Genomic DNA, 57,671 nt, shown 5'->3' on the forward strand with positions numbered 1-57,671 from the left:
GTGAGTTCAACGAAGCTCTTGTTCATCAAGTAGTTGTTGCGTACGCAGCAGGTGCTCGTCAAGGTACTCGTGCTCAAAAAACACGTTCAGAAGTTTCTGGCGGTGGCGCTAAGCCATGGCGTCAAAAAGGTACTGGCCGTGCACGTGCTGGTACTATTCGTAGCCCAATCTGGCGTACAGGTGGTGTTACTTTTGCTGCGAAACCACAAGATCACAGCCAAAAAGTAAACAAAAAAATGTACCGCGGTGCTATGAAAAGCATTTTCTCTGAGCTAGTTCGTCAAGAGCGTCTAATCGTTGTTGATAACTTCTCAGTAGAAGCACCAAAAACAAAAGAACTTGTTTCTAAGCTTAAAGATCTTGAGCTAAGCGATGTTCTTATTGTTACTGGTGAAGTAGACGAGAATCTATTCTTAGCTGCTCGCAACCTATACAAAGTTGACGTGCGTGACGTTGCTGGTATCGACCCAGTAAGCCTAATCGCATTTGACAAGGTTCTAATGACTGCAGACGCAGTTAAGCAAGTTGAGGAGATGCTAGCATGATCACTGAAGAGCGTATCCTAAAAGTTCTACGTGCTCCGCACATCTCTGAAAAAGCAACTATGGCTGCTGAAAAAGCAAACACTATCGTGTTTAAAGTAGCTAAAGATGCAACTAAGAAAGAGATCAAAGCAGCTGTAGAAAAGCTATTTGAAGTTGAAGTTAAGTCTGTAAACACCCTTATCACTAAGGGTAAGACCAAACGTCAAGGTCTACGCCAAGGTCGTCGTTCAGACGTTAAGAAAGCGTACGTTACTTTGAAAGAAGGTCAAGACCTTGACTTCGTTGGCGGCGCGGAATAACAGGAGTAGTTGAAAAATGGCTATTGTTAAATGTAAGCCGACTTCGGCTGGTCGTCGTCACGTTGTTAAAGTTGTTAACGCTGACCTATATAAAGGTAAGCCTTACGCACCTCTTCTAGAGAAAAACTCTAAGAATGGTGGTCGTAATAACAACGGTCGTATTACAGTACGTCACATCGGTGGTGGCCACAAACATCACTACCGTGTAATCGACTTTAAACGTACTAAAGACGGTATCCCAGCGAAAGTTGAGCGTATCGAGTACGATCCAAACCGTAGTGCAAACATTGCACTAGTGCTTTATGCAGACGGTGAACGTCGTTACATCATTGCACCTAAAGGTATCCAAGCTGGTGATGCAATCCAGTCTGGTGTTGATGCGCCTATCAAAGCGGGTAACGCTTTGCCAATGCGTAACATCCCTGTAGGTTCTACTATTCACAACGTTGAGCTTAAACCTGGTAAAGGTGCTCAGCTAGCTCGTTCTGCTGGTGCATACGCACAGTTAGTAGCGCGTGATGGTTCTTACGTAACTATCCGTCTACGTTCTGGCGAAATGCGCAAAGTGCTTTCTGAAGGCCGTGCAACAATCGGTGAAGTTGGCAATGCAGAGCACATGCTACGTGAACTAGGTAAAGCTGGTGCTAGCCGTTGGCGCGGTGTTCGTCCTACCGTTCGCGGTGTGGTAATGAACCCAGTAGACCACCCACACGGTGGTGGTGAAGGCCGTACTTCTGGTGGTCGTCACCCAGTATCTCCTTGGGGTATGCCTACTAAAGGCTTTAAGACCCGTAAGAACAAACGCACCGACAAGTACATCGTACGTCGTCGTAATAAGTAATCTATATAAGAGGATAAGCCATGCCACGTTCTCTCAAGAAAGGTCCATTTATTGACCTACACTTGCTGAAGAAGGTAGAGAAAGCGGTGGAAAGCGGAGACAAAAAGCCTATTAAGACTTGGTCCCGTCGTTCAATGATCATTCCATCAATGATTGGTTTGACCATCGCTGTCCATAATGGTCGTCAGCACGTTCCAGTTTTCGTTACCGATGAAATGATTGGTCACAAACTGGGTGAATTCGCACCAACACGCACTTACCGCGGTCACGCTGCGGATAAGAAAGCGAAGAAGCGCTAAGGAGTAAATAAATGGAAGCATTAGCTAAACATAACTTTGCTCGCATTTCGCCTCAGAAAGCTCGCTTAGTTGCGGATCAAATTCGTGGAAAATCTGTTGACCAAGCTCTAGAAATCTTAACTTTCAGCAACAAAAAAGCGGCTGAACTAGTTAAGAAAGTTCTTGAGTCAGCAATCGCGAACGCGGAGCACAACGAAGGTGCGGATATCGACGATCTATCAGTCGCTAAAATCTTCGTAGATGAAGGCCCAACCATGAAGCGTATTATGCCTCGTGCAAAAGGTCGTGCGGATCGTATCTTGAAGCGTTCAAGCCACATCACTGTTGTTGTAGCAGATCGCTAAGAGACTAGGAGAGTAAGCAATGGGTCAAAAAGTACATCCAAATGGTATTCGTCTAGGCATCGTTAAGCCTTGGAATGCTACATGGTTTGCTAACACCAAAGATTTCGCTGACAACCTAGACGGCGACTTCAAGGTACGTCAGTTCCTTACTAAGGAACTACAAAAAGCATCTTTATCACGCATCGTTATCGAGCGTCCTGCTAAGAGTATCCGTGTGACTATTCACACTGCTCGTCCAGGCGTTGTTATCGGTAAGAAAGGTGAAGATGTAGAGAAACTACGCACAGCTGTTGCGAAAATTGCAGGTGTACCAGCGCAAATTAACATCGCTGAAGTACGTAAACCTGAGCTGGACGCACAACTTGTGGGTGACAGCATCGCGTCTCAGCTAGAGCGTCGTGTAATGTTCCGTCGTGCTATGAAGCGTGCGGTACAAAACGCAATGCGTCTAGGTGCTAAAGGTATCAAAGTGGAAGTAAGCGGTCGTCTAGGCGGCGCTGAAATTGCACGTTCTGAGTGGTATCGTGAAGGCCGTGTGCCTCTACATACTCTACGTGCTGACATTGATTACGCAACTTCTTCGGCTCACACTCAATACGGTGTAATCGGCATTAAAACTTGGATCTTCAAAGGTGAGATCCTAGGCGGTATGCCAGCAGCTAACGCTGTAGAGCCTAAAGGCGACAAGCCTAAGAAGCAGCGCAAAGGCCGTAAGTAAGGAGTCGACAGATGCTACAACCTAAACGTACTAAGTTCCGTAAGGTTCATACTGGTCGCAACCGTGGTCTAGCAAAAGGTACAGACGTAAGCTTCGGCACATACGGCTTGAAAGCTGTTGGTCGTGGTCGTCTTACTGCTCGCCAGATCGAAGCGGCACGTCGTGCGATGACACGTCACGTTAAGCGTCAAGGTAAAATCTGGATTCGTGTATTCCCAGACAAACCTATCACAGAAAAACCACTAGAAGTTCGTCAAGGTAAGGGTAAAGGTAACGTTGAGTACTGGGTAGCCCAAATCCAACCTGGTAAGGTTATGTACGAAATGGACGGTGTACCTGAAGAGTTGGCACGTGAAGCGTTCCGCCTAGCGGCTCGTAAACTGCCATTCAAAACTACTTTTGTAACTAAGCAGGTGATGTGATGAAAGCACTAGATTTACGCGAAAAAAGCGTTGAAGAGCTTAATGCAGAACTATTGAATTTGCTTCGTGAACAGTTCAACTTGCGTATGCAAGCTGCGACTGGTCAACTACAGCAAACTCATACTCTGAAAGCTGTACGCCGCGATATCGCACGTGTGAAAACTGTTTTGACTGAGAAGGCAGGCGCATAATGAGCGACAAAATTCGTACTCAACAAGGTCGTGTCGTTAGCGACAAGATGGACAAGTCTATCGTAGTTGCAATTGATCGTTTCGTAAAACACCCAATCTACGGGAAGTTCGTACGTAAAACGACTAAACTGCACGCCCACGATGAAAACAACGAGTGTGGCATTGGCGACACAGTTGAGATCAGTGAATGTCGTCCACTGTCTAAGAAAAAATCTTGGGCATTGGTACGCGTTGTAGAAAAAGCGAAGATTTAATCTCGGTTTATCTACGATAAAGAAAGCGGCTCCAAGACTTTTTTGGAGCCGTTTATTTTTTGACTACCCAATCTCAAAAAAGGGTGGTACAATTCGCGTCCCTTTTAAAGAGGCAGCCCGACCCGAGATGGGTCTAGTTTTAATATTTAGCGGAGCACTAACATGATCCAAATGCAAAGTATGCTGGACGCAGCTGATAACTCAGGCGCTCGCAGCGTAATGTGTATTAAGGTTCTGGGTGGCTCTCACCGTCGTTATGCACACATCGGTGACATCATCAAAGTTACTGTTAAGGAAGCAATTCCACGCGGTAAAGTTAAAAAAGGTGATGTACTGAAGGCGGTGGTAGTTCGCACCCGTAAAGGCGTACGTCGTCCAGACGGTTCTGTCATTCGCTTCGACCGAAATGCTTGCGTATTGTTGAACAACACAACTGAGCAACCAGTCGGTACACGTATCTTTGGTCCAGTGACTCGTGAACTTCGTAATGCGAAATTCATGAAAATTGTTTCACTGGCTCCAGAAGTTCTGTAAGGAGCACGTAAAGATGGCAGCTAAAATCCGTCGTAATGACGAAGTAATCGTTCTTGCTGGTAAAGATAAAGGCAAGAAAGGTAAAGTAAACAAGGTTCTCGCAACTGGTAAAGTTATCGTTGAAGGTATCAATCTAGTTAAGAAGCACCAAAAACCTGTTCCAGCTCTAGGTATCCAAGGCGGTATCGTTGAGCAAGAAGCAGCTATTGATGTTTCTAACGTTGCAATTTTCAACGCAGCAACTGGTAAAGCGGACCGTATCGGTTTCCGTTTTGAAGAAGGCAAAAAAGTGCGTTTCTTCAAGTCTAACGGCGAAACAATTAAGTAATTTGGAGTTCTACTATGGCGAAACTGCATGATTACTACAAGTCGTCTGTAGTCGCTGAATTGACCAAACAATTCAGCTACACAAGCGTCATGCAAGTCCCTAGGATTGAGAAAATCACCCTAAACATGGGCGTTGGTGAAGCAATCAACGATAAGAAACTTCTAGAAAACGCAGCAGCGGACATGGCAACGATCTCTGGTCAAAAGCCACTTGTTACTAAAGCGCGTAAATCTGTAGCAGGTTTCAAAATTCGTGAAGGCTACCCAATTGGTTGTAAAGTAACCTTACGTGGCGAACGTATGTGGGATTTCTTAGAGCGTTTAATCTCTATTGCACTTCCACGTGTACGTGACTTCCGTGGTGTTAGCGCTAAGTCTTTTGACGGACGCGGTAACTATAGCATGGGCGTTCGCGAGCAAATCATCTTCCCGGAAATCGACTTTGATAAAGTTGATCGAGTACGCGGTCTAGACATCACTATTACGACGTCTGCTGGTACTGATGAGGAAGGCCGTGCTCTGCTGGCTGCCTTTAACTTCCCATTCCGTAAGTAAGGTGAAGGGTTACTGTTATGGCTAAAAATTCAATGAAAGCACGTGAAGCAAAACGTGCGAAGCTAGTAGCTAAGTTCGCTGAAAAGCGTGCTGCGCTAAAAGCTACTATCAGCGATGTTAATGCATCTGAAGAAGACCGTTGGAACGCAGTTCTTAAACTGCAAACTCTTCCACGTGATTCAAGTGCGTCACGTCAGCGCAACCGTTGCAACCAAACTGGTCGTCCACACGGTTACCTACGTAAATTCGGTCTAAGCCGTATCAAAGTTCGTGAAGCTTGCATGAAAGGCGAGATTCCTGGACTTCGTAAGGCTAGCTGGTAATTGCCACTTAATCATTTGGAGTAATACATATGAGCATGCAAGATCCGATTTCGGATATGCTGACCCGCATTCGTAACGGTCAGGCAGCAGATAAAGTTGCTGTTAAGATGCCTTCTTCAAAGCTTAAAGTTGCAATTGCTGCACTATTAAAAGCTGAAGGTTACATCACTGACTTCGCTGTTGAAGGCGAAGAAAAACCTGAGCTAGAAGTTACTCTTAAGTACTTCCAAGCGAAACCAGTAATCGAGCAACTAAAACGTGTTTCTCGTCCAGGTCTGCGCGTCTATAAGAAAAAAGGCGAGCTACCATCTGTGATGGGTGGACTTGGTGTTGCCATCGTTTCAACTTCCAAAGGTCTTATGTCTGACCGTGCTGCACGTAAAGCAGGCCTTGGTGGTGAAATTCTTTGCTACGTAGCTTAAGGAGTAGAATATGTCTCGTGTTGCTAAAGCACCTGTCGCTATTCCAGCTGGCGTAGAGGTGAAACTGAATGGCCAAGAAATCACTGTAAAAGGTGCGAAAGGTGAACTATCACGCGTTCTTAACAACGCTGTCGTAGTTTCTCAGGAAGAAAATAACCTGACTTTCGGTCCACGCGAAGGTGTTGTTAATGCATGGGCACAAGCAGGTACTGCTCGTGCACTAGTAAACAACATGGTTGTGGGTGTTACTGAAGGCTTTACTAAGAAGCTTACTCTTAAGGGTGTAGGTTACCGTGCTGCTATTAAAGGCAACGCTGTTTCTCTAACTCTAGGCTTCTCTCACCCAGTTGAGCATGAATTGCCAGCGGGTATTAAAGCTGAGTGTCCAAGCCAAACTGAGATCGTTGTAACTGGTTGTGATAAACAACTAGTCGGTCAAGTTGCTGCGGATATTCGTTCTTATCGTGAGCCTGAGCCTTACAAAGGTAAAGGTGTTCGTTACGCAGATGAAAATGTGCGTACTAAAGAAGCTAAGAAGAAGTAAGGTAACACTATGGATAAGAAAGCATCTCGCATCCGTCGTGCTACACGCGCACGTCGTAAGATTGCAGAACTGGGTGCAACTCGCCTAGTAGTACACCGTACTCCGCGTCACGTGTACGCTCAGGTTATCGCATCAAACGGCTCAGAGGTTATCGTTTCAGCTTCTACTGTAGAAAAAGCGATCCGTGAGCAATTGAAATACACCGGTAACATCGATGCTGCTAAAGCAGTAGGTAAAGCTATTGCTGAGCGCGCTCTTGAAAAAGGCGTAACTGCAGTTGCATTCGATCGTTCTGGTTTCCAATACCACGGTCGAGTAGCGGCGCTAGCAGAATCTGCTCGCGAAGCTGGTCTGAAATTCTAAGGTAGGGTTGGAAGATGGCTAAAGAACAACAACAAGCTAATGATTTGCAAGAAAAGCTAATCGCTGTTAACCGTGTTTCTAAAACGGTTAAAGGTGGTCGAATCATGAGCTTTACTGCACTAACAGTAGTTGGTGATGGTAATGGTCGTGTAGGTTTCGGTTACGGTAAAGCCCGTGAAGTACCTGCTGCGATTCAAAAAGCAATGGAAAAAGCGCGTCGTAACATGACTACTATCGCGCTTAACGAAGGCACACTTCACCACCCAGTGAAAGGTCGCCATTCGGGCTCTAAAGTTTACATGCAGCCTGCGACAGAAGGTACTGGTGTAATCGCAGGTGGTGCGATGCGTGCAGTTCTTGAAGTTGCTGGCGTACACAACGTACTATCTAAAGCATACGGTTCTACGAACCCTATCAACATCGTTCGTGCAACGATCGATGCGCTAGGTAGTGTGAAGTCGCCAGAAATGGTTGCTGCTAAACGTGGTCTAACTGTTGAATCTATTTCGGAGTAAGAACACCATGGCAACTATTAAAGTAACTCAAACTAAAAGCTCAATTGGTCGCCTACCGAAGCACAAAGCTACTTTGCGCGGTCTGGGCCTTCGTAAAATCAACCACACAGTAGAACTTGAAGATACTCCGTGCGTACGCGGTATGATCAACAAGGTTTACTACATGGTTAAAGTTGAGGAGTAATCAGAATGCGTTTGAATACTCTATCACCGGCTGCGGGCTCTAAACCTTCTAAGAAGCGTTTAGGTCGTGGTATCGGTTCGGGCCTTGGTAAAACCGGTGGCCGTGGCCACAAAGGTCAAAAATCGCGTTCTGGCGGCAGTGTCCGTCCAGGTTTTGAAGGTGGTCAAATGCCTTTGAAACAACGTCTACCTAAATTCGGTTTCACTTCTCGTAAGAGCCTAGTGTCTGCTGAAGTTCGTCTAGGTGAGCTAGCGAAAGTAACAGGTGATGTTGTTGATCTAAACAGCCTTAAAGCTGCTAACGTTGTCACTAAGAACATCGAATTTGTTAAAGTTGTTCTTTCAGGTGAAATCAACAAAGCAGTGACTGTTAAAGGTCTACGCGTAACTAAAGGCGCTAAAGCTGCAATCGAAGCTGCAGGCGGTAAAATCGAGGAATAATCTCGAGGATTGAGGTACAGATGGCTAAGAAACCAGGACAAGATTTTCGTAGTGCTCAAAGCGGCTTGAGTGAATTGAAGTCGCGCTTATTATTCGTATTAGGTGCACTTTTAGTTTTCCGAGCAGGCTCTTTTGTGCCGATTCCTGGTATTGACGCTGCTGTACTTGCCGATTTGTTCGAACAGCAAAAAGGTACCATCATTGAAATGTTTAACATGTTCTCTGGTGGTGCTCTTTCGCGTGCATCTATTTTCGCATTGGGCATCATGCCGTATATTTCGGCTTCTATTGTTGTCCAATTGTTGACTGTAGTTCATCCAGCGTTAGCGGAGCTCAAGAAAGAGGGTGAAGCAGGCCGTCGTAAGATAAGCCAATATACGCGCTACGGCACGCTTGTACTTGCAACATTCCAAGCAATAGGTATCGCAACTGGCCTACCAAACATGGTCGACAATCTGGTTGTTATCAACCAAACCATGTTTACGCTAATTGCAACCGTGAGTTTAGTAACTGGCACCATGTTCTTAATGTGGTTAGGTGAACAAATCACAGAGCGAGGAATTGGTAACGGTATTTCGTTACTTATTTTTGCAGGTATTGTTGCTGGGTTGCCTTCTGCAATCGGTCAAACAATCGAGCAAGCGCGTCAAGGTGAATTGCATGTGCTTCTTCTGCTATTAATCGCTGTTGTTGCGTTTGCAGTAATCTATTTCGTTGTTTTCATGGAGCGTGGTCAGCGTCGAATCGTCGTTAACTATGCAAAACGTCAACAAGGTCGTAAGGTTTTTGCAGCGCAAAGTACACACCTACCATTAAAAATTAATATGGCAGGCGTGATCCCAGCGATTTTTGCATCTAGTATTATCTTGTTCCCAGGAACATTGGCTCAATGGTTCGGCCAGAACGGTGAGAGCAGCACATTTGGTTGGTTAACTGATGTGTCTTTGGCTCTTAGCCCAGGTCAACCGTTGTATGTAATGCTTTATGCTGCAGCAATTATTTTCTTCTGTTTCTTCTACACGGCGTTGGTTTTCAACCCTCGTGAAACAGCAGATAACTTGAAGAAGTCTGGTGCATTCGTACCCGGAATCCGCCCAGGTGAGCAGACAGCCAAGTACATTGATAAAGTGATGACACGTTTAACCCTAGCGGGTGCGCTGTATATTACTTTTATCTGTCTGATTCCAGAGTTCATGATGGTCGCGTGGAACGTTCGTTTCTACTTCGGCGGAACATCACTACTTATCGTAGTGGTCGTGATTATGGACTTTATGGCACAGGTACAGACTCATATGATGTCTCAACAGTATGATTCTGTGTTGAAAAAGGCAAATCTGAAAGGCTACGGTCGTTAATACGATCAAAGCATCAGATTCCATTTACGGAGTTTAGCAATGAAAGTTCGTGCTTCCGTTAAAAAAATCTGCCGTAACTGTAAAGTTATCAAGCGTAACGGTGTTGTTCGCGTGATTTGCAGTGAGCCAAAGCATAAACAGCGCCAAGGCTAAGCAGCAGAAATTTTTACTTGAAATATAAGGTAGTGTCGAGTATATTCCTCGGCCTACCTTTTGCGTGCAAAAGAAGTAGTAACCGCAACGTATCCTCAACGGGCTTTGTTGTGGTTGATTTCTTTATTTAAAGTACTAGGAGTGAATAGTGGCCCGTATAGCAGGCATTAACATTCCTGATCAAAAACACGCTGTAATCGCGCTAACTGCGATCTACGGTATCGGTAAAACTCGCTCTCAAGCTATCCTAGCTGAAGTGGGTATTGCTGAAAATGTTAAGATCAGTGAACTAACTGAAGAGCAGATCAATCAACTGCGTGATGGTGTAGCTAAGTACACTGTAGAGGGTGATCTACGTCGTGAAGTTTCCATGAATATCAAGCGTCTGATGGACCTTGGTTGTTACCGTGGTCTTCGTCATCGTCGCAGTCTACCACTACGTGGACAGCGTACTAAAACCAACGCTCGCACCCGTAAGGGTCCGCGCAAGCCGATCAAGAAATAATCGGGAAGGTAGAGTACAATGGCTAAACAACCAACACGCGCTCGTAAGCGCGTACGCAAGCAAGTTGCTGATGGCGTAGCGCACATCCATGCATCTTTCAATAACACAATCGTGACTATCACTGACCGTCAAGGTAATGCTCTAGCTTGGGCTACAGCAGGTGGTTCCGGTTTCCGTGGTTCTCGTAAGTCAACTCCGTTCGCTGCACAGGTTGCTGCTGAGCGTTGTGCTGAAATGGCTAAAGAATACGGTCTAAAGAACTTGGAAGTTATGGTTAAGGGTCCTGGTCCAGGCCGTGAATCTACTGTTCGCGCTCTGAACGCCGCAGGTTTCCGCATCACAAACATTGTTGACGCGACTCCTATCCCTCATAACGGTTGTCGTCCGCCTAAGAAACGTCGCGTTTAACGTTTCTGGGAAGATTGGAGAAAGATCATGGCAAGATATTTGGGTCCTAAGCTGAAGCTTAGCCGTCGCGAAGGCACTGACTTGTTCCTTAAGTCTGGTGTTCGCGCGATCGATACCAAGTGTAAAATTGATAACGCCCCAGGTGTACACGGCGCTCGTCGCGGTCGTCTATCTGAATATGGCGTTCAGCTTCGTGAGAAGCAAAAAGTTCGTCGTATGTATGGCGTTCTAGAAAAACAATTCCGTAACTACTACAAAGAAGCAGCTCGTATAAAAGGCAATACTGGTGAAAACCTACTTCAACTTCTTGAAGGTCGTCTTGATAACGTAGTTTACCGCATGGGCTACGGCGCAACTCGCGCAGAAGCACGCCAACTAGTTAGCCACAAAGCTATCCTAGTTAACGGTAAAGTTGTAAACGTTCCTTCTTTCAAAGTTGCGGCTAATGACGTTGTTTCTATTCGTGAGAAAGCTAAAACTCAAGCTCGTATCAAAGCAGCTCTAGAAGTTGCAGAACAACGCGAAAAACCAACTTGGATTGAAGTAGATGCCGGTAAGATGGAAGGTACTTTCAAGCGTATGCCTGAACGTTCTGATCTATCAGCTGACATCAACGAACAATTGATCGTCGAGCTTTACTCTAAGTAAGGTTTAAACTAAAGAGAGGACACAATGCAGGGTTCTGTAACAGAATTTCTTAAGCCACGTCTTGTTGACATCGAACAGATCAGCACGACTCACGCAAAAGTAACTCTTGAGCCGTTAGAGCGTGGTTTTGGCCATACTCTGGGTAATGCACTTCGCCGTATTCTCCTATCTTCTATGCCGGGTTGTGCGGTAACAGAAGTAGAGATTGAAGGCGTTCTACACGAATACAGCACGAAAGAAGGCGTTCAAGAAGATATTCTTGAGGTTCTTCTTAACCTGAAAGGTTTGGCTGTGCGCGTTGCCGAAGGCAAAGATGAAGTGTACATTACGCTGAACAAATCAGGCTCGGGCCCTGTGGTTGCAGGTGACATCACCCATGATGGTGATGTAGAGATCGCTAACCCTGAACACGTTATTTGTCACCTAACTGATGACAACGCTGAGATCGCAATGCGTATCAAAGTAGAACGTGGTCGTGGTTATGTTCCGGCTTCAGCTCGTATCCATACTGAAGAAGATGAGCGTCCTATTGGTCGCCTACTGGTTGACGCAACTTACAGCCCAGTAGATAAAATCGCTTACTCAGTTGAAGCGGCTCGTGTAGAGCAGCGTACTGACTTAGATAAGCTAGTCATCGATATGGAAACGAACGGTACTCTTGAACCTGAGGAAGCTATCCGTCGTGCAGCAACAGTGCTTGCTGAGCAATTGGATGCGTTCGTAGATCTACGTGATGTACGAGTTCCAGAAGAGAAAGAAGAGAAGCCTGAATTCGATCCGATCCTACTGCGTCCTGTAGACGATCTTGAACTAACAGTTCGCTCTGCTAACTGTTTGAAAGCAGAAGCGATTCACTACATCGGTGATCTTGTACAGCGCACTGAGGTTGAGCTACTTAAAACGCCAAACCTTGGTAAAAAATCTCTTACAGAGATTAAAGACGTACTTGCATCACGTGGCTTGTCTCTGGGTATGCGCCTAGAAAACTGGCCGCCAGCGTCTATCGCTGAAGATTAATCGATACTAGTTAGAAGGATTAGGTCATGCGCCATCGTAAGAGTGGTCGTCAACTCAACCGCAACAGCAGTCATCGCAAAGCGATGTTCAGCAACATGGCTAGCTCTCTAGTACGTCATGAAGTTATCAAGACTACTTTGCCAAAAGCAAAAGAGCTACGTCGCGTCGTTGAGCCTTTGATTACACTAGCTAAGACAGACAGTGTTGCTAACCGTCGTCTAGCATTTGCTCGTACTCGTGACAACGAAGTCGTTGCAAAACTATTCAACGAACTAGGTCCACGTTTTGCTGCTCGTCAGGGCGGTTATACACGTATCCTAAAAGCTGGCTTCCGTGCTGGCGATAAAGCTCCAATGGCTTTCATTGAGCTTGTTGATCGCCCAGCTGCTGAAGAAGCTGCTGAGTAATCAGTTCGTAATCTAAAAAAGCCGAGCGAAAGCTCGGCTTTTTTGTTTTCCCATTCCCCAAGTTTTTAACTTTTCCACAGGCTACTTAGCGCACCAATCAGGTCACTGCTCGCATCTTGTTGGCTCAAGTACTGAAGTACAACAGGAGCAAATTGAGTAATCATCGCTGGGTCCAATCCTAATTCCGTAAATACTTTATTGACCTGACTTAAAGAATCGACGCTGCTAAGTAGGTTGTTATTACCACTCAGGTTCAAGCTTGTAAGTTGGTCAATCCCTGGAATCAACTGACCTAACTCTTGATTATTCTCCTCGCTGAGTTGGTTTTGAGCTAATGCTAATAGCGCACCAGCACCACCTGCGGCTTGCGCTGGACTGACATCAAGCTGCTCAGTGAGTTGTGAGGTCAATTGGGTATTACTCTGGACTTGGCTGAGCGCGCCATTCAATGCACTCGTAATGCTGTCGTTACTGTCACTGTTACCAAAAGTGAGTAATGCATAGCTGGGTGCGCTAGTAATGCAGGCGCTGAGAATCAGCGTATAGATGATAGAGCGTTTCATTGTCGGTTTGTTTCCTCAATTAACGAGTGAGCCAACCCTTACTTTAAAACAAAAAAAGCGGCGCTATGCGCCGCTTGAAGTTAAATGTTTGCGAATTTTCTTACAGGATATCTAGAAGCTCAACCTCAAAGACTAGTGCTGCGAATGGAGGAATAGCGGCACCTGCACCACGCTCGCCGTAAGCAAGGTCGTGAGGGACATAAAGCTTCCATTTTGAGCCAACAGGCATCATTTGTAGTGCTTCAACCCAGCCTTTGATTACGCCTGTTACAGGGAATTCTGCTGGTTGGCCACGAGATACTGAGCTGTCAAATACAGTGCCATCAGTCAATTGACCGTGGTAGTGAACGCGTACTTGCTTATCAGACGTTGGAATTTCGCCGTTGCCTTCAGTCAATACTTCGTATTGAAGACCTGAATCAAGAACAGTCACCTCTGGACGCAGTGCGTTATCTTTAAGGAACGCTTCACCATCTTCCGCTGCTGCTTTAGCTGCTTCTTGACGTGCTTGTTCCGCTTTTTGATGCATCGCTTGCAATGCTTGATTGATTTCGTCAATCTCGATGCTTGGCTCTGAACCAGTAAGCGCAGTGGCGATACCTGCAGCAATGGCGTCTACACTAAGACCTTCTAAGCCGCTGCCTGCGAGTTGTTGGCCCATTTGAATACCAATGCCGTAGCTTGCTTTTTGCTCTACAGTTTCGAATTTTACTTCAGACATGACTGTCTCTCTTTCAGTTACGTATAGAATCGCACAGGATACCAGTTCTCAACCCTTGATAAAACCGTCGAGCCTGTCTGTTTTGGCTTACGGTGTGCAATGAGACTTAGATCCGGTTTTGGGCGCGACGAATGCGAGAATTTACGTTTAATTCACCGAATAAGATGAAATTCACTATACGTAACAACGTGCTTGTTTTTATACTGGTAATCAATCACTAAGTGGAGGTTAGCTAAGAATGAATCGCCGTAGGAAAAAGCCAAAGGCTGATTTTAGCCAAGTCGTAAAACAAAAACTGTCCCAGTTTGATTGGCATTCTTACGTTCAATCTATTCGTCAATTGTGGGCTCGGTTACCAACGTTTCATCAGCGAGCTCTTTGTGTATTAGCGCTGGTTGTCATAGTGCTACTGGTGATTCCCGTTCCGAGCCCAAGTCAGGATTCTCAACCTGAACCTAATCAGCGAATTGAAGTGGACCTCAATGCGCAAGGGTTAAGCGAACAAACCGTGAGTGGTCAAGCGGCGCTTAAATCGAAAGCTTGGAAAGAGTATACGGTGAAGCGTGGTGATACTTTATCACAAGTGTTTCGCAACAACGGTTTACCGATGTCTGATTTGAATGCGTTGGTTAAAGTCGAGGGGTCGGATAAGCCGCTGAGTTACATTAAGCAAGGGCAGTTAGTCCGTTTTAAACTGACCGCGAACGGTCAGTTGGATATCCTCCAATTGGATAAGGGAGGGCATTCTGTGATGTTTTTCCGTCTTTCTGATGGCGGTTTTGGGCGCAGTAAATAAAGTTAACGGTCAACCTCGCTTACACCTCTTTGCATATCAATGTGGGGAATGCCATCTTCTAAATAAGTGTCTGAAGACTTAACAAAGCCATGTTGCGCATAAAATCGCTCAAGATGCGCTTGTGCCCCGATCTCAATACGGTCTTGAGGCCAGAGTGCTGAACAGTGCGCGACGGCTTGCTGCATCAACTCGTGTCCTAACCCCCCTCCACGGTGCAGAGCGGAAGTCGCTACTCGGCCAATACTGGCACTCGGATAGCTAATGCCAGGGGCGAGCAACCGAGCGCACGCAACAATTTCCTGATCTTTTATGCCAATCAATTGATAGACCTCTGCCGCTAAATCCTTATTATCCAGCTCCGGATAAGGACATGTTTGTTCGACAACAAAAACATCCACTCTGAGCTTCAATAGCTGATAAAGCTGAACATTCGTCAACTGTTCAAAGCGCATTCTTTGCCACTCAATCATGGTCAATCTCTTCCTTTTATTATGTCCTACTGGCGTTTCACTGACTGTAGGGTATCCAAGCTCATGTGAAGTGAGGTTGCAAGTAGGTGTTCAGGAACTTGTTTCACTAAATGAGGAAACTGTTCGGTTATGATTTGATAATGCTGTTGTGATGTGTAAATCGAGAGAAATTGCTGTTTGTAGGTCACTTGAAGTTGAGCACGTTCAAGTAGGCGCACATACAATGGATGATGTTGAGCTCGCCATTCCTGTATAGCTCTGACTGGCACACACAGCAGCAATGCCGGGGTTAGGGTTTCTAATAAGATTTTACTGCACGTATTGTTGAGCAAGCTATCGATATCCAATATTAACTCTTGTGGCCAATAACCGTCTCGAAGAGTTGCCTGAGTCGGAGTGAGGTAACTCTCTATAACGAGACCGTTGAGCACCAGGTAGGTATCGTTCGACTTTTCTCCCTGTTGAACCAATATATGACGAGTGGGAAGCTCGAGTGGGGAACTGACTTCTAAGAGCTGCTGGGCTTCCTCGTGGGAAAAACCGAAGGATTCAAGTTGATGGTTAAGGGAGGGGGAGTGCATAGTCTCTCGATATTTATTAGTTGCAACGTTAGCTAATATGAAAAAGCCACGAATAAATCCGTGGCTTTACTTTAGAGAACTCTGGATCAGTTTTGAAGATCTATTCGATAAATATCAAAGCCGACGTCATCATTGGCGACTTTGTGCATTGGGTATTGTCCCTTCATTTTGATAAATTGCGCTGCTTTATCACTTGGTGATGTCTCAAAGCGAATATCTAACTTTGTCTCACTATGAATTGGTGCAAAAGACCAATTATTATCAGCGCTCGGGGTCACTTCGCCCTCTTCATGACTAACTCGGCTAATGTAACTCGCAACCACTGAGCGGTTTTCATCTGGGGAGTCAAAAGCGACATGATCGCTACCCGTTCCTGCAAATTTTTCCCCATAAGCACGATAGTTATTGGTTGCCACTAAGAAAGTTTGGCTCAGATCCAGAGGTTTACCTTGATAGGTTAAATTAACGATACGCTGTGCTTTCGGATGCGTTATCTGGCAATCACCGTCATACTTCGCGGGTTGAGTGACATCAATCTGGTACTGAATACCGTCAATGACATCAAAGTTGTAGGTTCTAAACCCGTTCCAATCAATCAGTGATTGTGGCGCCGTTGTGTTGGTATCGATCTGATTAAATTGACCTGCACTGCACTCTAACCACTCTTTGACTTCTTTACCTGATACTTTGAGTGTAACCAGTGTATTTGGATACAGGTAGAGATCGGCGGCGTTACGGAACGTCAATTGACCTGATTCGACTTCAGTAAAGTTAGAAGGGTCATTCTTACGACCTCCGACTTTGAAGGGCGCTGCCGCTGATAACACGGGTAACTCAGCCAAGTCGGGATCGCCTTGGATAAATTGTTCGACATAATCTTGTTGAGCAAGGTTAACAATTTGAATCGTTGGATCGTCCTGTACTAATGCTAAATAGCTGTACATCACGTCATTCGCTTGGCCGATTGGCTTATTCACAAAATCACGGGTTGCTTTATGATCGCTGTCTAATGCTGCGACCATCTCAGCGTCTGGTTTCGCGAGAGATTTTTGGGTTTTCTTATCAAAAATAGGTCGAGCTTCACTTTGGCTTGTCATCACCTGCCACTGACCTTGTATGTGCTCTAAGGTAAGATCAATCACACCCACATGGCTTCCCCAGCGTCCAGGCATCACTGCGGCGACGCCGTTGATTGTTCCTTTTTGATTGTCGATACCCTGAATATTATCAAAGCCGTCACCGGGGAAGACCGCATGCGAATGACCAAAGGTGATGGCATCAATGCCATTGACTTCTGAAAGATAATACGTCGAGTTTTCTGCGCCTGATTGATAAGGTTGAGAAGACACGCCAGAGTGAGGAATGGCAACAATTAAGTCCGCGCCTTTTTGTTTCATTTCGGGTACAAACTTCTCTGCGGTGGCTTTGATATCCTCAACAAAAACCTTGCCTTCTAGGTTCTTTTTATCCCAGACCATCACTTGTGGGGGGACAAAACCGATATAACCGATACGCAGAGTCTGAGTCTGACCATCAGTATCTTTGAAACGGTATGTCTTGATAACATAGGGCGTGAAATAGTGTTGACGGCTTTGCTGATCATAAACGTTAGCGTTCACATAGGGAAAATTGGCATCGTTTAGTGTTTCTTTAAGAAAATTTAAGCCGTAATTAAATTCGTGATTACCGATATTGCCGACGTCATAACCCAGTTGATTCATGGCTTTATAGACTGGATGAACATCGCCTGGCTGAATCCCTTTTGCCGCCATGTAGTCACCCATTGGGCTGCCTTGAATGAGATCGCCATTGTCCACCAACACACTATTATCGACTTCCCCTTGAGCTTGTTTGACCAGTGTGGCAGCGCGGGTTAGGCCAATTTTTTTTGAGGCTTGATCCTTGTAGTAGTCATAGTCCATGACATTGGTATGGATGTCGGTGGTTTCGATGACTCGCAGTTTTAAAGTCTGCGCCATAAGACCGCTGGACATCGTCAACATAGAGCTGATGATCGCCAAAGTGAGTGGTTTCACTGCCAATTTCATTAGTTAACTCCGTTTTTTGTAAAACTCTGCTGCGAGTAATTTAACAAACTGCATGGAAATGCTAGTTTAATTAGACGGTGAACTGTGAGCTATTCCTCTCTTAATACCGATTATTCCTTTGTATATCTCAATTCTGCATTCGTTATTCCTCTTTGGTCTTTCCGTGCTTATCAGTATTTCGAATAAAAAATGAAATTTTAGAATTTCAGGTAATATGTTGTCAGCGCCATAATGCTTGCAAGCATTTGGGTTGGATCACACTAATGATAAGCAAGGACACTATCTCTCAATTCCCAACTGATCGTCAGAGCCAAGCTCGTTTGACGCCAGTTTCAGGCCCATTGAGACAAGGAACACAGCTAAATCGCGGCGAAGTTGCGCTGATTGGAGCAGGCCCGGGCGACCCGGATCTACTCACGGTGAAAGCCCTGCGTTACTTACAGCAAGCTGATGTTGTGCTTTATGACTACTTAGTGTCTGAAGACATCATGTCTTTAGTGCCATCCGATACCATTTTAGTGTGCGTTGGCAAGCGAGCGGGTCACCATAGTGTGCCGCAAGAAAAAACCAATCAACTCTTGGTGGACTTTGCGAAGCAAGGTCATCGAGTTGTGCGCATTAAAGGTGGCGATCCGTTTATTTTCGGACGTGGTGGGGAAGAACTGGAAGTGTTGTTTGATGCGGGCGTTTCTTTTCAAGTGGTTCCAGGAATCACTGCCGCCGCCGGGGCAACGGCTTACGCGGGGATTCCTCTCACGCATCGCGATCATGCGCAGTCAGCGATGTTTATCACCGGCCACCTTAAAGCCGAAAGCGATGACCTCGATTGGTCGACGCTGGCTCGTGGTCAGCAAACATTAGTGATTTATATGGGGCTTATGAAGTCTGAGTACATTCAGCAACAGTTGATTGAACATGGACGCCACGCTTCAACTCCGATTGCGATCATTGAACGCGGTACCCAAAGCACACAGAAAGTTTTTAAAGGTCAGCTCTCACAACTGTCTGAACTGGCGAAAGATGCACAATCACCTTCGTTGATTGTGGTCGGGGAAGTGGTTGCGCTGTCCGACAAATTGCAATGGTTTGGTATCGAACCTCAAGATGCATCGCGCCAATACGCTTAACAAAATTGATAACGGTTAGCCAGCAGGCTCAGTGTTCTGAGTCAGAGCAGCAAAGGAAGCAAACAATGGATCAACAACGCTTAACGCACTTGAAAAAGCTCGAAGCGGAAAGTATTCACATTATTCGTGAAGTCGCTGCCGAGTTTGGTAATCCAGTCATGATGTACTCCATCGGTAAAGATTCATCGGTGATGCTGCACTTGGCTCGCAAAGCCTTTTACCCTGGAAAAATCCCTTTTCCACTTCTCCATGTCGATACTAACTGGAAATTCAAAGAGATGATTGAATTCCGTGATCGGACAGCAGAGAAATACGGCTTTGAGCTTTTGGTTCACAAGAACCCAGAAGGTCTGGCGATGGGGATTAATCCATTTGTTCACGGCTCATCAAAACATACCGACATCATGAAAACTCAAGGCTTGAAGCAAGCGTTGAATCAATACGGATTTGATGCAGCCTTTGGTGGTGCGCGTCGTGATGAAGAGAAGTCTCGCGCAAAAGAACGTGTCTACTCATTCCGTGACAAAAACCATACCTGGGATCCTAAAAACCAACGTCCAGAGCTTTGGCACACTTACAACAGCCAAATCAATAAAGGTGAGAGCATTCGTGTCTTCCCACTTTCAAACTGGACCGAGTTGGATATTTGGCAATACATCTATCTAGAGAATATTGAAATTGTACCGCTTTATCTCGCAGAAAAACGCCCTGTCGTCGAGCGTGATGGCATGCTGATTATGGTTGATGATGATCGCATGGAGTTACAGCCAGGTGAGAAAATCGAAGAGAAAAGCGTGCGTTTCCGTACTTTGGGTTGTTATCCATTAACGGGAGCGATCGAGTCAGAAGCCAATACGCTGACCGGCATCATTGAAGAGATGCTGATTGCAACATCGAGTGAACGTCAAGGTCGTGCGATCGACCATGATCAGTCCGGATCGATGGAATTGAAAAAGCGTCAAGGTTACTTCTAAGGATCGAAGGAAAGCAAAATGAATAGTGCAGTTGAAGCGCAACTGAATGAGTTGGGCATTGAAGGTTACTTGAAACAGCATCAATACAAATCGTTGCTTAGATTCTTAACCTGTGGGTCAGTTGATGACGGTAAAAGTACGTTAATCGGTCGTTTGCTCCATGACTCCAAACAAATTTATGAAGACCAACTAGCGGCCGTTCACTCTGACAGCCAGCGAGTGGGCACCACAGGCGAGCGCCCTGACTTAGCGCTACTGGTTGATGGTTTGCAAGCAGAACGCGAGCAAGGTATCACCATCGATGTGGCTTACCGTTATTTCTCCACTCAGAAACGTAAGTTCATCATTGCAGATACACCAGGACATGAGCAGTACACACGCAACATGGCGACGGGTGCCTCGACCTGTGACTTAGCGGTTATTTTGATTGATGCGCGTAAAGGTGTGCTGGATCAAACTCGCCGTCACTCATTTATTTCAGATCTACTGGGCATCAAACACTTTGTGGTTGCCGTCAACAAGATGGATTTGGTCGATTATTCTCAGCAACGCTTTGAAGAAATTCGTACTGAGTACCAAGAGTTTGCGAAAAACCTGCAAGGTGATATCAACATTCAAATCATCCCAATCTCTGCATTGGAAGGTGACAACGTGGTTGAACCAAGCCAAAAAATGGCATGGTTCCAAGGTTCGCCGCTGCTTGAAATGTTAGAAGATGTTGATGTTGACCAATTGCGTGGCACTGGCGAATTGCGTTTCCCTGTGCAATATGTGAATCGACCTAATCTCGACTTCCGTGGTTTTGCCGGTACGTTGGCATCCGGCGTAGTGAAAGTGGGCGACAGCATTAAAGCACTGCCTTCAGGTAAAACGTCAAAAGTAGCGCGTATCGTAACGTTTGACGGTGATCTTGAACAAGCTCAATCAGGCCAGGCGGTTACCATCACGTTGGAAGATGAAATCGATATTAGCCGCGGTGATTTAATTATTCACCAACAGGCCAATGTTGAAATCAGTAATCACGTACTCGCCGATGTGGTTTGGATGACCGAACAGCCATTGCAACCGGGGCGTGACTACGACATCAAAGTGGCAGGTAAGAAAACGGTAGGTCGTATCGAAGCCGTACGTCATCAATATGACATCAACAACCTATCGAGCTTTGACGCCAGTGAATTGCCGCTTAATGGGATTGGTTTATGTGAGTGGTCACTTAATGAATCGATTGCGGTAGATAAGTACACAGACTGTGCTGATACCGGTGGCTTTATCATTATTGACCGTTTAACCAATGTCACTGTTGGCGCTGGCTTGATTCGCGAAAGCCTCGCACAAGTGGCGCAGCAAACCGGTGATTTCTCGGCATTTGAATTAGAACTCAATGCGCTCGTGCGCAAGCACTTCCCTCACTGGGAAGCAAAAGATCTGAGTCAATTACTTAAGTAGATTGATTTTCAATCGGTCGAGGCGAGGGGGCTAAGGCCCCCTTTTATTAGGATTCGCATATGTGGCAGCAAGGTTTTGTGTTAGCGATTTTACTTGGTGTAATCGCAATGTTAGTGACGACTCGCATTAAACCAAGTTTCATTTTTGCTGGCGCGGCATTTATCGCTTTTTTGGGCGGCATGATTGAGCTCAATGAGGTTGCCACAAACTTTACTAACTCGTCATTACTGACCTTAGTGTTATTAATACTGGCATCGAGTGCACTAGAAAAAACACGTCTTATCAGCTGGATCAGCCGCAGTTTATCCAGTGGACGATTAGCCAGTGTCGTTGCCAAGCTCGGGTTTTCAACCGCGCTTCTCTCGTCATTTACCAACAATACCGCAGTCGTGGTATCGTTAATTGGCGCAATCAAACGCAATCAAACTCACGCACCTTCCCGCTTATTGATTCCATTGTCATACGCCGCCATTTTGGGCGGAACGTTGACTCTAATCGGAACCTCCACCAACTTGATCATCAACAGTTTCGTTGAAGATGCAGGTTTGCCAAGTTTGAACTTTTTTACTCCGACCTTGATCGGATTATCGGTGCTGGTGGGTGGAATGGCGATTCTTATTCCGCTCAGTTACTGGCTGCCCAACCATGAAGATGCAGGCCAAGAAGATTTGCCTTATTTTTTGGAAGCTCGCGTCGAGCCAGGTTCTCCGTTGGTTGGAAAAAGTATTGCCGAAAATAACCTGCGCGCCTTACGTAAGCTATTCCTCGCTGAAGTGATTCGGGAAGGACAAACGGTACCGTCGGTCAAACCAGACTTTGAACTGCAAGCGCGTGATCGACTTCTGTTTTGTGGTGACATAGAAAGTGTTGCGACCTTACAAGAGATCAAAGGCTTAACCCTGTTTGGCCAGCACCATTTAAATGGCCAGCATTTGATTGAAGTGGTGGTGAGCTCATCTGCCAGCATTTGTAACAGCACCTTGAAGTCTAGCCATTTTCGTGAACGCTTTGATGCGGTAGTGGTGGCAATCAGACGAGGACATGAACGCTTAGAGGGCGGTTTAGGTAACGTTGTCCTTAACGCTGGTGATACGCTGGTGTTGGTTCCGGGGAAGCGTTTTAATACCGAGCGCCGTGTCCATCGTAAAGAGTTTGTCCAAGTTAATGATTTAGACTCCAGCGCGAAGTTAGACAGTCAAAAATCAATGGCAGTCATTGCGGGATTCATCGGAGTGATCGCCCTGTCGCTGCTGGATATATTCCCTTTGATTAAAGGGTTATCGATTTATCTTATTGCTCTGCTTTTTACTGGCGTGGTGCAGCTAAGTGAGCTCAGACGCCGCTTCCCTGTTGATATCGTTGTGATTGTAGGCTCGGCGTTATCCATAGCTCAACTGATGCTATCAACAGGCTTATCTGCGCGATTAGGCCAACTATTTATGGAGACGTTCAACGGTTGGGGGGTGTATGGCGCACTATTAGCCACTTACTTACTGACCTTGATTCTAACTGAACTGATTACCAACAACGCGGCGGCGGCGCTAGCATTCCCGATTGGATACAGTATGTCAATCAGCTACGGCGTTGATCCAATGCCGTTTATTATGGCGGTACTGTTTGGCGCCAGTGCGAGCTTTATTTCACCTTATGGCTATCAAACCAATTTGCTGGTTTTTAGCGTAGGAAATTACCAATTAAAAGATTATTTACGCATGGGGATTCCACTGTCGGTGGTGTATTCCGTCTTGGTGATGGCCTTGATTCCCCAGTTTTTCCCGTTTTAAAAGGATGAAGTGTTATGACATCTGAGAAAGATGAAAACGTCGTATGGCATCAGCATGTTATCGACAAAACCTATCGAGCGAAACTCAAGCAACAGCGACCCGCTGTGTTGTGGTTCACGGGTTTATCTGGCGCGGGAAAATCAACCATTGCTGGTGCGCTTGAGAATAAGCTTGCCGAAATGGGTTATCACACCTATTTACTGGATGGCGACAATGTGCGTCACGGCTTATGTAGTGATCTTGGCTTTTCAGAGCAAGACCGTCGTGAGAACATTCGCCGCATTGGTGAATTATCCAAACTGATGGCGGATGCGGGCCTAATTGTACTTTCAGCGTTTATTTCCCCGCATCGTGAAGAGCGAGCACTGGTTCGGAATATGTTGCCACAAGGCGAGTTCTTAGAAGTGTTTGTTAATACCTCGCTGGATGTCTGTGAGCAACGTGATCCGAAAGGTTTGTACAAAAAAGCGCGAGCAGGAGAAATCCCGAACTTTACCGGTATCGACTCTGAATATCAGGCTCCTCTTGAGCCTGAATTGGACCTTCCTGCGGGGCAAGCAAGCGTTGATGAACTTGTTGAGCTATGCTTGGTCGATCTTAAGCAGCGTGGCATCATCAAATAAAATAATAACAACGTACGTTGGCTAAAATAAAAAAGCTTCCACCTAGGAAGCTTTTTTATTGGTCTCGGTTGAGAAAGCAGGTTTATTCGAAACAGATTTCAATAAACGCATTTCCCCACTGAGAGTTAAACGGCATGATGATAATCGCCCCTTCACATTTGTGGCGAATCGTATGGCCCTTACCAGAAACGACAACTGGGGTCGCCATATCGAAATCAAACCCACTTTCTGCGAGGATACGTTTGGCTCCACCTGTCACCATATTGGTAATTTCACCGACCATATCAGTGACTTCGTCATTCAGACCATTTGGTCTTTCACCCAACATGTTCTCCATGATTTCCAGCGCCAGGCTTTCATCAAAGGTAATCGACATCGACCCTTTGGTCTGTGGGCCAACTAAACCAATTAAGCCAGACACATCACCGCGGGCGATCTCATCTTTTTTGACTCTTGGTTTCTGTGGCTTCAAATCAAGAGAAGCCATGGTTTTTAGCACATTCATCAAAGAAGCTAAAAATGGGTTTACAAATTCAGCGCGCATAAATCTTCTTCTTTAGCTTTATTGTGTTTTCTCGGCGGAGCAGGTGGCACAGATGCCGTGAGATTCAATCACATGGTTGGTGATTTGAAATTGATGCTTCTCCGCATTTTCTTCTAGCAAGGCTACTAAGCTATCATTTTGTAGCTCAATTACGTTTGCACAGCGATCACAGATCAGTAAGTGCGAGTAATGCTTATGTGCATTACATGAACAGCAAGAGATAAAACTATTGGTTGATTCTACTCTATGAATAAACCCTTGCTCCATCAAAAAATCAAGTGCTCGGTAAACCGTTGGTGGCTTAGCTTGAGGTTCACTCAGTTTTAGCTCATCCAAAAGTTCGTAGGCACTAGAGGCTTTTTTGCTTGCGCATATCAGCTCAAAAACGCGTTTTCGTTGCGGTGTAAGCCGTACACCTCGTGCAACGCAGATATCTTCAATTTGCTTTATTAGCTGTTGGTCCAAACTAATCACCATCACCATTGGACTGCATTAATCATATACTAGTTTCGAATGACAAGAGGTTTTGCCCATGTAATCAGTCACCAAAACCGCCATCCGTCCCTACTGTACGCTAAAGCACCTTGCCTATCCAATACTATAAGCCACCAAAGCGTGATCGGAAACGAGTCACTGCTTTTTTGTTGTTTATTGCACCTGTTTTTGTATCTAGGAGCTCAAAATGGTGGCCATACTTCCGAATTGATAGTACCTGAGCCGTTGAGCTTCTCAGACAACCCAATGAGTTAAAAAACGAGAAGATGCTGTGTGTCTTAGTACTGCTGTTTTCAACATTGCTTTTGACGTGCTACATGTATTGCGACCACTTTGCTTCATTCAAAAAATGTCATCGATGCGGCTTTGTTTTAAAACCGTACCTTTATCTGTGTATAATGCGCCCACTCTTTTTACTCTGTCGTTTTACAGCGGAGTTCGCGGCCTATGAGGTTCGCGAATTTTAGGGAAATTCCATGAGATTGACGGCAATAACTGAACAAAAAATATTGAGGTAAATCAGTGTCTAACCCCGATAAAACCAAGCAATTCGAACCTTGCCGCTTTTCTGTAGCACCTATGCTCGATTGGACGGATCGTCATTGCCGTTATTTTCACCGTTTGCTCTCTCAGCAAACACTGCTTTATACCGAGATGGTGACGACGGGAGCGATCATTCATGGTAAAGGTGATTTCCTGGCTTACAACCAACAAGAGCATCCGCTGGCACTGCAGCTTGGAGGATCGAATCCACAGGATTTAGCACGCTGTGCAAAATTGGCTGAGGAGCGCGGCTATGATGAGGTTAACCTCAATGTTGGTTGTCCGTCTGATCGCGTACAAAATGGGCGTTTCGGTGCGTGCTTAATGGCTGAGCCTGAGCTGGTGGCCGAGTGCGTTGCTGAGATGAAAGCGGTGGTGAATATACCCGTGACGGTCAAAACACGCATTGGTATTGATGAGCAAGATTCATATGAGTTTCTGACCGCATTTGTTTCAACTGTGGCGGAAAAGGGTGGATGTGAGCAATTTACCATTCATGCCCGTAAAGCTTGGCTCTCTGGGTTAAGTCCGAAGCAGAACCGCGAAATCCCACCGCTCGATTATCCGCGCGCTTATCAGATTAAAAAAGATTTTCCCGATTTGGTGATTGCAGTGAATGGTGGGATTAAAACGCTAGAAGAAGCAAAGCTGCATCTTGAACACCTAGATGGTGTCATGGTGGGTCGTGAGGCGTATCAAAATCCGTATATTTTGGCGGAAGTCGACCAACAGTTATTCGGCTCCAAGGCGCCAGTGAAAAAGCGTCGCCAAATTGTGGAAGAGATGTACCCATATATCGAGCAGCAATTATCACAGGGTTCGTATCTTGGTCATATCACACGTCATATGTTGGGGTTATTCCAAAATATGCCCGGTGCGCGTCAATGGCGTCGTTATATTAGTGAAAATGCGCATAAGCCGGGCTCCGGCATTGAAGTGGTGCAAACTGCATTGGCAAAAATTCCTCAAGAGTTAGATGTGTAATTTTCGCCAAATACTGGTGATTTTTACCAGTTAAATTGGAGTGACAAACGGGGCTCATCATAATGGCTCCGTTTTTTTATTTTATATTCAAAGGGTTGTGTTGTTTTCTGAGTTGGCGCGCTTTCTGCTTTATCAATAAGGATAACTTTAAGGAGAACGCGAGAATGTTTGAAGTCATTTTTGTTTTAGTGTTTGTCGCAACGTTAATGGTCACAGGGGTAACGTTTGTGACTCTCATTGCTGCTGCCGGTTTTGCGTTTGTTGTGATGTCATTGGTTGGCATGCTTGGCTTAACATTGAAACTGTTACCATGGATTTTAGTGGTCATGGTGGGCGTATGGTTTTTCAAAAACTATGTATATCAACCCAGGGGTTAAACTCGTTCGATTGTAAGATGTGAGAATATAAGTAGTGCTACTATATTCATCGTAAAGACATACCCTGAGATCGTTTTTCTTCTAGGTAGGAGCGCAGATGAAAATCAAAGTGGCACACCTTATTGCGAGCGGCTGCGGAGCGTTGCTTGCTTGTTCCGCGTCAGCTGAGCCGATGTTGCAGGCTCATGTTGGTGTCGACATGTGGTTTGGGGACAGCAAAATTAACGACATTCGACGCGAAGATGAAGCGCTTCCCAGCGGTTACCTTACCATTGAAAATCAGCTTCCGTATATTCCACATCTAAGGCTACGTTACACCACATTTGACACTCATTACCTCTCATTTGATAAATACGACCTCACTTTTTATTACCATGTACTTGAGCATGATCTGATGCACTTTGATGCGGGTATCGCTTTACTCAATTTTTCAGACACTCAATATCGTGATGGAGCGACGAATCAAACCAACGATTTTGATAAAACGGCGATGACATGGTTTCTCGCCGCGGAGCTCAATATTCCAAGTACTCCAGCGGATATCCTCGGTGAGGTTAGCTTTTCAGATAATGATGGTTTCAAAACCACCGATTTTATTGCCGGTGTTCAATACCGTATCCCAACAGGGGAGAATGAGTTAGCACTCAGAACGGGCTACCGAGTCATTGATCTTGAATCCTCAAGTAAGTTTTCTTCATCTTTAGGGGATGATTACGTCTTTATAGATGGCTGGTTTCTCGGCATGCGTTATCAATTTTAATACTTTCTCATTCGATTATTGACCGATGGATTAAAACGTCACGATCTAAAGTGGCGTTTTTTTATACATATTGCTTATATAGAAGCAAATTTAACAGCAAGTCGGCGTAGATTGACCATGCTTAATAAGCAGAGATCGAAACAGGACTGGACTCTATGACGATCAACGAATTGAGAAATTTATATCGTGAAAACCAGCTGGTGGAAGCGATAATCGAACCCTCTGCTCTCGAAGGGAGTTGGATTGTTGAATTTCGACACTCTAAAGGGGGCTTTGTTTTACTCACAGATTCGCAGGGAGAAGAGTGTCAGTATATCGACCTAGATCTTGCCTCAAGATCAGCGATGGCGGTCGGTTTCAAACAAGTAAGAGTGGAAAGCAAGTAGTTGCTGTTCACTCTTACCCCGCTTTTTAATTCGAATTGTTATAAAACATTCTCTTCTATTCTTTCTTGTTATTAGTTGAAGTGGTTAATCTATCGTCACGCAATGAAGAGGGATGTCGTGACCATGTCTTCCAACGGAAACACGAAATTACAAGAAATGCCGGTGCTAGCTAGCCCGCTTAATGACCAGCAGCTTAATCAGCTGCAACAAACGGTTTCTCAATTATCGCCACAGCAGCTTGCATGGGTAAGCGGCTATTTTTGGGGGATTAGTCAAGCTCAACCTGCGGGTAGTGCAGTGGCTGGTGCGCAAGCCGTTCCCGCTGCAGCCGCGCAGCCAGCAGGTAAGCTCACCATTATTTATGCTTCTCAAACCGGTAATGCAAAAGGTGTTGCGGAAGCGTTAGAGCAACAAGCTAAATCGTCAGGTATTGACGCGCAGTTGTTTGATGCCAGTGATTACAAAGGTAAGAACTTAGCGAAAGAAACACACGTGATCATCGTTGCATCAACCAATGGTGAAGGGGAAGCCCCTGACAACGCGTTGGAACTTCATGAGTTTCTTCAATCAAAGAAGGCGCCAAAGCTGCCTGAATTGCAATATGGTGTTATTGGCCTTGGTGATTCTAGTTATGAATTTTTCTGCCAAACCGGTAAAGACTTTGATGCATTCTTGGCGAAACAAGGTGCGACGCCATTCATCGATCGTGTTGATTGCGATGTTGATTACGAAGCGGATGTTGAGCAGTGGTCTAAAGCTGCGTTAGAAAAAGTTAAAGATGCGCTTTCTGCAAACAACGCAGAGGTGGTACAGCTGCCTGTTGGCCAAGTCCCTAATGCTCAAGGTGAGCAATATACTAAGCAGAATCCATATACCGCTACACTACTAACCAATCAGAAGATTACTGGTCGCGATTCAGGTAAAGATGTACGCCATATCGAAATTGACCTTGATGGCTCTGGTATTTCTTATCAACCAGGCGACGCGCTAGGAGTCTGGTATGAAAACAGTTCAGAACTTGCCAATCAAATTCTAAACCGTGTTGGTTTGTCGGGAGTGGAAAGCCTTGAGGTTGATGGTGAGAGCATCTCGATTCATAGCGCATTAGTGAGCAAGTATGAAATCACTGCCGCAAACCCACAACTGGTGACTAAATTTGCAGAGCTATCTGGTAGTAAGAAACTACAGAAGCTAGTGGAAGATAAAGACGCGCTCCGTGAGTATGCCGCTAAGACGCAAGTTGTTGATGTACTAAGCGAGAAGAAAACACAGCTTACCGCTGAGCAACTGGTTGGTTTACTTCGTCGTTTGACGCCGCGTTTATACTCAATTGCTTCTTCACAAGCTGAAGTTGAGGACGAAGTGCACTTAACTCTTGCTTTGGTGGAATACCAGCAAGGAGAAGAATCACGTTATGGCGGCGCTTCTAGCTATCTTTCACATCGTGTAGAAGAAGGTGATGAAGTCAAAGTGTTCATCGAGCACAACAATAACTTCAAATTGCCAGCAGATGACAATACGCCAGTGATCATGATTGGCCCAGGTACAGGGATTGCGCCATTCCGCAGCTTTATCCAAGAGCGCGAAAACCGCGATGCCGAAGGTAAAAACTGGTTGTTCTTTGGTGATCGTACCTTTACACAAGATTTCTTATACCAAGTTGAATGGCAAAAATACCTTAAGTCAGGCATTTTGAGTCAACTGGACGTGGCCTTCAGCCGCGATCAAAAAGAAAAAGTGTATGTACAACACCGTATCCTAGAAAACGCAGAACAAGTTTGGCAGTGGATACAAGATGGGGCATATATCTACGTATGTGGTGATGCGACTCATATGGCAAAAGACGTACATGAAGCATTGATTGAAGTGGCAGTAAACCATGGCAATCTCGCTCGTGAAGACGCAGAAGAATTTATTAACAACCTACGTAAAGAAAAACGTTATCAAAGGGATGTGTACTAATGAGTGAACAGCAAGAAGTATTAGGTCAAGAGCTCGGTCCACTTTCGGATAACGAACGCCTAAAGAAAGAAAGCAATTTTTTGCGTGGTACGATCGAGCAAGATCTGCAAGATCGCATTACTGGCGGCTTTACAGCAGATAACTTCCAGTTGATCCGTTTCCACGGTATGTATCAACAAGATGACCGTGATATTCGAGCCGAGCGTACAAAACAGAAACTGGAACCGCTGCATAACGTGATGTTACGTGCACGTATGCCAGGCGGAATCATTAATCCAGAACAATGGTTAGCGATTGATAAGTTTGCAACCGAACATTCTCTATATGGCAGTATTCGCCTGACCACACGTCAAACTTTCCAGTTTCACGGTGTGTTAAAGCCGGATGTGAAGTTGATGCACCAAACGCTAAACAGCATTGGGATTGATTCTATCGCGACAGCTGGTGACGTTAACCGTAATGTTTTATGTACTTCAAATCCTGTTGAGTCTGAATTGCACCAAGAGGCTTACGAGTGGGCGACTAAAATCAGTGAGCACTTGCTCCCTAAAACTCGAGCTTATGCCGAAATTTGGCTTGATGGCGAAAAAGTCGAAACCACAGACGAAGAACCGATTCTAGGTAGTACGTATCTACCTCGTAAGTTTAAAACCACAGTTGTGATTCCGCCGCACAATGATATTGATGTGCATGCGAACGATCTCAACTTCGTCGCGATTGCAGATAACGGTAAGCTGGTGGGCTTTAACGTGTTAGTCGGTGGTGGTCTTGCAATGACACACGGTGACACTTCGACTTACCCACGTCGCGCTGATGATTTTGGTTTTATTCCATTGGATAAAACACTGGATATCGCAGCGGCGGTCGTTACAACTCAACGTGATTGGGGTAACCGTTCAAACCGTAAAAATGCCAAAACCAAGTATACGCTTGACCGTGTCGGTATTGATGTCTTTAAAGCTGAAGTCGAAAAGCGTGCGGGCATTGCGTTTGAAGCCTCTCGCCCTTATGAGTTCACTAGCCGTGGTGACCGTATCGGTTGGGTAGAAGGTATTGATGGTAAGCATCATCTGGCTTTATTCATCGAAAATGGACGCCTACTCGATTATCCAGGTAAACCCCTAAAAACAGGTGTTGCGGAAATAGCGAAAATTCACCAAGGGGATTTTCGCATGACGGCAAACCAGAACTTAATTGTGGCGGGTGTGCCTGCTGAGCAAAAACAAGCGATTGAAAAAATCGCACGTGACCATGGTCTGATGGACGATGGTGTGAGCGAGCAGCGTAAAAACTCAATGGCGTGTGTGGCGTTCCCAACGTGTCCTCTTGCCATGGCGGAAGCTGAACGTTTTCTGCCGCAATTTGTTACTGATGTAGAACAAATCTTAGAGAAACATGACCTGCCAAAAGAAGAGAACATTATTCTTCGTGTCACAGGGTGTCCTAACGGGTGTGGCCGTGCCATGTTGGCCGAAATTGGTCTCGTGGGTAAAGCGCCAGGGCGTTACAACCTTCATCTAGGAGGTAACCGAGCTGGAACGCGCGTGCCAAAAATGTACAAAGAGAACATCACTGATGCTCAGATCTTAGAAGAGATCGATCAATTGGTTGGACGCTGGGCGACAGAACGTCAACCAGGCGAAGCGTTTGGTGATTTCACTATCAGAACAGGGATCATTGAAGAAGTCGTGATCTCTAGAAGGGATTTCCATGCATAATTCTGTAGCTGTAAAACCTCAGCTTCAAGAGTTGCTTTCAATGACCAAGACGGAGCAAATCCTCCGTCTTGCGGAAATAAACTCTGAGCTTGAGAAGATGACAGCCCATGAGCGTGTCGAATGGGCTGTAGAAAACTTGCAAGGCGAACATGCGGTTTCAAGTAGTTTTGGAATTCAAGCCGCTGTTATGCTTCATTTGGTCACGCAAGTGAAACCTGACACGCCAGTGATTTTGACAGATACTGGATATCTGTTTCCTGAAACCTATCGCTTCATTGATGAGTTGACTGAAAAACTCAACCTGAATCTTAAAATTTATCGTGCTGAGCAGAGCGCTAACTGGCAAGAAGCTCGTTACGGTAAATTATGGGAGCAAGGTATAGAAGGTATCGAGAAGTACAACAAACTTAATAAAGTTGAACCAATGCGTCGTGCATTGAAAGAGTTAGATGTGCATACGTGGTTCTCCGGATTACGCCGCGAGCAGTCGAAGTCGCGTCAAAACCTACCTGTACTCTCGATTCAAAATGGCGTGTTTAAGTTTTTGCCAGTGATCGATTGGACCAATAAAGATGTGCACTACTATTTAGAAGAGTACGGGTTGTCTTATCATCCACTCTGGGATCAAGGTTACCTATCTGTTGGTGATACCCACACAACGAAGAAGTGGGAACCGGGTATGTCAGAAGAAGAAACACGCTTCTTTGGATTAAAACGGGAATGTGGTCTTCATGAAGATGATGGAGAACAGGATGGATCTGGAATCTAATTCAATTTGGATCCTCTCTATTTAAGACAAAAGGTCGCGAATTTATGCGACCTTTTCTATTTTTATGCCTTTCTGTGGGTAAGTCTGTGTATATCTTGTTGTGAAGTTTTGGGTAAAGTTGGATAAATAAGGCTTTGTGCGCTTATTGTTCACTTAACCTCTATTTTTGCAATTTTTCTAAAATAACACTTGCTAATGTGAAGCCGATCTCTATAATGCCTCCTCGTCGACAGGGCAAGGGCTCACAAGAGTTCAAAGCCAGTTAGACAGGCTAAAGAGAAATAAAATAATCCAATTGCTTTTCTTTTGAAAAATGAAAAATAAAAGCAAAAAGTGTTTGACACCACGGATTAACTCGCTAGAATAGCCGCCTCTTCCAAAGTGACTTCGGTCACAAAAGAAGAGAAGCTCTTTAACAATATAAACCTATCAATCTGTGTGGGCACTCGTTGATGATAATCAAAGATGATTCTAAAGAATCAACTGAGGTTTCAATGAACTGAGTGACCAATCAAGACTTCGGTCTTGGCACAGTCAATTCAACATTACTATGTAATGTAATCAGTATTCATTGAGCCAAAAAACTTTAAATTGAAGAGTTTGATCATGGCTCAGATTGAACGCTGGCGGCAGGCCTAACACATGCAAGTCGAGCGGCAGCGACATAAACAAACCTTCGGGGGCGTTTGTGGGCGGCGAGCGGCGGACGGGTGAGTAATGCCTGGGAAATTGCCCTGATGTGGGGGATAACCATTGGAAACGATGGCTAATACCGCATGATAGCTTCGGCTCAAAGAGGGGGACCTTCGGGCCCCTCGCGTCAGGATATGCCCAGGTGGGATTAGCTAGTTGGTGAGGTAAGGGCTCACCAAGGCAACGATCCCTAGCTGGTCTGAGAGGATGATCAGCCACACTGGGACTGAGACACGGCCCAGACTCCTACGGGAGGCAGCAGTGGGGAATATTGCACAATGGGCGCAAGCCTGATGCAGCCATGCCGCGTGTGTGAAGAAGGCCTTCGGGTTGTAAAGCACTTTCAGCAGTGAGGAAGGCAATGTATTTAATAGATGCATTGCTTGACGTTAGCTGCAGAAGAAGCACCGGCTAACTCCGTGCCAGCAGCCGCGGTAATACGGAGGGTGCGAGCGTTAATCGGAATTACTGGGCGTAAAGCGCATGCAGGTGGTTTGTTAAGTCAGATGTGAAAGCCCGGGGCTCAACCTCGGAATAGCATTTGAAACTGGCAGGCTAGAGTACTGTAGAGGGGGGTAGAATTTCAGGTGTAGCGGTGAAATGCGTAGAGATCTGAAGGAATACCGGTGGCGAAGGCGGCCCCCTGGACAGATACTGACACTCAGATGCGAAAGCGTGGGGAGCAAACAGGATTAGATACCCTGGTAGTCCACGCCGTAAACGATGTCTACTTGGAGGTTGTTCCCTTGAGGAGTGGCTTTCGGAGCTAACGCGTTAAGTAGACCGCCTGGGGAGTACGGTCGCAAGATTAAAACTCAAATGAATTGACGGGGGCCCGCACAAGCGGTGGAGCATGTGGTTTAATTCGATGCAACGCGAAGAACCTTACCTACTCTTGACATCCAGAGAACTTGGCAGAGATGCCTTGGTGCCTTCGGGAGCTCTGAGACAGGTGCTGCATGGCTGTCGTCAGCTCGTGTTGTGAAATGTTGGGTTAAGTCCCGCAACGAGCGCAACCCTTATCCTTGTTTGCCAGCGAGTCATGTCGGGAACTCCAGGGAGACTGCCGGTGATAAACCGGAGGAAGGTGGGGACGACGTCAAGTCATCATGGCCCTTACGAGTAGGGCTACACACGTGCTACAATGGCGCATACAGAGGGCGGCCAACTTGCGAGAGTGAGCGAATCCCAAAAAGTGCGTCGTAGTCCGGATTGGAGTCTGCAACTCGACTCCATGAAGTCGGAATCGCTAGTAATCGTGGATCAGAATGCCACGGTGAATACGTTCCCGGGCCTTGTACACACCGCCCGTCACACCATGGGAGTGGGCTGCAAAAGAAGTAGGTAGTTTAACCTTCGGGGGAACGCTTACCACTTTGTGGTTCATGACTGGGGTGAAGTCGTAACAAGGTAGCGCTAGGGGAACCTGGCGCTGGATCACCTCCTTAATACGAAGATTATTGCGATGAGTGTTCACACAGATTGATGGTTTTGAAGCATACGCTTCGAGCTATGATTGCTCTTTAACAATTTGGAAAGCTGACGAATAACAACAATCCCCTTATCTTTTGATAAGCGTTGTTATTCAAATAAAAGTTCTCAAATCCTATTCTCTATGAGAGTAGGTACCAAAATACACATTCAAGTGTTCTTGGGAACAACATTTATGTTGTTCATATTTGAGTCCGGCAAAATCGAATGTCTCTCGCTCATTCAAATAATGAGAGACACAAACCTTGGTTGCTTATTTGTCTTCACTTTAAAAAGTGAAATCAAATGGGCCATACGCAAGACCCTTTGGGGTTGTATGGTTAAGTGACTAAGCGTACACGGTGGATGCCTTGGCAGTCAGAGGCGATGAAGGACGTACTAACTTGCGATAAGCGTAGATGAGGCAGTAAGAGCCACTTGAGTCTACGATTTCCGAATGGGGAAACCCAAGTGCATAAGCACTTATCTTGCAGTGAATACATAGCTGTAAGAGGCGAACTCGGGGAACTGAAACATCTAAGTACCCGAAGGAAAAGAAATCAACCGAGATTCCGACAGTAGCGGCGAGCGAAATCGGATTAGCCCTTAAGCTTTTAATGATGCAGGTGAACAAGCTGGAAAGCTTGGCAATAAAGGGTGATAGCCCCGTAGCCGCTCCATCATTTTAAGTGAAAACGAGTAAGGCGGGACACGTGATATCCTGTTTGAAGATGGGGGGACCATCCTCCAAGGCTAAATACTCCTGACTGACCGATAGTGAACCAGTACCGTGAGGGAAAGGCGAAAAGAACCCCTGTGAGGGGAGTGAAATAGAACCTGAAACCGTGTACGTACAAGCAGTAGGAGCACCTTCGTGGTGTGACTGCGTACCTTTTGTATAATGGGTCAGCGACTTATATTCAGTGGCAAGGTTAACCGTATAGGGGAGCCGTAGGGAAACCGAGTCTTAACTGGGCGATTTAGTCTCTGGATATAGACCCGAAACCGAGTGATCTAGCCATGGGCAGGTTGAAGATTGAGTAACATCAATTGGAGGACCGAACCGACTAATGTTGAAAAATTAGCGGATGACTTGTGGCTAGGGGTGAAAGGCCAATCAAACTCGGAGATAGCTGGTTCTCCCCGAAAGCTATTTAGGTAGCGCCTCGGACGAATACTACTGGGGGTAGAGCACTGTTAAGGCTAGGGGGTCATCCCGACTTACCAACCCTTTGCAAACTCCGAATACCAGTAAGTACTATCCGGGAGACACACGGCGGGTGCTAACGTCCGTCGTGGAGAGGGAAACAACCCAGACCGCCAGCTAAGGTCCCAAATTATTGCTAAGTGGGAAACGATGTGGGAAGGCTTAGACAGCTAGGATGTTGGCTTAGAAGCAGCCATCATTTAAAGAAAGCGTAATAGCTCACTAGTCGAGTCGGCCTGCGCGGAAGATGTAACGGGGCTAAGCAATAAACCGAAGCTGCGGCAATGCGATTTATCGTATTGGGTAGGGGAGCGTTCTGTAAGCGGTTGAAGGTGTGTGGTAACGCATGCTGGACGTATCAGAAGTGCGAATGCTGACATGAGTAACGATAAAGGGGGTGAAAAACCTCCTCGCCGGAAGACCAAGGGTTCCTGTCCAACGTTAATCGGGGCAGGGTAAGTCGACCCCTAAGGCGAGGCCGAAAGGCGTAGTCGATGGGAAACGGGTTAATATTCCCGTACTTCTTACAATTGCGATGGGGGGACGGAGAAGGCTAGGTGGGCCTGGCGACGGTTGTCCAGGTTCAAGTGCGTAGGCTTAAGAGTTAGGTAAATCCGGCTCTTTCTAAGGTCGAGACACGATGTCGAGCCACTACGGTGGTGAAGTCATTGATGCCATGCTTCCAGGAAAAGCCTCTAAGCTTCAGATTGTAAGGAATCGTACCCCAAACCGACACAGGTGGTCGGGTAGAGAATACCAAGGCGCTTGAGAGAACTCGGGTGAAGGAACTAGGCAAAATGGTACCGTAACTTCGGGAGAAGGTACGCTTCTGACGGTGAAGTCTCTTGCGGATGGAGCTATCGGAAGTCGCAGATACCAGGTGGCTGCAACTGTTTATTAAAAACACAGCACTGTGCAAAATCGTAAGATGACGTATACGGTGTGACGCCTGCCCGGTGCCGGAAGGTTAATTGATGGGGTTAGACTTCGGTCGACGCTCTTGATCGAAGCCCCGGTAAACGGCGGCCGTAACTATAACGGTCCTAAGGTAGCGAAATTCCTTGTCGGGTAAGTTCCGACCTGCACGAATGGCGTAATGATGGCCACGCTGTCTCCACCCGAGACTCAGTGAAATTGAAATCGCTGTGAAGATGCAGTGTACCCGCGGCTAGACGGAAAGACCCCGTGAACCTTTACTACAGCTTGGCACTGAACATTGAGCCTACATGTGTAGGATAGGTGGGAGGCTTTGAAGTAATCACGCCAGTGGTTATGGAGCCATCCTTGAAATACCACCCTTGTATGTTTGATGTTCTAACTTGGTCCCCTAATCGGGGATGAGGACAGTGCCTGGTGGGTAGTTTGACTGGGGCGGTCTCCTCCCAAAGAGTAACGGAGGAGCACGAAGGTGGGCTAATCACGGTTGGACATCGTGAGGTTAGTGCAATGGCATAAGCCCGCTTGACTGCGAGAATGACAATTCGAGCAGGTGCGAAAGCAGGTCATAGTGATCCGGTGGTTCTGAATGGAAGGGCCATCGCTCAACGGATAAAAGGTACTCCGGGGATAACAGGCTGATACCGCCCAAGAGTTCATATCGACGGCGGTGTTTGGCACCTCGATGTCGGCTCATCACATCCTGGGGCTGAAGTCGGTCCCAAGGGTATGGCTGTTCGCCATTTAAAGTGGTACGCGAGCTGGGTTTAGAACGTCGTGAGACAGTTCGGTCCCTATCTGCCGTGGGCGTTGGAGAATTGAAAGGGGCTGCTCCTAGTACGAGAGGACCGGAGTGGACGAACCTCTGGTGTTCGGGTTGTGTCGCCAGACGCATTGCCCGGTAGCTAAGTTCGGAATTGATAACCGCTGAAAGCATCTAAGCGGGAAGCAAGCCTTGAGATGAGTTCTCCCTGGCGCTTTAAGCGTCCTAAAGGGTTGTCGTAGACTACGACGTTGATAGGCAGGGTGTGTAAGCGTTGTGAGGCGTTGAGCTAACCTGTACTAATTGCCCGTGAGGCTTAACCATACAACACCCAAGGGGTTTTGTGGGCTCAAAGCAAGAACAGAATTGAATGTGTAAGAAACAGAACGAAACCAGCTTTCCAAACTTTTTGTTTTCACTTTTTAGAAAAAGTGAAAGTAAAACAGATAAACTTGCTTGAATGAGCGGGTTTAAAAAGAATTTGCTTGGCGACCATAGCGATTTGGACCCACCTGATTTCCATGCCGAACTCAGAAGTGAAACGAATTAGCGCCGATGGTAGTGTGGGGCTTCCCCATGTGAGAGTAGGACATCGCCAGGCTCCTATTTATTTTCACTTTTTTAAAAAAGTGAAGACAAAAGGTTCGACTTTGTCTACTTGTTAGGCAAGTCACCATAAAACTTTCGAAAGCGTAGAGTTTTATGTTGACTTAGAAAGTCAGTCGCGTATTATACGCGTCCTGCCTAAGTGCTAAGGCACTGAAAGCAAAGCTCTTTAACAATATAAACCTATCAATCTGTGTGGGCACTCGTTGATGATAATCAAAGATGATTCTAAAGAATCAACTGAGGTTTCAATGAACTGAGTGACCAATCAAGACTTCGGTCTTGGCACAGTCAATTCAACATTACTATGTAATGTAATCAGTATTCATTGAGCCACAAAAACTTTAAATTGAAGAGTTTGATCATGGCTCAGATTGAACGCTGGCGGCAGGCCTAACACATGCAAGTCGAGCGGCAGCGACATAAACAAACCTTCGGGGGCGTTTGTGGGCGGCGAGCGGCGGACGGGTGAGTAATGCCTGGGAAATTGCCCTGATGTGGGGGATAACCATTGGAAACGATGGCTAATACCGCATGATAGCTTCGGCTCAAAGAGGGGGACCTTCGGGCCCCTCGCGTCAGGATATGCCCAGGTGGGATTAGCTAGTTGGTGAGGTAAGGGCTCACCAAGGCAACGATCCCTAGCTGGTCTGAGAGGATGATCAGCCACACTGGGACTGAGACACGGCCCAGACTCCTACGGGAGGCAGCAGTGGGGAATATTGCACAATGGGCGCAAGCCTGATGCAGCCATGCCGCGTGTGTGAAGAAGGCCTTCGGGTTGTAAAGCACTTTCAGCAGTGAGGAAGGCAATGTATTTAATAGATGCATTGCTTGACGTTAGCTGCAGAAGAAGCACCGGCTAACTCCGTGCCAGCAGCCGCGGTAATACGGAGGGTGCGAGCGTTAATCGGAATTACTGGGCGTAAAGCGCATGCAGGTGGTTTGTTAAGTCAGATGTGAAAGCCCGGGGCTCAACCTCGGAATAGCATTTGAAACTGGCAGGCTAGAGTACTGTAGAGGGGGGTAGAATTTCAGGTGTAGCGGTGAAATGCGTAGAGATCTGAAGGAATACCGGTGGCGAAGGCGGCCCCCTGGACAGATACTGACACTCAGATGCGAAAGCGTGGGGAGCAAACAGGATTAGATACCCTGGTAGTCCACGCCGTAAACGATGTCTACTTGGAGGTTGTTCCCTTGAGGAGTGGCTTTCGGAGCTAACGCGTTAAGTAGACCGCCTGGGGAGTACGGTCGCAAGATTAAAACTCAAATGAATTGACGGGGGCCCGCACAAGCGGTGGAGCATGTGGTTTAATTCGATGCAACGCGAAGAACCTTACCTACTCTTGACATCCAGAGAACTTGGCAGAGATGCCTTGGTGCCTTCGGGAGCTCTGAGACAGGTGCTGCATGGCTGTCGTCAGCTCGTGTTGTGAAATGTTGGGTTAAGTCCCGCAACGAGCGCAACCCTTATCCTTGTTTGCCAGCGAGTCATGTCGGGAACTCCAGGGAGACTGCCGGTGATAAACCGGAGGAAGGTGGGGACGACGTCAAGTCATCATGGCCCTTACGAGTAGGGCTACACACGTGCTACAATGGCGCATACAGAGGGCGGCCAACTTGCGAGAGTGAGCGAATCCCAAAAAGTGCGTCGTAGTCCGGATTGGAGTCTGCAACTCGACTCCATGAAGTCGGAATCGCTAGTAATCGTGGATCAGAATGCCACGGTGAATACGTTCCCGGGCCTTGTACACACCGCCCGTCACACCATGGGAGTGGGCTGCAAAAGAAGTAGGTAGTTTAACCTTCGGGGGAACGCTTACCACTTTGTGGTTCATGACTGGGGTGAAGTCGTAACAAGGTAGCGCTAGGGGAACCTGGCGCTGGATCACCTCCTTAATACGAAGATTATTGCGATGAGTGTTCACACAGATTGATACGGTTTAAACGTTAAGAGTTTAATGTTGGGTCTGTAGCTCAGCTGGTTAGAGCGCTCGCCTGATAAGCGGGAGGTCGGTGGTTCAAGTCCACTCAGACCCACCAATTCTTTGCCGATAAGGGTTGGCTTCAACATTAAGTTTTGGGGCTATAGCTCAGCTGGGAGAGCGCCTGCCTTGCACGCAGGAGGTCTGCGGTTCGATCCCGCATAGCTCCACCATTCTCTTAACGAGAAAAGCATCATCAAAATGTTCGTTGTTGGAATATTTGAATGATGTTTTTTAACATCTGCTCTTTAACAATTTGGAAAGCTGACGAATAACAACAATCCCCTTATCTTTTGATAAGCGTTGTTATTCAAATAAAAGTTCTCAAATCCTATTCTCTATGAGAGTAGGTACCAAAATACACATTCAAGTGTTCTTGGGAACAACATTTATGTTGTTCATATTTGAGTCCGGCAAAATCGAATGTCTCTCGCTCATTCAAATAATGAGAGACACAAACCTTGGTTGCTTATTTGTCTTCACTTTAAAAAGTGAAATCAAATGGGCCATACGCAAGACCCTTTGGGGTTGTATGGTTAAGTGACTAAGCGTACACGGTGGATGCCTTGGCAGTCAGAGGCGATGAAGGACGTACTAACTTGCGATAAGCGTAGATGAGGCAGTAAGAGCCACTTGAGTCTACGATTTCCGAATGGGGAAACCCAAGTGCATAAGCACTTATCTTGCAGTGAATACATAGCTGTAAGAGGCGAACTCGGGGAACTGAAACATCTAAGTACCCGAAGGAAAAGAAATCAACCGAGATTCCGACAGTAGCGGCGAGCGAAATCGGATTAGCCCTTAAGCTTTTAATGATGCAGGTGAACAAGCTGGAAAGCTTGGCAATAAAGGGTGATAGCCCCGTAGCCGCTCCATCATTTTAAGTGAAAACGAGTAAGGCGGGACACGTGATATCCTGTTTGAAGATGGGGGGACCATCCTCCAAGGCTAAATACTCCTGACTGACCGATAGTGAACCAGTACCGTGAGGGAAAGGCGAAAAGAACCCCTGTGAGGGGAGTGAAATAGAACCTGAAACCGTGTACGTACAAGCAGTAGGAGCACCTTCGTGGTGTGACTGCGTACCTTTTGTATAATGGGTCAGCGACTTATATTCAGTGGCAAGGTTAACCGTATAGGGGAGCCGTAGGGAAACCGAGTCTTAACTGGGCGATTTAGTCTCTGGATATAGACCCGAAACCGAGTGATCTAGCCATGGGCAGGTTGAAGATTGAGTAACATCAATTGGAGGACCGAACCGACTAATGTTGAAAAATTAGCGGATGACTTGTGGCTAGGGGTGAAAGGCCAATCAAACTCGGAGATAGCTGGTTCTCCCCGAAAGCTATTTAGGTAGCGCCTCGGACGAATACTACTGGGGGTAGAGCACTGTTAAGGCTAGGGGGTCATCCCGACTTACCAACCCTTTGCAAACTCCGAATACCAGTAAGTACTATCCGGGAGACACACGGCGGGTGCTAACGTCCGTCGTGGAGAGGGAAACAACCCAGACCGCCAGCTAAGGTCCCAAATTATTGCTAAGTGGGAAACGATGTGGGAAGGCTTAGACAGCTAGGATGTTGGCTTAGAAGCAGCCATCATTTAAAGAAAGCGTAATAGCTCACTAGTCGAGTCGGCCTGCGCGGAAGATGTAACGGGGCTAAGCAATAAACCGAAGCTGCGGCAATGCGATTTATCGTATTGGGTAGGGGAGCGTTCTGTAAGCGGTTGAAGGTGTGTGGTAACGCATGCTGGACGTATCAGAAGTGCGAATGCTGACATGAGTAACGATAAAGGGGGTGAAAAACCTCCTCGCCGGAAGACCAAGGGTTCCTGTCCAACGTTAATCGGGGCAGGGTAAGTCGACCCCTAAGGCGAGGCCGAAAGGCGTAGTCGATGGGAAACGGGTTAATATTCCCGTACTTCTTACAATTGCGATGGGGGGACGGAGAAGGCTAGGTGGGCCTGGCGACGGTTGTCCAGGTTCAAGTGCGTAGGCTTAAGAGTTAGGTAAATCCGGCTCTTTTTAAGGTCGAGACACGACGTCGAGCCACTACGGTGGTGAAGTCATTGATGCCATGCTTCCAGGAAAAGCCTCTAAGCTTCAGATTGTAAGGAATCGTACCCCAAACCGACACAGGTGGTCGGGTAGAGAATACCAAGGCGCTTGAGAGAACTCGGGTGAAGGAACTAGGCAAAATGGTACCGTAACTTCGGGAGAAGGTACGCTTCTGACGGTGAAGTCTCTTGCGGATGGAGCTATCGGAAGTCGCAGATACCAGGTGGCTGCAACTGTTTATTAAAAACACAGCACTGTGCAAAATCGTAAGATGACGTATACGGTGTGACGCCTGCCCGGTGCCGGAAGGTTAATTGATGGGGTTAGACTTCGGTCGACGCTCTTGATCGAAGCCCCGGTAAACGGCGGCCGTAACTATAACGGTCCTAAGGTAGCGAAATTCCTTGTCGGGTAAGTTCCGACCTGCACGAATGGCGTAATGATGGCCACGCTGTCTCCACCCGAGACTCAGTGAAATTGAAATCGCTGTGAAGATGCAGTGTACCCGCGGCTAGACGGAAAGACCCCGTGAACCTTTACTACAGCTTGGCACTGAACATTGAGCCTACATGTGTAGGATAGGTGGGAGGCTTTGAAGTAATCACGCCAGTGGTTATGGAGCCATCCTTGAAATACCACCCTTGTATGTTTGATGTTCTAACTTGGTCCCCTAATCGGGGATGAGGACAGTGCCTGGTGGGTAGTTTGACTGGGGCGGTCTCCTCCCAAAGAGTAACGGAGGAGCACGAAGGTGGGCTAATCACGGTTGGACATCGTGAGGTTAGTGCAATGGCATAAGCCCGCTTGACTGCGAGAATGACAATTCGAGCAGGTGCGAAAGCAGGTCATAGTGATCCGGTGGTTCTGAATGGAAGGGCCATCGCTCAACGGATAAAAGGTACTCCGGGGATAACAGGCTGATACCGCCCAAGAGTTCATATCGACGGCGGTGTTTGGCACCTCGATGTCGGCTCATCACATCCTGGGGCTGAAGTCGGTCCCAAGGGTATGGCTGTTCGCCATTTAAAGTGGTACGCGAGCTGGGTTTAGAACGTCGTGAGACAGTTCGGTCCCTATCTGCCGTGGGCGTTGGAGAATTGAAAGGGGCTGCTCCTAGTACGAGAGGACCGGAGTGGACGAACCTCTGGTGTTCGGGTTGTGTCGCCAGACGCATTGCCCGGTAGCTAAGTTCGGAATTGATAACCGCTGAAAGCATCTAAGCGGGAAGCAAGCCTTGAGATGAGTTCTCCCTGGCGCTTTAAGCGTCCTAAAGGGTTGTCGTAGACTACGACGTTGATAGGCAGGGTGTGTAAGCGTTGTGAGGCGTTGAGCTAACCTGTACTAATTGCCCGTGAGGCTTAACCATACAACACCCAAGGGGTTTTGTGGGCTCAAAGCAAGAACAGAATTGAATGTGTAAGAAACAGAACGAAAAACAGCTTTCCAGATTTAGGAATTGAATTTATTAACTACATCCATGTAGTTAACCCTTCGGGCCGCACTAAAGTGCGTTAAATTTTGTTCCAGACAAAATTTTGCTTGGCGACCATAGCGATTTGGACCCACCTGATTCCATGCCGAACTCAGAAGTGAAACGAATTAGCGCCGATGGTAGTGTGGGGTTTCCCCATGTGAGAGTAGGACATCGCCAGGCTTTAAATTTAGTGAACTTGCTTTATTAAGCAGGTATACCACTGCGGAGTGGTAGTTCAGTTGGTTAGAATACCGGCCTGTCACGCCGGGGGTCGCGGGTTCGAGTCCCGTCCACTCCGCCACTTATACTGAGCCTCGTCAGAAATGACGGGGCTTTTTTACGTCTGGAGAAAGGTGAGTAATGCAGAAGCGGTCTTTCCGTGGGTTCGCTTATTGACCTTGAAAGAAAAGCGGCCTGTCACACTGCCTAAGGTATTTATGGGTTCGAGTCCCGCTGGAGTGCCAGTCCAACCGCTCCGCCACTTATATTAAGCCTCGTCAGAAATGACGGGGCTTTTTTACGTCTAAAGAAAAGGGAACAGTGCTGAGCGGTTGTTGACTAGGTTCTTTGACTTGCCTTGAGAGAAAGGCGGCCTGTTAGCTGACACTCACCTTTTTATTGCTGCTTATACGGCATCCAACCCTTCTATACATCCTAACTTCCTTGGTTATACTTTCCCTATCAAAAGGCTATCCCCCTTTGCGCTTGGTGAAAAGTCACTGAAAGAATAGAAGGCAGTACAGACTCGTTGATCTTGCAACAAATAGGCATGAGCCTTGAAACTAACGGGACCGTCAGCGTGTTTGCACCGTAGTTTTTATTATCTGTACGTATCAATGTTGTGTTTGGTTTGGCGTTACACCGCGGCGTATTTGCAGGATATCAGTAGTTGGCTGTTGGCGTGAAATGAAATAGGCATCAGTAGCGATTAAGCGATTTAATCACTTATGTTTTGATTCTACTGATAGTTAGTTTTGTTTTCTCGCTTGTTCAGGGTTTCGTTCATCTAAATACTGGCGATAAAAAAGCCGGCTATCTTGCCGGCTTTAAAGGTTAATGAGTCACATCAACTTTCTATTTTTTGGGTATTTGACTCACTCGATTCTGATTTGGGTTCTGCGCTTAATTCCATGTCACGCTCGGCTTTTTTTGCTTTTTCTATCATCGGAGTGATGGTTGAGCCTTGAATTAGGATAGAGAATACAACGACCGCATAAGTCATAACCAGAATGATTTCTTTCACATCAATTAACTTGTCAGGTACGACCCAAATTCCTGATGGAATAGATAGCGCCATCGCCAGCGCTAGGCCTCCACGTAATCCCCCCCAAGTAAGAATACGCACTGACCAAGGATTGTATTTACGATAGCGTTTGAATCCTAGGTAGGCCAAGAGAACACTCATATAACGAGCAGCGAGAACGAGAGGAATCGCTATGGCCATCATAATCCAGTCTTCTTTATGGAATTCAAACAGTAGCATCGACATACCGATAAGTAGAAACAAGACACCGTTAAGGAACTCATCAACCAATTCCCAGAAGTGATCTAAGTGATCTTCACTTTCTTTAGAGAAGCCAATAAATCGAGTCCAGTTACCAATCATGATGCCAGATACCACCATGGCTAACGGGCCAGAGACATGCAGAACTTCAGCAAATGCATAACCTGCTGTGGGTACGCCGATAGTGAGTAGTAATTCCATTGAGTGGTCGTTGGTGGCGCTAATCAAATAGTGGAAGATCAAGCCAAGAACAAACCCATAGGCAATTCCGCCAAGTGCTTCTCTTGCAAACAGTTCGGTTACACTACCTATAGTCGGAGCTTCGTGACCAAATGCGATGGTAAATAGAGTGACGAAAATAACTAAACCAAAACCATCATTGAATAGCGATTCTCCCTCTATTTGAGTCGAGATTCGGCGTGGCGCATTCAGTTTTTTAACAATAGCGAGAACGGCTATTGGGTCAGTAGGAGAAATGAGTGCGCCGAAAAGTAAGCAGTAAACGAGATCAAATTGAATGTGAAGAAGAAGGGTAATCCCGTAGAGAACGAAGCCGATAAAGAAGGTTGAAAATAGTGTGGCGCCCAGAGCAAGTAAAGTGATTTCCCATTTTTGGTCTTTCAAGTTGGGCAATTTGATGCCTAACCCACCCGCAAACAATAGAAAGCCGAGGATACCTTTGAGTAGGAAGTCTTCAAAATTAATTGCAGCAACCGTTCTGGTTGCTATCTCGGTCAAGTGAAACCAATTGTTTTGACCTGCAACGAGTATCAGTAATGATAACATCATTGAGCCTGCGGTGATGGCTATGGTGGTTTGCATCTTGCCTATCTTGCTGTTTACAAAGGCAATTAGCATTGCTGCTGCAGATAAAAAACAGAGTGTGTAATAGACTGACATATAACTCACTAACTGTAACAAAATATAAACAACGATTGTCTTCGCTACTTGTTTAAATGGCAAACATTTTTTTGATTAATTCTTATATCAATAAGGGACAAAAATTGTGCAATAAAGTCTATTTAGACGTCTAGACTCCTGAAGAGGGTGTGGTAGGATTGGGCAATAATAAAAGGAACGAGGCTGAGAACGTGGGAAGTAAGGTAAGACAACAGATAGAGTCGCTATTGGCACAACGCATCCTGTTGATTGATGGTGGCATGGGCACCATGATTCAAGGGCACAAGCTGGAAGAGCAGGATTATCGTGGCGAGCGATTTGCTGATTGGGGGTGTGACCTTAAAGGCAACAATGACCTGCTTGTCTTAACTCAACCTGAGTTGATCAAAGGCATTCATAGTGAATATCTTGAAGCGGGTGCGGACATTCTTGAAACCAACACCTTCAACGCGACCACCATCGCAATGGCTGATTACGAAATGGAAAGTATCAGCGAGGAGATAAACTATGAAGCGGCGCGTCTTGCGCGTGAAGTCGCTGATGAATGGACAGCAAAAACCCCCGATAAGCCTCGTTTTGTTGCGGGGGTGTTGGGGCCAACTAACCGTACCTGTTCTATCTCTCCAGATGTGAATGACCCTGGCTACCGAAATGTCTCGTTTGATGAGTTGGTAAAGGCGTATTCTGAATCGGTTCGAGCTTTAATTCGTGGCGGTAGTGATCTGATTTTGATTGAAACCATTTTTGACACGCTTAACGCGAAAGCGTGTGCTTTTGCTGTCGAAAGTGTGTTTGAGGAAGTGGGCGTTCAACTACCAGTGATGATCTCAGGCACCATCACAGATGCTTCCGGCCGTACCCTCTCGGGGCAAACAACCGAAGCGTTTTATAACGCACTACGCCATGTTCGCCCTATTTCCTTTGGACTTAACTGTGCTTTGGGGCCTGATGAATTGCGTCAGTATGTTGCGGAGTTATCACGCATCTCTGAATGCCATGTCTCGGCGCACCCTAATGCCGGTTTGCCGAACGCCTTTGGCGAATATGATTTATCGCCCGAAGATATGGCAGAGCACATAAAAGAGTGGGCGGAGTCCGGCTTTTTAAATTTAGTGGGTGGCTGTTGTGGGACAACTCCTGAACATATTCGCCAAATGGCGCTTGCAGTTGACTCTGTGCAGCCGCGCCCATTACCGGAATTACCCGTTGCTTGTCGATTGTCTGGCCTCGAACCTCTGACGATAGAAAAGGATACCCTGTTTATCAACGTCGGTGAGCGCACGAACGTTACCGGTTCTGCACGTTTTAAGCGTTTAATCAAAGAAGAACTGTACGATGAAGCCTTAGACGTTGCTCGCCAGCAAGTGGAGAATGGCGCGCAAATCATCGATATCAATATGGATGAGGGCATGCTTGATGCGCATGCGAGTATGGTGCGCTTTCTTAATCTTTGTGCATCAGAGCCTGAAATTTCTAAAGTGCCCATCATGGTCGATTCTTCCAAGTGGGATGTTATTGAAGCAGGGTTAAAATGCATTCAAGGCAAAGGCATTGTTAACTCTATCTCGCTTAAAGAAGGGAAAGACAAATTCATCCAGCAAGCCAAATTGATCCGCCGCTATGGCGCAGCGGTTATCGTGATGGCGTTTGATGAAGTTGGACAGGCTGACACTCGTGAGCGCAAAGTGGAAATTTGTACTAATGCGTATCGTATTTTGGTCGATGAAGTGGGCTTTCCGCCAGAAGACATTATTTTTGATCCCAATATTTTTGCCGTCGCGACCGGTATCGATGAGCATAATAACTATGCTGTTGATTTCATTGAGGCGGTTGCTGATATCAAGCGCACTCTGCCTTACGCGATGATTTCTGGAGGGGTTTCAAACGTCTCATTCTCTTTCCGTGGTAATAATTACGTGCGTGAAGCGATTCATGCGGTATTCCTCTATAACTGTTTTAAAAATGGTATGGATATGGGGATCGTTAATGCGGGTCAGCTTGAGATCTACGATAACGTACCTGAAAAGCTGCGTGAGGCGGTGGAAGATGTAGTCTTAAACCGTCGTGATGACGGGACTGAACGTTTATTGGATATCGCTGAAGAGTACCGCGAGAATGCGGTCGGGAAACAAGACGATGCCAGTGCGCTTGAATGGCGGACATGGCCAGTTGAAAAGCGGTTAGAGCATGCCTTAGTTAAAGGTATAACTGAATTCATCGTTGAGGATACGGAAGAAGCACGCTTGGCGGCCACAAAACCGCTCGAAGTAATTGAAGGCCCGCTGATGGATGGCATGAACGTGGTTGGTGATCTGTTTGGTGAAGGCAAGATGTTCTTACCACAGGTGGTGAAGTCAGCCCGTGTAATGAAGCAAGCCGTAGCGCACCTTGAGCCGTTTATTAATGCACTCAAGCAAGCTGGTTCCACTAACGGAAAAATTCTTCTAGCCACGGTGAAAGGCGATGTTCACGATATCGGTAAAAACATCGTTGGTGTGGTGTTGCAATGCAATAACTACGAGATCATCGATCTTGGCGTGATGGTACCGTGCGAGCAAATTCTCAAAGTAGCGAAAGAAGAAAACGTCGACATTATTGGTCTCTCTGGGTTGATTACGCCTTCTCTCGATGAAATGGTTCATGTTGCTAAAGAAATGGAGCGCCAAGGTTTTGAGTTGCCTCTGTTGATTGGTGGCGCGACCACGTCCAAAGCGCATACCGCTGTGAAGATTGAGCAGAACTACCGTCATCCCGTGGTTTATGTGAACAATGCTTCCCGTGCGGTTGGGGTATGCAGTTCATTGCTTTCCGACGAATTACGCCCTGCCTTTGTTGAAAAGCTGGATGCTGATTATGAGCGTGTACGCGATCAACATAATCGTAAAAAGCCAAGAACCAAACCAGTGACATTAGAACAGGCTCGCGCGAATAAAGTTGCTATTGATTGGAGTGACTACACGCCACCTCAACCCAAACAATCGGGCGTACATGTGTTTGAAGATTTTGATATCGCAACCCTACGTCAATATATTGATTGGACACCATTTTTTATGACTTGGTCGCTGGTTGGTAAATACCCGGCCATTTTGCAACATGAAGAAGTTGGTGAAGAAGCTCAGAACCTATTCAGGGACGCGAACGAATGGCTCGATCGTATCGAGAAAGAGGGCATGATTTCGGCCAAAGGGATGTGTGCCCTGTTCCCAGCTGCGAGCGTTGGAGACGATATTGAAGTCTACACTGATGAATCGCGTACTCAGGTCGCGCAAGTGCTGCATAACTTGCGTCAACAAACCGAAAAGCCCAAAGGCTATAACTACTGTTTGTCCGATTACATCGCTCCGAAAGAGAGCGGTAAAAAAGATTGGATTGGTGCGTTTGCCGTTAGTGGGGGATTTGGTGAGCGTGAACTAGCTGATGAGTTTAAAGCGCAAGGTGATGATTACAATGCGATTATGATTCAAGCCGTCGCAGACCGGTTGGCAGAAGCGTTTGCCGAATACCTACATGAGCGTGTTCGTAAAGAAATTTGGGGTTACGCAGTCGATGAGGACCTCACTAACGAGGATTTGATTCGTGAGAAGTACCAAGGTATTCGTCCGGCACCGGGGTACCCGGCTTGTCCTGAACACACCGAGAAAGGCGCATTATGGGCACTGCTTAACGTTGAAGAGACGATTGGTATGTCACTGACCACAAGCTATGCGATGTGGCCGGGCGCGGCGGTCTCGGGTTGGTATTTTTCACATCCTGATTCCCGCTACTTTGCTATTGCGCAAATTCAGCAAGACCAAGCAGAGAGTTATGCTCAACGTAAAGGCTGGGATGCCCTTGAAACCGAAAAGTGGTTAGGGCCCAATATGAACTAGTTCTGTTCTCGATATAAAAACGCCAGCATTACGCTGGCGTTTTTTGTTGTGGTTTATTCGAAGAGTTCTCTATGCAGTTTTTCAATCGCGGTTTTCGCCACCGACTCTTCCAACAAAAAGCATAGGTTATGCGGGCTTGCACCAAAGCAAATCATGCGCAGGTTATAGTCTTCTAGGGTACCGAACACTTGTTTTGCATGCCCACGATTACTGCTCATATTGTTACCAATCAGGGCGACCAAGCTTAGGTTTTGTTCGACATCAACGGTACATAACTCTTCAAGCTCCTCGCGTGCGGCTTGCGGAAGTTGAGGGGCGCCACCCGCAGTGCCTGTTTTGTCGAGTGTCAGAGAGACACTGATTTCTGAGGTTGTAATTAAATCGACCGAAACTTTGTGCTTGGCTAAAATTTCAAACACTTTGGCCAGGAAGCCATAGGCTTGGAACATTTTCGCACTGTGCAGCGTAATCATGGTCTGATTGGTACGAAGCGCAAGAGCACGAAATAGTGGGGAGCTCTCGACTTTACGGCGAATCCATGTTCCTCCGTTGTCCGGTTCTTTAGAGGAACCAACAAATACCGGAATATCGTGGCGCAGCGCAGGTAACAGCGTGGAAGGGTGCAGAATCTTGGCGCCAAAGTTGGCCATCTCTGAGGCTTCACTAAAGCTGATCTCAGGGATCGGTGTCGCTTTAGGGGCGATACGTGGATCGGTCGTGTAAATCCCTGGTACGTCAGTCCAAATCTCTAGCCCGCTAGATTTTACACCTTCAGCAATTAATGCGGCGCTGTAGTCACTGCCGCCACGGCCAAGTGTCGTAGTATTGCCTTCCTCATCACTTCCAATAAAGCCTTGAGTGATCACAACATGCTGCTGGCAAAGCGGCACCAACTTTTCTTGAGCCAATTGACTGATGGCTTCGAGTTGTGGCTCAGCTTGACCATAATCACTGTCGGTTCGCAGGACATCACGAATATCAAAGCGCATTGCGTCGATTCCACGCTCACGCATTAACTGAGTGAGAATATGTGTCGACATTAGCTCACCACAAGCAACAAGGTGATCGGTCAGTTTGGTGCTGGCTTGGATTGATGCTGCTTCCGCAAGGCTAGTAATGGTATCGAGAATCGTATAGACCTCGGCCGCAGTTTCGGCGGCATCCTTAAGCTGAGATAAAATGGTGTCGTGGATGTTGGCGAGTTTCTGTAACAGTTCAGCTCGGCGTTCTTGTTCGCTGACTCCGTTAGCGAGTTCAACCAAAAGGTTGGTGACACCAGAGCATGCACTGCTGACAACAAGTTTGGTGTTTGGATTGGCTTCGATAATGGCCGCACAACGGCTCATTGCTTCAAAGTTAGCGACGCTGGTTCCGCCAAATTTGGCAACGTTAAATGCGCTCACTGTAGGTCTCCCATGGCTTCCAAAAAGAATCAATAATCGATTACGAATAGAGTAATCAAACGTCCTGTCGATGAAGAGAGTGCTAGAGCAAAAAGAGAGGTTTAAAGATTTGAATAGTGACCTCAGAAGCCCTTCATCAGATAGCACTGATGACAGTTGCTGGGATTCAACCCAAGTCAACCGACAAACCAAATCCACATCTCTGGTTCATCTCGGCACTGCTCTCCCTCGATATGATGTATTGGAGTTGTGGCTCCACGTCATACCTACCTAGGCAGTGCTCCTCTTCTGCATAAAAATGCTTAGCCATTGAACGTTGTTATGGAACGAATGTCAATCAGTAATTATTGCGGTAACAACAATACATGGCGGCGTGTGCTAACTGGTTAGACCACTATACCTTTGGCCAATTGCTCAAGGAATAAAATTGGATTAAGGTAGCCTTCCCCCAGTCATTATTTGCAAAGGAATTCTCATGACGATTCACAGTTTTCTGCCCCCTCATCGCACCTTGATGGGACCTGGTCCTTCTGATATTTCACCTCGTGTATTACAGGCGCTAAGTCGCCCAACCATTGGTCACTTAGACCCGCTATTTATCGGCATGATGGATGAATTAAAACAACTGCTGAAATACGCTTTCCAAACGGAAAATGCCTTCACTATCGCAGTCTCTGCACCGGGTAGTGCCGGGATGGAGGCTTGCTTTACCAACTTAATCGAACCGGGAGACAAAGTGTTGGTTTGCCGTAATGGTGTGTTTGGCGAGCGCATGCGTGAAAATGTGGTTCGTGCCGGTGGTGTACCCGTTGTGGTCGATGACCCTTGGGGAGCGCCAGTATGCGTGGGGAAAGTGGCACAAGCGTTGGAGGCGGAATCGGATATTAAACTGTTGGCTTTTGTTCATGCAGAAACCTCAACAGGTGCTTTATCTGACGCGAAGGCGCTTGGCGCTTTAGCGCAAAAGCACGACGTATTAACGATTGTCGATGCGGTCACCTCACTCGGTGGAGTACCATTAAAAGTGGATGAGTGGCAGTTGGATGCGGTGTATTCGGGGAGTCAAAAGTGTCTGTCGTGTGTGCCAGGGCTTTCACCGTTGACCTTCTCTGCGAAAGCGGTCGAAAAGATTCAATCTCGTCAAACGCCGATTCGCAGTTGGTTCTTAGATCAGAGTTTGGTACTTGGATATTGGAGTGGGGAAGGCAAACGCAGTTACCATCATACTGCGCCAGTGAATAGTCTTTACGCGCTGCATGAAGCGTTATTGCTTCTTAAACAAGAAGGGCTAGAAAATGCGTGGCAACGTCATCGTGATATGCATGAAGAGTTGAAATCTGGTCTGGAAAAGCTCGGTTTTCGTTTTGTTGTAGAGGAAGCACATCGCTTACCACAATTGAATGCTATCTACGTACCGGAAGGCGTTGATGAAGCGAGTATTCGTCGTCAACTTCTAGAGCAGTATAATTTGGAAATAGGTGCTGGATTAGGCGATTTGGCTGGTAAAGCTTGGCGAATTGGCTTAATGGGGTATGGGGCACGCAAAGAGAACATTGCACTGTGTCTGCAGGCCTTGCAAACCTCGCTTCTCTAATATCATTAAAATGATATAGGGGCGGATGGAATTTCGCCCCTGCTTGTTAGTCGCTCAGCCCTTCCCCTGGGCCGATTTGGCTTTCATGGTGCGGTGGAGAGAACGTGTATTGAGGAAACAAATAGTTGGCTTCTTTACGTATCTGTTTTGCACGGCTGATATCGCCTAATCCCTGATAAGCCAATATCAGATTGTTGTAGAGTGCTGGCCTTGGCTTATGTTTAATGATGTTCAACGACCAACGAATGTAAGGGGTGATGTAGTCGGGATCTTCGTTATATAGCCCCAATTGCAAATAAGTACTGTAAATGTCCCAGTCAAAGCGGTCTTTCCACACCAGCGGGTTAGTGACTTGCTCTAGAATATCTGGATTACGTGGTTCGGACTTTTCAAACTGAGTGAGAACATAGTTGGTGTGCAGCGACGTCAACATATAAAACGCGGTGACAACTGGCAACGTTAAACTGATCACGCGCAGGGCACTTTTAGAGACTTGACTAAAGCTCGCTTGTTTGTAGCGTGCAACACGTTGATCAACCCAGTAAAGAAGAATGACAAAGGTTATCCAATGAATCGCTGAGTGATAAAACGGATATTCAAGTTGAGAGTGCAACACAATAGGAACAAAGAGTGCAAACATCGCTAAGCGGGTGCCTTTCTTATCGGTATAAATTCGTGAAAGGACGATAAGCGCTGCGAGGATGATCGCTAAAACAGGTAATAACCCCCCTTCGACAGCCCAATATAATAACTCATTGTGTGGATGATCCATCGCGGGTAAACCGGGTGGATAGTTTGGATTGAGTTGATGTTGACGCGCGGTATACAGAATATATTGTGATTCAAACTTTCCGTACCCGTAACCGGTAAAGGGTTTCTCAATCGCCATATCGAGCGCTTGTGGAAAGGTATAGCTGCGAGGGCTGTCTAAATCGGCTTTGGCCAAAAGGTGGCTGTCTTTACCGCTCAATGTGCTAATCCATAGCCCAACAACAAGTCCCAACGTTAATGAAATCAACCAGCCATAGAAACGTTTTGCTGTCGAGAATCGCCTTAAATACGGTAGCACCAGTACACAGGTGAGCGCGGTAGCCAGCCAACCAGTGCGCGATGCTAAAACGACTAATAAGGGGAGTGTGATTAATGGAATACAATAGAGCAGACTTATAACACTGATGCGGCTTTGATATTTAATCGGGTAGCGAGCCAGTAGATAACCTGATATGGCTAAGCCAGTAGCGAGAAAGCTTGCCATGACGTTTGGCTGCTGAAAAATACCATACGGTCGATTAACTAACGTATCGTAACCAAATATATTGCCAGGTTTGAGCCAAAAGAATTGACCGTAGCCAATGAGCGATTCAATACAGACCGCAATTAGAATGAACCATAGCAGTCTCAGCCGGTGCTGAATACTGAATTGGAACTGTTGCAGTACAACAAACAATACAAAGCCCGCCCAAAGACCGAACAATCGCCCAGAGACCAAGCTTACAGAGCTATTCGGATAAAAGACCGGTACAGTCATTAATAAGCAGCACAGCAATAAGCCTAGGGTCAATTTGGTATAGTAGATCTTGCGGTTGGTTCCAAGCTGATATAAACCGATGGCTAAACTAACGCTCACCGCGAGCCATGTTGTCGCATTAAACGAAAGTGCTAATCCTGCACCGCCTGGGTTAGGCATGAAAAAGTGCATGGCAATAACAAATACCAAGCCTAATGAGACGATGAAACGTCGATTGAGTGGTACTCGCGGAGCCTGTGGTTCGAGTTGGGTGCCATTTACATAAGTGGTTGCCATACAAACTTCTATCGCTAACAAAATCAAACCAGCGTATCGGCGCTGGTTTGATTACTTTAACTGTTTTTTCTATTTCAACATAGGTTTTAAGAAGCGAGCAGTATGCGAACCTTCGACCTGCGCCACATCTTCGGGCGTTCCTTGGGCGATGATCTCACCGCCGCCTTGTCCACCTTCTGGACCTAAATCGATAACCCAGTCGGCGGTTTTGATGACATCGAGGTTGTGTTCAATCACTACCACGGTATTACCATTGTCACGTAAACGATGTAGGACGCCAAGTAACTGTTGTATGTCGTGGAAATGAAGACCGGTGGTTGGCTCATCCAAAATATATAGGGTTTTACCAGTATCACGCTTGGATAGTTCACGTGCTAACTTAACACGTTGTGCTTCACCGCCAGAGAGTGTGGTCGCCGCTTGTCCTAAACGAATATAAGAGAGACCGACATCAATCAAAGTTTGCAGCTTACGTGCGATGGCGGGCACAGCATCAAAGAAGCTACGAGCATCTTCAACTGTGAGCTCTAAGACTTCATCAATGGTTTTTCCTTTATAGCGAACTTCCAACGTTTCACGGTTATAGCGCTTCCCTTTACAAACATCGCAGGGGACGTACACATCCGGTAAAAAGTGCATTTCAACCTTAATTACGCCATCACCTTGGCAAGCTTCACAGCGCCCACCACGGACGTTAAAACTGAATCGACCTGGCTTATAACCACGTGAGCGTGATTCTTGGGTGCCGGCAAATAGCTCACGAATTGGAGTGAAAATACCCGTATAGGTTGCCGGATTAGAGCGCGGCGTACGGCCGATAGGGCTTTGATCAATATCGATAACTTTATCAAATAGCTCCAACCCTTTAATTTTCTTATATGGCGCTGGGGTTGCGGTCGTTGCGCCATTTAGTGCGGTTTGCGCAATTTTAAAGAAAGTGTCGTTGATTAGGGTGGATTTACCCGAGCCTGAGACGCCAGTAATACAGGTAAACAACCCAAATGGAATCGATAAATCGACCTCTTTTAAGTTGTTGCCGCTCGCGCCCAAGAGTTCAACGCACTTTTTCGCATTACGCGGTGTGCGCTCGGTGGGAACCGCAATCTCTTTCTTTCCTGACAGGTATTGCCCGGTTAATGACGCCTCGGTGGCAATGATCTTGTCAACCGGACCTTCAGCGATGACCTGTCCGCCATGGACACCCGCACCTGGGCCAATATCAATCACATGGTCAGCCATTCGAATTGCATCTTCATCGTGCTCAACCACTAATACGGTATTTCCTAAATCACGCAGATGAGTGAGAGTATTGAGTAGACGTTCGTTATCACGCTGGTGGAGGCCAATCGATGGCTCATCAAGCACATACATTACCCCCACGAGGCCTGCGCCAATTTGACTGGCTAGACGAATACGTTGCGCTTCGCCTCCAGACAGAGTTTCTGCACTGCGCGACAGATTGAGATAATTAAGACCAACGTTGACCAAAAAGCTCAAACGGTCATTGATCTCTTTCATCACCTTTTCTGCGATTTGCGCACGTTGCCCTTCTAATTTTAACGAGGCAAAAAAGGCTAAGGCATCAGCAATGCTCAGCTCAACAATTTCGGGTAGTGAGGTGTCTTGAATAAAGACGTTACGCGCTTCAAGTCTGAGGCGTGTTCCATGGCAGCTGCTGCATGATTTGGTCGAAATAAATTTTGCTAAATCTTCGCGTACTGAGTTTGATTCCGTATCGCGATAGCGGCGTTCAAGAGTGTTGAGAATACCTTCAAAAGGATGGCGTTTAACGCGAATATCACCACGATCATTGATGTACTGAAATTCCACTTCAGTGCGACCAGAGCCGTGCAATATGATATCGCGAGTTTTCTTTGGCAGTGATTTAAATGGAGCGTGCAGGTCAAAACCGTAATGCTCTGCCAATGAGCTCAACATTTGGAAGTAGTAGAAGTTCTTTTGATCCCAGCCACGAATAGCGCCTTGGGCTAAACTGAGTGAGTCATCGACAATCACTCGGTCTGGGTCAAAGTATTGCTGAACGCCGAGTCCATCACAGGTACCACAAGCGCCTGCTGGGTTATTAAATGAAAATAATCGTGGTTCGAGTTCACGCATGCTGTAGCCGCAATGTGGGCATGCAAAGTTCGCTGAAAACACCACTTCTTCACCGTCTCCATCCATTGGCGCAACAACGGCTGTGCCACCAGAGAGCTCAAGGGTCGTTTCAAATGATTCCGCTAGGCGCTGCTTGAGATCGTCACGAACTTTAAAGCGGTCAACCACCACTTCGATGGTGTGCTTTTTATGCAGTTCAAGGGTTGGAGGATCGGACAAATCACAAGTTTCTCCATCAATACGTGCGCGGATAAACCCTTGAGCTGAAAGGTTCTGTAAGGTTTTAACGTGCTCACCTTTGCGCTCTTTCACGATTGGCGCTAAGAGCATTAACCTTGATCCCGCCGGCTGCTCAAGCACTTTGTCTACCATTTGGCTGATGGTTTGTGCTGCGAGGGGGACATGATGATCCGGGCAGCGTGGCTCTCCAACACGAGCATATAATAAACGCAGATAATCGTAGACTTCGGTAATCGTTCCGACGGTTGAACGCGGATTATGAGAGGTTGATTTCTGCTCGATGGAAATGGCTGGCGATAACCCTTCAATATGATCGACGTCGGGCTTTTCCATCAAAGATAAAAATTGACGGGCATAGGCTGACAAAGATTCTACATAGCGTCGCTGGCCTTCCGCATACAAAGTATCAAAGGCAAGAGATGACTTGCCTGAACCGGATAAGCCTGTGATAACAATCAGCTTATCGCGAGGAATCGTCAGATTAATGTCCTTGAGGTTATGGGTTCTTGCGCCGCGAATATCTATTTGATCCATGGGGTTCGCTCTGTAAATTATGCTGTGGGGCTAGTATTACATAGTGTGATAAATGTTCAAAGAACAACTGTATAAAAAAACAGCCCTTGTGCTGAGGATAAAAAAAAGCAGCGTTAATGCGCTGCTTTTTATGTTCAGTAGTTAGGGGGAATAACTGCTGAATTATTTCTGTGATTTTTGAGTCGCTTGCTTACCTAACGTCGACACTTTGTCGTCTTTTAGGTATAG

The 57,671-nt window shown here is 46.5% G+C and carries 53 protein-coding genes, 3 tRNA genes, 6 rRNA genes and 1 riboswitch (2 of these 63 cut by a window edge); of the genes, 50 read left to right on the top strand and 12 right to left on the bottom strand.

The features are described from left to right. The 26 genes from rplD to rplQ form a co-directional block, all read left to right on the top strand. A protein-coding gene (gene rplD, locus M1D72_RS08210) for a 50S ribosomal protein L4 (RefSeq protein WP_093278417.1) crosses the window boundary here: on the top strand, positions 1-545 show its 3' portion. 58 nt of this gene lie to the left of the window's left edge; only the last 545 of its 603 coding nucleotides appear in the window; its start codon lies off the left edge, out of view; it ends in the stop codon at positions 543-545. After that, a complete protein-coding gene (rplW, locus tag M1D72_RS08215) occupies positions 542-844 on the top strand; it encodes a 50S ribosomal protein L23 (protein ID WP_004398471.1) in 303 nt (100 codons plus the stop codon). Before rplD ends, rplW begins: the two co-directional genes overlap by 4 nt. Before the next feature lie 16 nt (positions 845-860). Continuing rightward, entirely contained in the window at positions 861-1,685 is an 825-nt protein-coding gene (rplB, locus tag M1D72_RS08220) for a 50S ribosomal protein L2 (RefSeq protein WP_456296582.1), read from the top strand. 20 nt (positions 1,686-1,705) lie between these two features. Beyond that, positions 1,706-1,984 (top strand): 30S ribosomal protein S19, encoded by a 279-nt coding sequence (gene rpsS, locus M1D72_RS08225; protein WP_010318762.1) that lies wholly within the window; start codon positions 1,706-1,708, stop codon positions 1,982-1,984. An 11-nt stretch (positions 1,985-1,995) separates the two neighbouring features. After that, positions 1,996-2,328 carry a 50S ribosomal protein L22 gene (gene rplV, locus M1D72_RS08230; protein WP_390196454.1) on the top strand — a complete coding sequence of 111 codons (333 nt, stop codon included), beginning with the start codon at positions 1,996-1,998 and terminating at the stop codon, positions 2,326-2,328. A 19-nt stretch (positions 2,329-2,347) separates the two neighbouring features. Then, positions 2,348-3,046: a 30S ribosomal protein S3 gene (gene rpsC / locus M1D72_RS08235; RefSeq protein ID WP_038864899.1), complete on the top strand. Its 699-nt coding sequence runs from the start codon at positions 2,348-2,350 to the stop codon at positions 3,044-3,046. 11 nt (positions 3,047-3,057) lie between these two features. Next, on the top strand, positions 3,058-3,468 hold the full coding sequence (gene rplP, locus M1D72_RS08240; RefSeq protein WP_093278411.1) for a 50S ribosomal protein L16: 411 nt from the start codon (positions 3,058-3,060) through the stop codon (positions 3,466-3,468). Continuing rightward, a complete protein-coding gene (gene rpmC / locus M1D72_RS08245; protein WP_004398465.1) occupies positions 3,468-3,659 on the top strand; it encodes a 50S ribosomal protein L29 in 192 nt (63 codons plus the stop codon). The genes rplP and rpmC overlap by 1 nt, the downstream gene beginning before the upstream one ends. After that, positions 3,659-3,913, top strand: coding sequence for a 30S ribosomal protein S17 (gene rpsQ, locus M1D72_RS08250; protein WP_456296583.1), 255 nt, complete (start codon positions 3,659-3,661; stop codon positions 3,911-3,913). The genes rpmC and rpsQ overlap by 1 nt, the downstream gene beginning before the upstream one ends. Before the next feature lie 162 nt (positions 3,914-4,075). Then, the gene (gene rplN, locus M1D72_RS08255) at positions 4,076-4,447 is read left to right on the top strand and encodes a 50S ribosomal protein L14 (protein ID WP_021704470.1); all 372 of its coding nucleotides are present in this window, start codon (positions 4,076-4,078) and stop codon (positions 4,445-4,447) included. A 13-nt stretch (positions 4,448-4,460) separates the two neighbouring features. Then, positions 4,461-4,775: a 50S ribosomal protein L24 gene (rplX, locus tag M1D72_RS08260; RefSeq protein ID WP_093278405.1), complete on the top strand. Its 315-nt coding sequence runs from the start codon at positions 4,461-4,463 to the stop codon at positions 4,773-4,775. Between the two features lie 14 nt (positions 4,776-4,789). Then, entirely contained in the window at positions 4,790-5,329 is a 540-nt protein-coding gene (gene rplE / locus M1D72_RS08265; protein ID WP_093278403.1) for a 50S ribosomal protein L5, read from the top strand. A 17-nt stretch (positions 5,330-5,346) separates the two neighbouring features. Next, positions 5,347-5,652, top strand: coding sequence for a 30S ribosomal protein S14 (rpsN, locus tag M1D72_RS08270; protein WP_093278401.1), 306 nt, complete (start codon positions 5,347-5,349; stop codon positions 5,650-5,652). Between the two features lie 29 nt (positions 5,653-5,681). Then, positions 5,682-6,074, top strand: a complete 393-nt coding sequence (gene rpsH / locus M1D72_RS08275) for a 30S ribosomal protein S8 (RefSeq protein ID WP_390196467.1) — start codon at positions 5,682-5,684, stop codon at positions 6,072-6,074. A gap of 10 nt (positions 6,075-6,084) precedes the next feature. Further along, positions 6,085-6,618 carry a 50S ribosomal protein L6 gene (gene rplF, locus M1D72_RS08280; protein WP_456296584.1) on the top strand — a complete coding sequence of 178 codons (534 nt, stop codon included), beginning with the start codon at positions 6,085-6,087 and terminating at the stop codon, positions 6,616-6,618. Positions 6,619-6,627: 9 nt separating this feature from the next. Continuing rightward, positions 6,628-6,981 carry a 50S ribosomal protein L18 gene (gene rplR, locus M1D72_RS08285; protein ID WP_390196473.1) on the top strand — a complete coding sequence of 118 codons (354 nt, stop codon included), beginning with the start codon at positions 6,628-6,630 and terminating at the stop codon, positions 6,979-6,981. 14 nt (positions 6,982-6,995) lie between these two features. Next, positions 6,996-7,496, top strand: coding sequence for a 30S ribosomal protein S5 (gene rpsE / locus M1D72_RS08290; RefSeq protein ID WP_390196476.1), 501 nt, complete (start codon positions 6,996-6,998; stop codon positions 7,494-7,496). Positions 7,497-7,503: 7 nt separating this feature from the next. Further along, the gene (gene rpmD, locus M1D72_RS08295) at positions 7,504-7,680 is read left to right on the top strand and encodes a 50S ribosomal protein L30 (protein ID WP_000201159.1); all 177 of its coding nucleotides are present in this window, start codon (positions 7,504-7,506) and stop codon (positions 7,678-7,680) included. Between the two features lie 5 nt (positions 7,681-7,685). Continuing rightward, positions 7,686-8,120: a 50S ribosomal protein L15 gene (gene rplO, locus M1D72_RS08300; protein ID WP_390196529.1), complete on the top strand. Its 435-nt coding sequence runs from the start codon at positions 7,686-7,688 to the stop codon at positions 8,118-8,120. Positions 8,121-8,140: 20 nt separating this feature from the next. After that, entirely contained in the window at positions 8,141-9,475 is a 1,335-nt protein-coding gene (gene secY / locus M1D72_RS08305; RefSeq protein ID WP_390196531.1) for a preprotein translocase subunit SecY, read from the top strand. Between the two features lie 39 nt (positions 9,476-9,514). After that, entirely contained in the window at positions 9,515-9,628 is a 114-nt protein-coding gene (gene rpmJ / locus M1D72_RS08310) for a 50S ribosomal protein L36 (RefSeq protein ID WP_000868186.1), read from the top strand. A gap of 148 nt (positions 9,629-9,776) precedes the next feature. Further along, positions 9,777-10,133, top strand: coding sequence for a 30S ribosomal protein S13 (gene rpsM / locus M1D72_RS08315; protein WP_390196534.1), 357 nt, complete (start codon positions 9,777-9,779; stop codon positions 10,131-10,133). A gap of 18 nt (positions 10,134-10,151) precedes the next feature. Beyond that, complete coding sequence (rpsK, locus tag M1D72_RS08320; RefSeq protein ID WP_001118870.1) at positions 10,152-10,541, top strand: 30S ribosomal protein S11; 390 nt, start codon at positions 10,152-10,154, stop codon at positions 10,539-10,541. Between the two features lie 27 nt (positions 10,542-10,568). Then, positions 10,569-11,189: a 30S ribosomal protein S4 gene (gene rpsD / locus M1D72_RS08325; RefSeq protein ID WP_390196539.1), complete on the top strand. Its 621-nt coding sequence runs from the start codon at positions 10,569-10,571 to the stop codon at positions 11,187-11,189. Between the two features lie 24 nt (positions 11,190-11,213). Beyond that, positions 11,214-12,206, top strand: coding sequence for a DNA-directed RNA polymerase subunit alpha (locus M1D72_RS08330; protein WP_390196542.1), 993 nt, complete (start codon positions 11,214-11,216; stop codon positions 12,204-12,206). Between the two features lie 26 nt (positions 12,207-12,232). Then, a complete protein-coding gene (rplQ, locus tag M1D72_RS08335; RefSeq protein WP_093278381.1) occupies positions 12,233-12,613 on the top strand; it encodes a 50S ribosomal protein L17 in 381 nt (126 codons plus the stop codon). Positions 12,614-12,678: 65 nt separating this feature from the next. Here the strand turns inward: rplQ and M1D72_RS08340 are convergent, their stop codons facing one another. Together M1D72_RS08340 and M1D72_RS08345 are read right to left on the bottom strand one after the other, a co-directional pair. Beyond that, positions 12,679-13,176 (bottom strand): DUF2780 domain-containing protein, encoded by a 498-nt coding sequence (locus tag M1D72_RS08340; protein WP_456296585.1) that lies wholly within the window; start codon positions 13,174-13,176, stop codon positions 12,679-12,681. Between the two features lie 100 nt (positions 13,177-13,276). Beyond that, on the bottom strand, positions 13,277-13,897 hold the full coding sequence (locus M1D72_RS08345; RefSeq protein WP_390196548.1) for an FKBP-type peptidyl-prolyl cis-trans isomerase: 621 nt from the start codon (positions 13,895-13,897) through the stop codon (positions 13,277-13,279). A 238-nt stretch (positions 13,898-14,135) separates the two neighbouring features. Between M1D72_RS08345 and M1D72_RS08350 the strand changes: the two genes are divergently transcribed. After that, complete coding sequence (locus M1D72_RS08350; RefSeq protein ID WP_390196551.1) at positions 14,136-14,693, top strand: LysM-like peptidoglycan-binding domain-containing protein; 558 nt, start codon at positions 14,136-14,138, stop codon at positions 14,691-14,693. 2 nt (positions 14,694-14,695) lie between these two features. Here M1D72_RS08350 and M1D72_RS08355 read toward each other — a convergent pair whose 3' ends face one another. From M1D72_RS08355 to cpdB, 3 genes are all read right to left on the bottom strand, one after another. Further along, a complete protein-coding gene (locus M1D72_RS08355; RefSeq protein WP_456296586.1) occupies positions 14,696-15,163 on the bottom strand; it encodes a GNAT family N-acetyltransferase in 468 nt (155 codons plus the stop codon). A 26-nt stretch (positions 15,164-15,189) separates the two neighbouring features. Continuing rightward, a complete protein-coding gene (locus M1D72_RS08360; RefSeq protein ID WP_456296587.1) occupies positions 15,190-15,744 on the bottom strand; it encodes a Crp/Fnr family transcriptional regulator in 555 nt (184 codons plus the stop codon). Positions 15,745-15,830: 86 nt separating this feature from the next. Continuing rightward, positions 15,831-17,792 (bottom strand): 2',3'-cyclic-nucleotide 2'-phosphodiesterase, encoded by a 1,962-nt coding sequence (gene cpdB / locus M1D72_RS08365; RefSeq protein ID WP_456296588.1) that lies wholly within the window; start codon positions 17,790-17,792, stop codon positions 15,831-15,833. Positions 17,793-18,055: 263 nt separating this feature from the next. Here cpdB and cobA point away from each other — a divergent pair, with 263 nt between their 5' ends. The 5 genes from cobA to cysC all read left to right on the top strand — a co-directional run bounded on the left by cobA (position 18,056) and on the right by cysC (position 23,746). Beyond that, positions 18,056-18,919 (top strand): uroporphyrinogen-III C-methyltransferase, encoded by an 864-nt coding sequence (gene cobA, locus M1D72_RS08370; RefSeq protein WP_456296589.1) that lies wholly within the window; start codon positions 18,056-18,058, stop codon positions 18,917-18,919. Between the two features lie 65 nt (positions 18,920-18,984). After that, on the top strand, positions 18,985-19,893 hold the full coding sequence (cysD, locus tag M1D72_RS08375; RefSeq protein WP_456296590.1) for a sulfate adenylyltransferase subunit CysD: 909 nt from the start codon (positions 18,985-18,987) through the stop codon (positions 19,891-19,893). A gap of 18 nt (positions 19,894-19,911) precedes the next feature. Next, positions 19,912-21,339, top strand: a complete 1,428-nt coding sequence (gene cysN, locus M1D72_RS08380) for a sulfate adenylyltransferase subunit CysN (protein ID WP_390196565.1) — start codon at positions 19,912-19,914, stop codon at positions 21,337-21,339. A gap of 59 nt (positions 21,340-21,398) precedes the next feature. After that, a complete protein-coding gene (locus tag M1D72_RS08385) occupies positions 21,399-23,123 on the top strand; it encodes an SLC13 family permease (protein ID WP_390196568.1) in 1,725 nt (574 codons plus the stop codon). Between the two features lie 14 nt (positions 23,124-23,137). After that, a complete protein-coding gene (cysC, locus tag M1D72_RS08390) occupies positions 23,138-23,746 on the top strand; it encodes an adenylyl-sulfate kinase (RefSeq protein ID WP_456296591.1) in 609 nt (202 codons plus the stop codon). A gap of 82 nt (positions 23,747-23,828) precedes the next feature. On the opposite strand, the gene M1D72_RS08395 is transcribed toward cysC, so the two are convergent. Both M1D72_RS08395 and zur read right to left on the bottom strand, forming a co-directional pair. Beyond that, positions 23,829-24,290, bottom strand: a complete 462-nt coding sequence (locus M1D72_RS08395; RefSeq protein WP_390196576.1) for a chemotaxis protein CheX — start codon at positions 24,288-24,290, stop codon at positions 23,829-23,831. A gap of 18 nt (positions 24,291-24,308) precedes the next feature. Continuing rightward, complete coding sequence (zur, locus tag M1D72_RS08400; protein ID WP_390196579.1) at positions 24,309-24,767, bottom strand: zinc uptake transcriptional repressor Zur; 459 nt, start codon at positions 24,765-24,767, stop codon at positions 24,309-24,311. Positions 24,768-25,364: 597 nt separating this feature from the next. On the opposite strand from zur, the gene dusA reads away from it, so the two are divergent. From dusA to M1D72_RS08480, 16 genes are all read left to right on the top strand, one after another. Next, positions 25,365-26,312 (top strand): tRNA dihydrouridine(20/20a) synthase DusA, encoded by a 948-nt coding sequence (gene dusA, locus M1D72_RS08405; RefSeq protein ID WP_456297371.1) that lies wholly within the window; start codon positions 25,365-25,367, stop codon positions 26,310-26,312. Between the two features lie 164 nt (positions 26,313-26,476). Continuing rightward, positions 26,477-26,689 (top strand): envelope stress response protein PspG, encoded by a 213-nt coding sequence (gene pspG / locus M1D72_RS08410; RefSeq protein WP_456296592.1) that lies wholly within the window; start codon positions 26,477-26,479, stop codon positions 26,687-26,689. A gap of 97 nt (positions 26,690-26,786) precedes the next feature. After that, positions 26,787-27,449, top strand: coding sequence for a TIGR04219 family outer membrane beta-barrel protein (locus tag M1D72_RS08415; RefSeq protein WP_456296593.1), 663 nt, complete (start codon positions 26,787-26,789; stop codon positions 27,447-27,449). 155 nt (positions 27,450-27,604) lie between these two features. After that, entirely contained in the window at positions 27,605-27,835 is a 231-nt protein-coding gene (locus tag M1D72_RS08420; RefSeq protein ID WP_390196617.1) for a hypothetical protein, read from the top strand. Between the two features lie 123 nt (positions 27,836-27,958). After that, a complete protein-coding gene (locus tag M1D72_RS08425) occupies positions 27,959-29,797 on the top strand; it encodes an assimilatory sulfite reductase (NADPH) flavoprotein subunit (RefSeq protein WP_456296594.1) in 1,839 nt (612 codons plus the stop codon). Then, positions 29,797-31,515 carry an assimilatory sulfite reductase (NADPH) hemoprotein subunit gene (cysI, locus tag M1D72_RS08430; protein ID WP_456296595.1) on the top strand — a complete coding sequence of 573 codons (1,719 nt, stop codon included), beginning with the start codon at positions 29,797-29,799 and terminating at the stop codon, positions 31,513-31,515. The genes M1D72_RS08425 and cysI overlap by 1 nt, the downstream gene beginning before the upstream one ends. Further along, positions 31,508-32,284, top strand: coding sequence for a phosphoadenylyl-sulfate reductase (locus tag M1D72_RS08435; protein WP_456296596.1), 777 nt, complete (start codon positions 31,508-31,510; stop codon positions 32,282-32,284). Before cysI ends, M1D72_RS08435 begins: the two co-directional genes overlap by 8 nt. 588 nt (positions 32,285-32,872) lie before the next feature. After that, positions 32,873-34,425, top strand: a 16S ribosomal RNA gene (locus tag M1D72_RS08440). A 361-nt stretch (positions 34,426-34,786) separates the two neighbouring features. Beyond that, positions 34,787-37,677: ribosomal RNA gene (locus tag M1D72_RS08445) — 23S ribosomal RNA — on the top strand. A 160-nt stretch (positions 37,678-37,837) separates the two neighbouring features. Further along, a 5S ribosomal RNA gene (gene rrf / locus M1D72_RS08450) occupies positions 37,838-37,954 on the top strand. Positions 37,955-38,305: 351 nt separating this feature from the next. Beyond that, positions 38,306-39,858, top strand: a 16S ribosomal RNA gene (locus M1D72_RS08455). Between the two features lie 67 nt (positions 39,859-39,925). Next, positions 39,926-40,002 (top strand) — tRNA-Ile (locus M1D72_RS08460). A gap of 39 nt (positions 40,003-40,041) precedes the next feature. Continuing rightward, a tRNA-Ala gene (locus M1D72_RS08465) sits at positions 40,042-40,117 on the top strand. A 361-nt stretch (positions 40,118-40,478) separates the two neighbouring features. Beyond that, positions 40,479-43,369: ribosomal RNA gene (locus M1D72_RS08470) — 23S ribosomal RNA — on the top strand. 172 nt (positions 43,370-43,541) lie between these two features. Beyond that, positions 43,542-43,657, top strand: a 5S ribosomal RNA gene (gene rrf, locus M1D72_RS08475). Together the 16S, 23S and 5S rRNA genes with 3 tRNA genes alongside form the textbook arrangement of a ribosomal RNA operon. A gap of 44 nt (positions 43,658-43,701) precedes the next feature. After that, positions 43,702-43,778 (top strand) — tRNA-Asp (locus M1D72_RS08480). 765 nt (positions 43,779-44,543) lie between these two features. On the opposite strand, the gene M1D72_RS08485 is transcribed toward M1D72_RS08480, so the two are convergent. Beyond that, the gene (locus M1D72_RS08485; protein WP_456296597.1) at positions 44,544-45,881 is read right to left on the bottom strand and encodes a cation:proton antiporter; all 1,338 of its coding nucleotides are present in this window, start codon (positions 45,879-45,881) and stop codon (positions 44,544-44,546) included. A 191-nt stretch (positions 45,882-46,072) separates the two neighbouring features. On the opposite strand from M1D72_RS08485, the gene metH reads away from it, so the two are divergent. Continuing rightward, positions 46,073-49,750 carry a methionine synthase gene (metH, locus tag M1D72_RS08490; protein ID WP_456296598.1) on the top strand — a complete coding sequence of 1,226 codons (3,678 nt, stop codon included), beginning with the start codon at positions 46,073-46,075 and terminating at the stop codon, positions 49,748-49,750. A gap of 53 nt (positions 49,751-49,803) precedes the next feature. On the opposite strand, the gene lysC is transcribed toward metH, so the two are convergent. Beyond that, positions 49,804-51,153, bottom strand: a complete 1,350-nt coding sequence (gene lysC / locus M1D72_RS08495) for a lysine-sensitive aspartokinase 3 (RefSeq protein ID WP_456296599.1) — start codon at positions 51,151-51,153, stop codon at positions 49,804-49,806. Positions 51,154-51,271: 118 nt separating this feature from the next. Continuing rightward, positions 51,272-51,449: riboswitch (Lysine riboswitch) on the bottom strand. Positions 51,450-51,628: 179 nt separating this feature from the next. Here lysC and M1D72_RS08500 point away from each other — a divergent pair. Continuing rightward, a complete protein-coding gene (locus tag M1D72_RS08500) occupies positions 51,629-52,747 on the top strand; it encodes a pyridoxal-phosphate-dependent aminotransferase family protein (protein ID WP_456296600.1) in 1,119 nt (372 codons plus the stop codon). Positions 52,748-52,793: 46 nt separating this feature from the next. Here M1D72_RS08500 and M1D72_RS08505 read toward each other — a convergent pair whose 3' ends face one another. From M1D72_RS08505 to galU, 3 genes are all read right to left on the bottom strand, one after another. Continuing rightward, positions 52,794-54,551 carry a PglL family O-oligosaccharyltransferase gene (locus M1D72_RS08505; protein ID WP_456296601.1) on the bottom strand — a complete coding sequence of 586 codons (1,758 nt, stop codon included), beginning with the start codon at positions 54,549-54,551 and terminating at the stop codon, positions 52,794-52,796. A gap of 69 nt (positions 54,552-54,620) precedes the next feature. Further along, positions 54,621-57,443 (bottom strand): excinuclease ABC subunit UvrA, encoded by a 2,823-nt coding sequence (gene uvrA / locus M1D72_RS08510; protein ID WP_390196286.1) that lies wholly within the window; start codon positions 57,441-57,443, stop codon positions 54,621-54,623. Positions 57,444-57,605: 162 nt separating this feature from the next. Beyond that, positions 57,606-57,671, bottom strand: partial view of a UTP--glucose-1-phosphate uridylyltransferase GalU gene (gene galU, locus M1D72_RS08515; protein WP_390196284.1) — the 3' portion only. 810 nt of this gene lie beyond the right edge of the window; only the last 66 of its 876 coding nucleotides appear in the window; its start codon lies off the right edge, out of view; its stop codon occupies positions 57,606-57,608.

The organism is Vibrio sp. AK197, assembly GCF_053903115.1.

Coding starts and splice junctions, on each gene's coding strand:
- rplW (WP_004398471.1), top strand. CDS start 542: ATGATCACTGAAGAGCGTATCCTAAAAGTTCTACGTGCTCCGCACATC.
- rplB (WP_456296582.1), top strand. CDS start 861: ATGGCTATTGTTAAATGTAAGCCGACTTCGGCTGGTCGTCGTCACGTT.
- rpsS (WP_010318762.1), top strand. CDS start 1,706: ATGCCACGTTCTCTCAAGAAAGGTCCATTTATTGACCTACACTTGCTG.
- rplV (WP_390196454.1), top strand. CDS start 1,996: ATGGAAGCATTAGCTAAACATAACTTTGCTCGCATTTCGCCTCAGAAA.
- rpsC (WP_038864899.1), top strand. CDS start 2,348: ATGGGTCAAAAAGTACATCCAAATGGTATTCGTCTAGGCATCGTTAAG.
- rplP (WP_093278411.1), top strand. CDS start 3,058: ATGCTACAACCTAAACGTACTAAGTTCCGTAAGGTTCATACTGGTCGC.
- rpmC (WP_004398465.1), top strand. CDS start 3,468: ATGAAAGCACTAGATTTACGCGAAAAAAGCGTTGAAGAGCTTAATGCA.
- rpsQ (WP_456296583.1), top strand. CDS start 3,659: ATGAGCGACAAAATTCGTACTCAACAAGGTCGTGTCGTTAGCGACAAG.
- rplN (WP_021704470.1), top strand. CDS start 4,076: ATGATCCAAATGCAAAGTATGCTGGACGCAGCTGATAACTCAGGCGCT.
- rplX (WP_093278405.1), top strand. CDS start 4,461: ATGGCAGCTAAAATCCGTCGTAATGACGAAGTAATCGTTCTTGCTGGT.
- rplE (WP_093278403.1), top strand. CDS start 4,790: ATGGCGAAACTGCATGATTACTACAAGTCGTCTGTAGTCGCTGAATTG.
- rpsN (WP_093278401.1), top strand. CDS start 5,347: ATGGCTAAAAATTCAATGAAAGCACGTGAAGCAAAACGTGCGAAGCTA.
- rpsH (WP_390196467.1), top strand. CDS start 5,682: ATGAGCATGCAAGATCCGATTTCGGATATGCTGACCCGCATTCGTAAC.
- rplF (WP_456296584.1), top strand. CDS start 6,085: ATGTCTCGTGTTGCTAAAGCACCTGTCGCTATTCCAGCTGGCGTAGAG.
- rplR (WP_390196473.1), top strand. CDS start 6,628: ATGGATAAGAAAGCATCTCGCATCCGTCGTGCTACACGCGCACGTCGT.
- rpsE (WP_390196476.1), top strand. CDS start 6,996: ATGGCTAAAGAACAACAACAAGCTAATGATTTGCAAGAAAAGCTAATC.
- rpmD (WP_000201159.1), top strand. CDS start 7,504: ATGGCAACTATTAAAGTAACTCAAACTAAAAGCTCAATTGGTCGCCTA.
- rplO (WP_390196529.1), top strand. CDS start 7,686: ATGCGTTTGAATACTCTATCACCGGCTGCGGGCTCTAAACCTTCTAAG.
- secY (WP_390196531.1), top strand. CDS start 8,141: ATGGCTAAGAAACCAGGACAAGATTTTCGTAGTGCTCAAAGCGGCTTG.
- rpmJ (WP_000868186.1), top strand. CDS start 9,515: ATGAAAGTTCGTGCTTCCGTTAAAAAAATCTGCCGTAACTGTAAAGTT.
- rpsK (WP_001118870.1), top strand. CDS start 10,152: ATGGCTAAACAACCAACACGCGCTCGTAAGCGCGTACGCAAGCAAGTT.
- rpsD (WP_390196539.1), top strand. CDS start 10,569: ATGGCAAGATATTTGGGTCCTAAGCTGAAGCTTAGCCGTCGCGAAGGC.
- M1D72_RS08330 (WP_390196542.1), top strand. CDS start 11,214: ATGCAGGGTTCTGTAACAGAATTTCTTAAGCCACGTCTTGTTGACATC.
- rplQ (WP_093278381.1), top strand. CDS start 12,233: ATGCGCCATCGTAAGAGTGGTCGTCAACTCAACCGCAACAGCAGTCAT.
- M1D72_RS08340 (WP_456296585.1), bottom strand. CDS start 13,176: ATGAAACGCTCTATCATCTATACGCTGATTCTCAGCGCCTGCATTACT.
- M1D72_RS08345 (WP_390196548.1), bottom strand. CDS start 13,897: ATGTCTGAAGTAAAATTCGAAACTGTAGAGCAAAAAGCAAGCTACGGC.
- M1D72_RS08350 (WP_390196551.1), top strand. CDS start 14,136: ATGAATCGCCGTAGGAAAAAGCCAAAGGCTGATTTTAGCCAAGTCGTA.
- M1D72_RS08355 (WP_456296586.1), bottom strand. CDS start 15,163: ATGATTGAGTGGCAAAGAATGCGCTTTGAACAGTTGACGAATGTTCAG.
- M1D72_RS08360 (WP_456296587.1), bottom strand. CDS start 15,744: ATGCACTCCCCCTCCCTTAACCATCAACTTGAATCCTTCGGTTTTTCC.
- cpdB (WP_456296588.1), bottom strand. CDS start 17,792: ATGAAATTGGCAGTGAAACCACTCACTTTGGCGATCATCAGCTCTATG.
- cobA (WP_456296589.1), top strand. CDS start 18,056: ATGATAAGCAAGGACACTATCTCTCAATTCCCAACTGATCGTCAGAGC.
- cysD (WP_456296590.1), top strand. CDS start 18,985: ATGGATCAACAACGCTTAACGCACTTGAAAAAGCTCGAAGCGGAAAGT.
- cysN (WP_390196565.1), top strand. CDS start 19,912: ATGAATAGTGCAGTTGAAGCGCAACTGAATGAGTTGGGCATTGAAGGT.
- M1D72_RS08385 (WP_390196568.1), top strand. CDS start 21,399: ATGTGGCAGCAAGGTTTTGTGTTAGCGATTTTACTTGGTGTAATCGCA.
- cysC (WP_456296591.1), top strand. CDS start 23,138: ATGACATCTGAGAAAGATGAAAACGTCGTATGGCATCAGCATGTTATC.
- M1D72_RS08395 (WP_390196576.1), bottom strand. CDS start 24,290: ATGCGCGCTGAATTTGTAAACCCATTTTTAGCTTCTTTGATGAATGTG.
- zur (WP_390196579.1), bottom strand. CDS start 24,767: ATGGTGATTAGTTTGGACCAACAGCTAATAAAGCAAATTGAAGATATC.
- dusA (WP_456297371.1), top strand. CDS start 25,365: ATGCTCGATTGGACGGATCGTCATTGCCGTTATTTTCACCGTTTGCTC.
- pspG (WP_456296592.1), top strand. CDS start 26,477: ATGTTTGAAGTCATTTTTGTTTTAGTGTTTGTCGCAACGTTAATGGTC.
- M1D72_RS08415 (WP_456296593.1), top strand. CDS start 26,787: ATGAAAATCAAAGTGGCACACCTTATTGCGAGCGGCTGCGGAGCGTTG.
- M1D72_RS08420 (WP_390196617.1), top strand. CDS start 27,605: ATGACGATCAACGAATTGAGAAATTTATATCGTGAAAACCAGCTGGTG.
- M1D72_RS08425 (WP_456296594.1), top strand. CDS start 27,959: ATGTCTTCCAACGGAAACACGAAATTACAAGAAATGCCGGTGCTAGCT.
- cysI (WP_456296595.1), top strand. CDS start 29,797: ATGAGTGAACAGCAAGAAGTATTAGGTCAAGAGCTCGGTCCACTTTCG.
- M1D72_RS08435 (WP_456296596.1), top strand. CDS start 31,508: ATGCATAATTCTGTAGCTGTAAAACCTCAGCTTCAAGAGTTGCTTTCA.
- M1D72_RS08485 (WP_456296597.1), bottom strand. CDS start 45,881: ATGTCAGTCTATTACACACTCTGTTTTTTATCTGCAGCAGCAATGCTA.
- M1D72_RS08500 (WP_456296600.1), top strand. CDS start 51,629: ATGACGATTCACAGTTTTCTGCCCCCTCATCGCACCTTGATGGGACCT.
- M1D72_RS08505 (WP_456296601.1), bottom strand. CDS start 54,551: ATGGCAACCACTTATGTAAATGGCACCCAACTCGAACCACAGGCTCCG.
- uvrA (WP_390196286.1), bottom strand. CDS start 57,443: ATGGATCAAATAGATATTCGCGGCGCAAGAACCCATAACCTCAAGGAC.